General features: G+C 33.7%; 53 protein-coding genes and 1 tRNA gene (1 of these 54 cut by a window edge). 35 read left to right on the top strand and 19 right to left on the bottom strand.

What is annotated here, in order from left to right; translation table 11 throughout:
- The 3 genes from OA93_RS12935 (at nt 1) to OA93_RS12925 (ending at nt 2,192) form a co-directional block, all read left to right on the top strand.
- Complete coding sequence (locus OA93_RS12935) at nt 1-966, top strand: nitrilase family protein (RefSeq protein WP_039113729.1); 966 nt, start codon at nt 1-3, stop codon at nt 964-966.
- Between the two features lie 74 nt (nt 967-1,040).
- Nucleotides 1,041-1,547 (top strand): GNAT family N-acetyltransferase, encoded by a 507-nt coding sequence (locus tag OA93_RS12930; RefSeq protein ID WP_039113728.1) that lies wholly within the window; start codon nt 1,041-1,043, stop codon nt 1,545-1,547.
- A 24-nt stretch (nt 1,548-1,571) separates the two neighbouring features.
- Nucleotides 1,572-2,192: a hypothetical protein gene (locus tag OA93_RS12925; RefSeq protein ID WP_039113727.1), complete on the top strand. Its 621-nt coding sequence runs from the start codon at nt 1,572-1,574 to the stop codon at nt 2,190-2,192.
- 89 nt (nt 2,193-2,281) lie between these two features.
- On the opposite strand, the gene OA93_RS12920 is transcribed toward OA93_RS12925, so the two are convergent.
- Nucleotides 2,282-2,458: a MarR family transcriptional regulator gene (locus OA93_RS12920; protein WP_039113725.1), complete on the bottom strand. Its 177-nt coding sequence runs from the start codon at nt 2,456-2,458 to the stop codon at nt 2,282-2,284.
- A 206-nt stretch (nt 2,459-2,664) separates the two neighbouring features.
- On the opposite strand from OA93_RS12920, the gene OA93_RS12915 reads away from it, so the two are divergent.
- A complete protein-coding gene (locus OA93_RS12915) occupies nt 2,665-3,048 on the top strand; it encodes a helix-turn-helix transcriptional regulator (protein WP_039113724.1) in 384 nt (127 codons plus the stop codon).
- Between the two features lie 184 nt (nt 3,049-3,232).
- On the opposite strand, the gene OA93_RS12910 is transcribed toward OA93_RS12915, so the two are convergent.
- The 4 genes from OA93_RS12910 to OA93_RS12895 all read right to left on the bottom strand — a co-directional run bounded on the left by OA93_RS12910 (nt 3,233) and on the right by OA93_RS12895 (nt 6,034).
- Nucleotides 3,233-3,640: a hypothetical protein gene (locus tag OA93_RS12910; protein ID WP_039113723.1), complete on the bottom strand. Its 408-nt coding sequence runs from the start codon at nt 3,638-3,640 to the stop codon at nt 3,233-3,235.
- A gap of 217 nt (nt 3,641-3,857) precedes the next feature.
- Nucleotides 3,858-4,637 carry a GGDEF domain-containing protein gene (locus tag OA93_RS12905; protein WP_082001816.1) on the bottom strand — a complete coding sequence of 260 codons (780 nt, stop codon included), beginning with the start codon at nt 4,635-4,637 and terminating at the stop codon, nt 3,858-3,860.
- A 377-nt stretch (nt 4,638-5,014) separates the two neighbouring features.
- Nucleotides 5,015-5,101, bottom strand: a tRNA-Ser gene (locus OA93_RS12900).
- Nucleotides 5,102-5,161: 60 nt separating this feature from the next.
- On the bottom strand, nt 5,162-6,034 hold the full coding sequence (locus OA93_RS12895) for a LysR substrate-binding domain-containing protein (protein WP_039113720.1): 873 nt from the start codon (nt 6,032-6,034) through the stop codon (nt 5,162-5,164).
- A gap of 90 nt (nt 6,035-6,124) precedes the next feature.
- Between OA93_RS12895 and OA93_RS12890 the strand changes: the two genes are divergently transcribed.
- Nucleotides 6,125-7,357 carry an MFS transporter gene (locus OA93_RS12890; protein ID WP_039113719.1) on the top strand — a complete coding sequence of 411 codons (1,233 nt, stop codon included), beginning with the start codon at nt 6,125-6,127 and terminating at the stop codon, nt 7,355-7,357.
- Nucleotides 7,358-7,445: 88 nt separating this feature from the next.
- Here the strand turns inward: OA93_RS12890 and OA93_RS12885 are convergent, their stop codons facing one another.
- The 6 genes from OA93_RS12885 to OA93_RS12860 all read right to left on the bottom strand — a co-directional run bounded on the left by OA93_RS12885 (nt 7,446) and on the right by OA93_RS12860 (nt 14,389).
- Nucleotides 7,446-8,477 (bottom strand): asparaginase, encoded by a 1,032-nt coding sequence (locus OA93_RS12885; protein WP_039113717.1) that lies wholly within the window; start codon nt 8,475-8,477, stop codon nt 7,446-7,448.
- Nucleotides 8,467-9,603 carry a 1-acyl-sn-glycerol-3-phosphate acyltransferase gene (locus OA93_RS12880; protein WP_039113716.1) on the bottom strand — a complete coding sequence of 379 codons (1,137 nt, stop codon included), beginning with the start codon at nt 9,601-9,603 and terminating at the stop codon, nt 8,467-8,469. The genes OA93_RS12885 and OA93_RS12880 overlap by 11 nt, the downstream gene beginning before the upstream one ends.
- A 65-nt stretch (nt 9,604-9,668) precedes the next feature.
- Nucleotides 9,669-10,448 carry a TatD family hydrolase gene (locus OA93_RS12875; protein ID WP_039113715.1) on the bottom strand — a complete coding sequence of 260 codons (780 nt, stop codon included), beginning with the start codon at nt 10,446-10,448 and terminating at the stop codon, nt 9,669-9,671.
- Nucleotides 10,449-11,057: 609 nt separating this feature from the next.
- Nucleotides 11,058-12,701 carry a S41 family peptidase gene (locus OA93_RS12870; protein ID WP_039113713.1) on the bottom strand — a complete coding sequence of 548 codons (1,644 nt, stop codon included), beginning with the start codon at nt 12,699-12,701 and terminating at the stop codon, nt 11,058-11,060.
- 369 nt (nt 12,702-13,070) lie between these two features.
- The gene (locus tag OA93_RS12865; RefSeq protein WP_039113711.1) at nt 13,071-13,802 is read right to left on the bottom strand and encodes a tetratricopeptide repeat protein; all 732 of its coding nucleotides are present in this window, start codon (nt 13,800-13,802) and stop codon (nt 13,071-13,073) included.
- Nucleotides 13,803-13,804: 2 nt separating this feature from the next.
- Nucleotides 13,805-14,389, bottom strand: a complete 585-nt coding sequence (locus tag OA93_RS12860; protein ID WP_039113709.1) for a sigma-70 family RNA polymerase sigma factor — start codon at nt 14,387-14,389, stop codon at nt 13,805-13,807.
- A 130-nt stretch (nt 14,390-14,519) separates the two neighbouring features.
- Between OA93_RS12860 and OA93_RS12855 the strand changes: the two genes are divergently transcribed.
- The 6 genes from OA93_RS12855 to OA93_RS12830 all read left to right on the top strand — a co-directional run bounded on the left by OA93_RS12855 (nt 14,520) and on the right by OA93_RS12830 (nt 21,922).
- Nucleotides 14,520-14,819 carry a hypothetical protein gene (locus OA93_RS12855; RefSeq protein WP_039113707.1) on the top strand — a complete coding sequence of 100 codons (300 nt, stop codon included), beginning with the start codon at nt 14,520-14,522 and terminating at the stop codon, nt 14,817-14,819.
- Between the two features lie 72 nt (nt 14,820-14,891).
- Nucleotides 14,892-15,476, top strand: coding sequence for a hypothetical protein (locus OA93_RS12850; protein WP_039113706.1), 585 nt, complete (start codon nt 14,892-14,894; stop codon nt 15,474-15,476).
- A gap of 77 nt (nt 15,477-15,553) precedes the next feature.
- Nucleotides 15,554-16,546: a hypothetical protein gene (locus OA93_RS12845; RefSeq protein ID WP_039113705.1), complete on the top strand. Its 993-nt coding sequence runs from the start codon at nt 15,554-15,556 to the stop codon at nt 16,544-16,546.
- A gap of 182 nt (nt 16,547-16,728) precedes the next feature.
- Entirely contained in the window at nt 16,729-18,681 is a 1,953-nt protein-coding gene (locus OA93_RS12840) for a PKD domain-containing protein (RefSeq protein WP_039113703.1), read from the top strand.
- A 188-nt stretch (nt 18,682-18,869) separates the two neighbouring features.
- Nucleotides 18,870-21,533 (top strand): CHAT domain-containing protein, encoded by a 2,664-nt coding sequence (locus tag OA93_RS12835; protein ID WP_039113702.1) that lies wholly within the window; start codon nt 18,870-18,872, stop codon nt 21,531-21,533.
- Nucleotides 21,485-21,922 (top strand): retropepsin-like aspartic protease, encoded by a 438-nt coding sequence (locus OA93_RS12830; protein ID WP_039113700.1) that lies wholly within the window; start codon nt 21,485-21,487, stop codon nt 21,920-21,922. Before OA93_RS12835 ends, OA93_RS12830 begins: the two co-directional genes overlap by 49 nt.
- A gap of 138 nt (nt 21,923-22,060) precedes the next feature.
- Here OA93_RS12830 and OA93_RS12825 read toward each other — a convergent pair whose 3' ends face one another.
- The gene (locus tag OA93_RS12825) at nt 22,061-23,029 is read right to left on the bottom strand and encodes a C1 family peptidase (RefSeq protein ID WP_039113699.1); all 969 of its coding nucleotides are present in this window, start codon (nt 23,027-23,029) and stop codon (nt 22,061-22,063) included.
- Between the two features lie 198 nt (nt 23,030-23,227).
- Here OA93_RS12825 and OA93_RS12820 point away from each other — a divergent pair, with 198 nt between their 5' ends.
- Together OA93_RS12820 and OA93_RS12815 are read left to right on the top strand one after the other, a co-directional pair.
- A complete protein-coding gene (locus OA93_RS12820) occupies nt 23,228-24,064 on the top strand; it encodes a hypothetical protein (RefSeq protein WP_052259446.1) in 837 nt (278 codons plus the stop codon).
- A gap of 107 nt (nt 24,065-24,171) precedes the next feature.
- On the top strand, nt 24,172-25,689 hold the full coding sequence (locus OA93_RS12815) for a T9SS type A sorting domain-containing protein (protein ID WP_039113698.1): 1,518 nt from the start codon (nt 24,172-24,174) through the stop codon (nt 25,687-25,689).
- A gap of 74 nt (nt 25,690-25,763) precedes the next feature.
- Here OA93_RS12815 and odhB read toward each other — a convergent pair whose 3' ends face one another.
- From odhB to OA93_RS12800, 3 genes are read right to left on the bottom strand one after another with little or no spacing between them, the layout of a single operon-like run.
- Complete coding sequence (gene odhB, locus OA93_RS12810; RefSeq protein ID WP_039113697.1) at nt 25,764-26,990, bottom strand: 2-oxoglutarate dehydrogenase complex dihydrolipoyllysine-residue succinyltransferase; 1,227 nt, start codon at nt 26,988-26,990, stop codon at nt 25,764-25,766.
- Between the two features lie 23 nt (nt 26,991-27,013).
- Nucleotides 27,014-27,586: a hypothetical protein gene (locus OA93_RS12805; RefSeq protein ID WP_052259445.1), complete on the bottom strand. Its 573-nt coding sequence runs from the start codon at nt 27,584-27,586 to the stop codon at nt 27,014-27,016.
- 15 nt (nt 27,587-27,601) lie between these two features.
- Nucleotides 27,602-30,373, bottom strand: coding sequence for a 2-oxoglutarate dehydrogenase E1 component (locus OA93_RS12800; RefSeq protein ID WP_039113696.1), 2,772 nt, complete (start codon nt 30,371-30,373; stop codon nt 27,602-27,604).
- A 115-nt stretch (nt 30,374-30,488) separates the two neighbouring features.
- Between OA93_RS12800 and OA93_RS12795 the strand changes: the two genes are divergently transcribed.
- Nucleotides 30,489-31,040 carry a hypothetical protein gene (locus OA93_RS12795; protein WP_039113694.1) on the top strand — a complete coding sequence of 184 codons (552 nt, stop codon included), beginning with the start codon at nt 30,489-30,491 and terminating at the stop codon, nt 31,038-31,040.
- A 570-nt stretch (nt 31,041-31,610) separates the two neighbouring features.
- On the top strand, nt 31,611-32,411 hold the full coding sequence (locus tag OA93_RS12790) for a T9SS type A sorting domain-containing protein (protein WP_039113692.1): 801 nt from the start codon (nt 31,611-31,613) through the stop codon (nt 32,409-32,411).
- Between the two features lie 99 nt (nt 32,412-32,510).
- Here the strand turns inward: OA93_RS12790 and OA93_RS12785 are convergent, their stop codons facing one another.
- Both OA93_RS12785 and OA93_RS12780 read right to left on the bottom strand, forming a co-directional pair.
- Nucleotides 32,511-32,864, bottom strand: a complete 354-nt coding sequence (locus OA93_RS12785; protein WP_039113850.1) for a hypothetical protein — start codon at nt 32,862-32,864, stop codon at nt 32,511-32,513.
- 158 nt (nt 32,865-33,022) lie between these two features.
- Nucleotides 33,023-33,997, bottom strand: a complete 975-nt coding sequence (locus tag OA93_RS12780) for a polyprenyl synthetase family protein (RefSeq protein ID WP_039113691.1) — start codon at nt 33,995-33,997, stop codon at nt 33,023-33,025.
- Nucleotides 33,998-34,209: 212 nt separating this feature from the next.
- Between OA93_RS12780 and OA93_RS12775 the strand changes: the two genes are divergently transcribed.
- The 10 genes from OA93_RS12775 to OA93_RS12730 all read left to right on the top strand — a co-directional run bounded on the left by OA93_RS12775 (nt 34,210) and on the right by OA93_RS12730 (nt 47,513).
- Nucleotides 34,210-34,731 (top strand): YceI family protein, encoded by a 522-nt coding sequence (locus OA93_RS12775; protein ID WP_039113689.1) that lies wholly within the window; start codon nt 34,210-34,212, stop codon nt 34,729-34,731.
- Nucleotides 34,732-34,782: 51 nt separating this feature from the next.
- Nucleotides 34,783-35,382, top strand: a complete 600-nt coding sequence (locus OA93_RS12770; RefSeq protein ID WP_039113688.1) for a TetR/AcrR family transcriptional regulator — start codon at nt 34,783-34,785, stop codon at nt 35,380-35,382.
- A gap of 24 nt (nt 35,383-35,406) precedes the next feature.
- The gene (locus OA93_RS12765) at nt 35,407-36,777 is read left to right on the top strand and encodes a TolC family protein (protein WP_039113687.1); all 1,371 of its coding nucleotides are present in this window, start codon (nt 35,407-35,409) and stop codon (nt 36,775-36,777) included.
- Between the two features lie 6 nt (nt 36,778-36,783).
- Nucleotides 36,784-37,851, top strand: a complete 1,068-nt coding sequence (locus OA93_RS12760) for an efflux RND transporter periplasmic adaptor subunit (protein WP_039113686.1) — start codon at nt 36,784-36,786, stop codon at nt 37,849-37,851.
- Between the two features lie 93 nt (nt 37,852-37,944).
- The gene (locus OA93_RS12755) at nt 37,945-41,115 is read left to right on the top strand and encodes an efflux RND transporter permease subunit (RefSeq protein ID WP_039113684.1); all 3,171 of its coding nucleotides are present in this window, start codon (nt 37,945-37,947) and stop codon (nt 41,113-41,115) included.
- A gap of 215 nt (nt 41,116-41,330) precedes the next feature.
- Entirely contained in the window at nt 41,331-43,823 is a 2,493-nt protein-coding gene (locus OA93_RS12750; protein WP_039113683.1) for a TonB-dependent receptor, read from the top strand.
- 63 nt (nt 43,824-43,886) lie between these two features.
- Nucleotides 43,887-44,219, top strand: a complete 333-nt coding sequence (locus OA93_RS12745) for a hypothetical protein (RefSeq protein ID WP_039113681.1) — start codon at nt 43,887-43,889, stop codon at nt 44,217-44,219.
- A gap of 26 nt (nt 44,220-44,245) precedes the next feature.
- Nucleotides 44,246-44,548 carry a hypothetical protein gene (locus tag OA93_RS12740; RefSeq protein WP_039113680.1) on the top strand — a complete coding sequence of 101 codons (303 nt, stop codon included), beginning with the start codon at nt 44,246-44,248 and terminating at the stop codon, nt 44,546-44,548.
- A gap of 3 nt (nt 44,549-44,551) precedes the next feature.
- Nucleotides 44,552-46,099 (top strand): PepSY-associated TM helix domain-containing protein, encoded by a 1,548-nt coding sequence (locus OA93_RS12735; protein WP_039113678.1) that lies wholly within the window; start codon nt 44,552-44,554, stop codon nt 46,097-46,099.
- 301 nt (nt 46,100-46,400) lie between these two features.
- On the top strand, nt 46,401-47,513 hold the full coding sequence (locus OA93_RS12730) for a PepSY-associated TM helix domain-containing protein (RefSeq protein ID WP_039113676.1): 1,113 nt from the start codon (nt 46,401-46,403) through the stop codon (nt 47,511-47,513).
- A gap of 57 nt (nt 47,514-47,570) precedes the next feature.
- Here OA93_RS12730 and OA93_RS12725 read toward each other — a convergent pair whose 3' ends face one another.
- Nucleotides 47,571-47,918, bottom strand: a complete 348-nt coding sequence (locus OA93_RS12725) for a membrane-binding protein (protein WP_035618195.1) — start codon at nt 47,916-47,918, stop codon at nt 47,571-47,573.
- Between the two features lie 176 nt (nt 47,919-48,094).
- Nucleotides 48,095-49,087, bottom strand: coding sequence for a TlpA disulfide reductase family protein (locus tag OA93_RS12720; protein WP_039113673.1), 993 nt, complete (start codon nt 49,085-49,087; stop codon nt 48,095-48,097).
- Between the two features lie 140 nt (nt 49,088-49,227).
- On the opposite strand from OA93_RS12720, the gene aspS reads away from it, so the two are divergent.
- The 10 genes from aspS to nuoH all read left to right on the top strand — a co-directional run.
- Nucleotides 49,228-50,985, top strand: coding sequence for an aspartate--tRNA ligase (gene aspS, locus OA93_RS12715; RefSeq protein ID WP_039113671.1), 1,758 nt, complete (start codon nt 49,228-49,230; stop codon nt 50,983-50,985).
- 112 nt (nt 50,986-51,097) lie between these two features.
- Nucleotides 51,098-51,292, top strand: coding sequence for a cold shock domain-containing protein (locus tag OA93_RS12710; protein WP_007137066.1), 195 nt, complete (start codon nt 51,098-51,100; stop codon nt 51,290-51,292).
- A gap of 246 nt (nt 51,293-51,538) precedes the next feature.
- Nucleotides 51,539-51,904 (top strand): NADH-quinone oxidoreductase subunit A, encoded by a 366-nt coding sequence (locus OA93_RS12705; RefSeq protein WP_035618204.1) that lies wholly within the window; start codon nt 51,539-51,541, stop codon nt 51,902-51,904.
- Between the two features lie 177 nt (nt 51,905-52,081).
- Entirely contained in the window at nt 52,082-52,630 is a 549-nt protein-coding gene (locus tag OA93_RS12700; RefSeq protein ID WP_035618207.1) for an NADH-quinone oxidoreductase subunit B, read from the top strand.
- Between the two features lie 4 nt (nt 52,631-52,634).
- Nucleotides 52,635-53,156: an NADH-quinone oxidoreductase subunit C gene (locus tag OA93_RS12695; protein WP_039113669.1), complete on the top strand. Its 522-nt coding sequence runs from the start codon at nt 52,635-52,637 to the stop codon at nt 53,154-53,156.
- A gap of 32 nt (nt 53,157-53,188) precedes the next feature.
- On the top strand, nt 53,189-54,427 hold the full coding sequence (locus OA93_RS12690) for an NADH-quinone oxidoreductase subunit D (RefSeq protein WP_039113667.1): 1,239 nt from the start codon (nt 53,189-53,191) through the stop codon (nt 54,425-54,427).
- 102 nt (nt 54,428-54,529) lie between these two features.
- Entirely contained in the window at nt 54,530-55,060 is a 531-nt protein-coding gene (locus OA93_RS12685; RefSeq protein WP_039113666.1) for an NAD(P)H-dependent oxidoreductase subunit E, read from the top strand.
- A gap of 1 nt (nt 55,061) precedes the next feature.
- Complete coding sequence (nuoF, locus tag OA93_RS12680; RefSeq protein ID WP_039113665.1) at nt 55,062-56,429, top strand: NADH-quinone oxidoreductase subunit NuoF; 1,368 nt, start codon at nt 55,062-55,064, stop codon at nt 56,427-56,429.
- Between the two features lie 77 nt (nt 56,430-56,506).
- Complete coding sequence (locus tag OA93_RS12675; protein ID WP_039113663.1) at nt 56,507-57,538, top strand: 2Fe-2S iron-sulfur cluster-binding protein; 1,032 nt, start codon at nt 56,507-56,509, stop codon at nt 57,536-57,538.
- Nucleotides 57,539-57,540: 2 nt separating this feature from the next.
- Nucleotides 57,541-57,671: the start of an NADH-quinone oxidoreductase subunit NuoH gene (gene nuoH / locus OA93_RS12670; protein ID WP_039113661.1), read on the top strand. Its footprint extends 922 nt past the window's final position; the window shows 131 of its 1,053 coding nt (coding positions 1-131); its start codon is at nt 57,541-57,543; the stop codon falls past the right edge of the window.

Raw genomic sequence — 57,671 nt, 5'->3', positions numbered from 1 at the left:
ATGAAAAATCTAAAAATAGCCTCAGCTCAGTTTGAGAATAAAAGTGGCGATAAAAACTATAATTTATCTGTAATTGATAAGCTTTCGCAAAAAGCTTCCAGCGAGGGTTGTGATGTAATTGCTTTTCACGAATGCTCTATAACCGGATATACATTTGCAAGGCATTTATCGAAAGAACAAATGCTGAATCTGGCAGAAGTTATCCCAAACGGAGAAAGCGTCTTAAAACTTACAGAAATAGCCAAAAAGAATGATATTGTAATATTAGCTGGACTTTTTGAAAAAGACGAGAACGATAATTTATTCAAAGCTTATGTTTGTGTAGATAAAAATGGTTTGGTTGCCAAATACCGAAAACTACATCCGTTTATAAATCCTTACTTAACACCCGGAGATAGCTATTGCATCTTTGAAATCAAGGGTTGGAAATGCGGAATCTTAATTTGCTACGACAATAACATAATCGAAAACGTACGTGCAACAACACTTTTGGGTGCCGATATTATTTTTATGCCACACGTAACAATGTGTACTCCTTCTACCCGACCTGGCGCTGGTTTTGTAGCACCTCAACTTTGGGAGAACCGTGAAGCCGACCCAACTTCGCTACGATTGGAATTTGACGGAATGAAAGGACGCGATTGGTTAATGAAATGGTTACCGGCAAGAGCGTATGATAATGCCATCTATGCAGTTTTCTCAAACCCAATTGGTATGGACGATGACCAGTTAAAAAATGGTTGTTCCATGATTATTGACCCGTTTGGTGATGTAATCGCCGAATGCCGTTCTTTTGATGACTCTTTTGCAACAGCCATAATTACTCCCGAAAAATGCACTCAGGCTGGTGGAAATCGTTACATAAAAGCTAGAAGACCAGAATTATACCGAGATATTATTGGTCAAGAACATAAATCGGAACAGAATGTGGTTTGGTTAAACACCGACGAAAAAAGTAAAAACTAATAATTTTACAGGTTTAAAACTATTGAAAGATTTATCTTTGGGAAATTGATTAATCTACAGAATAAAACACTACAATGGAATTTTTTAAAACTACAAATGAAGATATCGATGCCGTTTTCGATATTTATAATGAAGCTACGTCTTATCAAAAAACAGTAAATAATAAAAGCTGGAGAGGTTTTGAAAAAGCATTAATAGAGAAAGAAATCGCCGAAGACCGCCATTTTATAATCAAAGATGAAGGGGAAGTTGCCTGTACATTTGTGCTTACTTTTAATGACTTGATTATCTGGAAAGAAGCTGCTCAAGATCCTGCTGTATATCTTCATCGTATTGCTACAAACCCAAAATTTAGAGGTCGTTCTTATGTTACAAAAATCATAGAATGGGTAAAAATATATGCCAAAGAAAATGGTAAAGAATACATAAGACTAGACACACATAGCGGAAACGAAAGAATAAACAAATACTACATGAGTTGTGGTTTTGATTTCAAAGGCGTTAGCGTTATCGAGTGGACTAGCGAATTACCTGAGCATTACAAAGAAGGTTCTTTTAGTTTGTTTGAGATTAAATTATAGTTTTAAATTATATCAATTCAGATTATGAATGCACATAAAGATTTTGAGGTTGGGCAATGGGTTAAATCCTATGCAAAAGGAATACACAGGATTGAGAAATTTGTTCCGATTGAGTTCGAAGAATATCATTCGTTTGTTGGTGTTATAACAAATGATAAAATTGGAACTCTGGATGAACCTTTGGTAATACTCAAACGTCTTTTTAATTCAAAATTTAAAAAGCAAGTAGGAACAGACTTTTGCTCAAGCACATTCTTGAAACCAATATCTGCCGAAGAAAAAACCACTATTGAAGAACAATTAAAGCTAAATCCAAAATTCATAACAGATTTGGACAAGTATAGCATTTCAAAATTTGAATCGAGATATGGATTAAACATTCATATTTCTGAAGAAACAAAATCTATTCTTCCAGAACTGGCTTCGTTTATAAGACAAGAAGGTAAAACGTTTACAGAAATTTTTGAATGGTTAGACAATAAAAACTGTAAAGACCTTTTGGACAACAGAAGTAGTTTAGGCAATAATGATCGTTCCCATTATTTACAATTCATAAACTGGAGTTACGAAACTAGAGATAACAAACTCTTGTTTACAGATTTACTAGCCTTTACGCCTAACTTTGAGAAAATTGAGTTAGGATAAACTTCTAAGTTATATATAAAAAACAAAAACCCTTGTGAATAAAACTTCACAAGGGTTTTTGGATTAAATCTAAAATTTATTTTTCAAACTTATTTTGCTTCCCAAAAACAACGTTTAGGAGAAACTATTAAGCCTTCGTCCTTCAATTTTTTCATTGCCTTATCTACTTCTTTACGTTCTAGTTTAGTTAACTCAACTACTTTTCCAGCATTTACAGGCTGTTCAGCTTTTTTTATCGCATCTAATACTTGATTTTTGATTTCCATAATTTCTATATTTTGGTAAAATGTGAAAATAATAAATATTTTCTTATAAAAATCAGATACTGCTTTTGAAAATTGATGGATTGTGTTTTAATTAATCATCTTAAAAACTGTATTTTTGCATACATAATGAAAACCGTATCTTACAAAAACAAGCCTGTTTTTTACTAAAATCTATTTTCTTTAAAAATTTTAAATATCTTTGATTTATGAGCGCAACAATAAAACCATATCATATAGGGCGTAAAATAAGCCGTATTCGTGAACTTAAAGACATGAAACAAGAAGCACTTGCACAGGCTATGGGAACAAATCAGCAAGCAATTTCTGCTATAGAAAACAGCGAAAACATAGACGAAGAGAAACTTAAAGAAGTAGCAAAAGCTCTTGGAGTAACAGTTGAAGCAATTAAAAACTTCTCAGAAGAAAATGTGATTAATTATTTTAATAACATTTATGATAACGGAGTTTTTAATACTGGTAATTATTGCAATTTTAATCCTTTAGACAAAGTTGTCGAACTTTACGAACGTTTAGTTCAGGCTGAAAAGGATAAAAATGAATATTTGGAAAAACTAATAAAAGGGAAGTAAAGCCTTTATATAAAACAAAAAAGAGATTTCAAATTTGAAATCTCTTTTTTGTTTTATAATTAGTGTTGAGAAATGATTTCATTCTTTTGTTGAACTTCAACTTTGCATAAAAGTTCAACCAAAGAACAGAACTTGAAACTTGCACTAAACCCGCCATTTTGAAAACCCCTTGTTACCTAATGTTTTATTTTATCCAATACAAATAGATGTAAAAAAATAGTCCAACAAAACCAATACTTAAATATCCAATGGCTTTGATTCTGTTATTTTTTTCACGGTCTGGAGTTATTTCTACTTTTACTGGAGTTTTTACATCTTTATTACCTAAAAACTTTTTTCCAGTTGTAAATCTCCTATCCTTTTTATAAACTGCTTGCGTTCCTGCTTGATACATAATTTTATGTTTTTTATTTAAATTAATAACCCCCCTAATTATGACTATACAAGCACCGATTACTGGAACTAACCCTGATAATAAAAACGCCCAAAACCATTTAACTCCAATATATTCTGTTTTATTGATTAATTCTGCACCGTCTCTTCCAACTTGGTTTACAGTAGATTTAACAAATCCTTTTGCGAGGTTTTCCATGAATACTATTTTATATATGCTTAATATTAGTTTCGTTTTCAAAAATTTCAGGTAACGTTCTGGTACTAAAGTGAGTTTTGGACTAAATTAAGCCCTATTTTTCGGATTTGCTAAATCTTCCAAATACAAGACCATTTTTAAATTCAGCCTAATGCCCAAATCTCGTGTAACGGCTGTTAGCTGCTGCCCTTTTTTGTTTTAAATTATTCATTAAATCTTATATCAAAGATGCGGTTGCATTTTTATTAGGCTCATTTTTTGCATTTTTCATAGCATCAAATGCTCTTTCTAAAATTATTGCTTCCGTGTCTAATTCGGAGTTAAATTCCACAACGCCACAACAAACGGTTATATTAAATGCTTGCGATATATTTTGAATTTTAATTCCTGTTTTTGCAATATTTTCTCTCTTTCTGTTTGCAGCTTTTACTGCATTTTCTAAAATTGTTTCTTTTGTTATAAAAATGAATTCATCACCTTTTAAATGTTGTCTGTATATCGTGTCAGTAAGTCTATTGTCTGCTTTTAATAATGTTCCAAATTTGACAAGGATATTGTCAGCAACTAATTGTCCAAATTCAGTGTTTAAATTTTTGAAATTGTCTATGTCCATAAGTATAATAGAAAAAGGCATTTTTTTAGCTTTTGCCCATTCTATTGTATTTTTTAAATCTTGACCTAAAGCTCTATGGTTTGGGATTCCTGTTAATTCATCAGTATGTAAGTCTTTCTTGATTGTTGAAAATCTCTTTCTATTTAATAGAAACTGAATAAAAATTGTTGAAATAATAATAAAAGTTATTGTTATTAAAATTTGTAGAATATTAAATGTTAGTTCTTTGTTTAAAAAACCTCCGAAAGTTGTTCCTTTTGGGATTTCGTCTAAAATAAAATAAGTTATTAAAGCAATTAATATTGATTTTAAAATATCGTAAATCGCTTTTGCTAATACATCTTCTTTTAGTTTTTTATATGTTTTTTTTAAATATTCCTTCATTTTAAATATCTTATTTTTCTCTGTTTTTTTTAGGATTGCAGCTAACTTGTATATATACGAAACAAACCTTCGCATATACACCCAAATTAGGTACGATAGATGAAGGTTTGTTTCGTTTTACACACTTTCAAATGTACTAAGTTTTTCTTACAAACTTGTAATGGTAAGCATTTTTAGAACCTATCTAAATCGTTCACTTATCAATCTACCATTCTGAAAAACGTAGAAAATTTAAGTTTTAGGAAAAGTATGAAAGGTACAATCGCACTAATTAGGAAATTAACTCCCACATTTACCCATAAAAAAACCCAATTCTACATTTCTGGGTGTAAAATTGGGCGCAAATACCTCAAAGCACTGATTATCAGCGTTTATCGCAGAGAGGATGGGATTCGAACCCACGATACAGTTACCCATATACTAGCTTTCCAGGCTAGCTCCTTCAACCACTCGGACACCTCTCTAAATTAGGTTTGCAAATAACACGAAAAAAAACGAGTTAATAAAATAAAATCGAGTAATCCTTACATACTTTTTTTAAATTCTTCTATAAATAATTTTACTGCCTTTTTTTGGTACGCCCCTTCTATCGTTAACATAAACGAATCTCGTTTAGTCACGACTCCCGTAATCTTAATTGCTTTTATATTGTCCCAGCCTTTTAGGGCTTTCTCGGTTACAATTGTTGCCCAATAGCCATCGCCCACCAATCGTAATAATGCCTGAACTGCATTTAACTCAATAGAAACTTTAGGTTTCATATTATTTTTTAAAAACAATTCATCAAGAAATTCTCTAGAATTAAATCCTTTTACGGGTAAAATAAGCGGAAGATCTTCTATATCCTTAAAGGGAATTTTGTCTAAAACGGCTAATGAATGCGTTTTTGAAACTGCCAACACTAACTTTGATGTAAACAATGGGAATTTTTGAAAAGGAAGTTTTATTTCGTTAGAAGAAATAACCAAAACCAAATCTAATTCATTATTCAAAAGTTTTTGTTCCAAAGGCTCTGTTGTACCGTATTCGACAACAATTTTTAAATGCGGATATGTTTTAGCAAACAAATCGACAATTGGTAAAACCAAAAGCCCAAAAATATACGTAACCCCAATTCGGAGTTCTCCGCCAATCATTTGGTTCAAATCATCAATCGCCTGCTTTCCGCTCTCAACGTTTTCTATAACTTGTTTAGCATGAATCAGAAATACGGAACCTGCTTCTGTAAGCTGTACTTTTTTTCCAATCCTAACAAACAAAGGCATTCCGAGTTCTTCTTCTAGTTTTTTTATTTGTTGCGATAATCCAGATTGCGTTACAAAACACAATTCGGCAGCTTTTGTAAAGTGAAGTGTTTTGGCGGTTTTAATAAAATATTCAAGTTGAAAAATTTCCATATCGATTAGAAAAAGTAATTATTATCAGTAAAATTATTAATTTTTCTAATGAAAACATAATTCCGAACTTTGTAAAAAAGTTTCACAATCATGTTTAAAGCGTTAAAATCAAAGAACTTCAAATTATTCTTTTACGGACAATCGGTCTCCGTAATTGGTACATGGCTACAAAAAACTGCCGTAAGCTGGATGGTTTATAGTGTTACAGGTTCCGTTTTCCTTTTAGGATTAACGACGTTTTTAAGCATGATTCCGTCTTTATTCCTTGCTCCTCTCGCCGGAAGTATTATTGGACGTTACGACAGACATCGTAGTATGATTGTATTACAATCTTTGGCAATGCTACAGGCCGGAGCATTGGCTTTACTTATTTATTTAAAAATATACAACATCAACTATATCTTAGGGCTGAGTTTATTACAAGGAATCATAAATGCGTTCGACATGACTTGCAGACAAACTATGATGGTTGAGATTGTCGACAATAAAGAAGATTTACCAAATGCAGTAGCTTTAAACTCCACCCTAAACAATTTTGCCCGAATTGCTGGTCCTGCTTTGGCTGGAATTATTTTGCACAATTATGGCGAAGACATCTGTTTTATTGGAAACTTCCTGAGTTATATTCCAGTATTAATTTCTTTATTAATGATGAAAATCACACCTCACATTAAAGCCACCGACAAACTTAAAATGCTGGAAGACTTTATAGAAGGTTGGGATTACGTTAAAAAAGAAAGCGAAATGGCAAAAATGCTCTTAATGTTAATGTGCAGTAGTTTATTTGTAATTTCTTTCAATACGCTTATGCCTGTTTTTGCCAAGGATATTTTTAGCGGAAACGCGCAAACCTTTAGTTGGTTTGAAAGTGCTGCCGGAATTGGTTCTATCTTATCAGCTATTTATCTGGCTAATTTAAAAACATCCCAAAACATGAATAAAATAATGATTGCAGCCAGTTTATTATTAGGCTTTAGCATTATTATTTTAGCTTATTCAAGTAACTTAACTGTAGCGCTTATTTGCATGGCTTTAAGCGGTGTGGGAATGATGGCACAAACCTCATCGATAAACATATACATCCAAACTCAAAGTACTACGCATATGCGATCAAGAAGTATTAGTTATTATCTTATGGCATACCAAGGAATGATTCCTGTGGGAAGTTTGATAATTGGGTATCTATCACATTTTATAGGAACTAGAAATACAGTCGCCATTCAAGGTGTAATATGCATTCTTTCGGTAATAGTGTACGTGTATTATAAAAACCGTAGTAGCGAAGAAGATTTAGAAACTTGCTCTGTTCGTTATAAAAATTAAAAAAAAACCAATATAAAAAATTCCAAATTCCAATTGTCTATCCATGATCTTGTTCATTTACAGAAATGACAAAAAACTGGGTAAAATTTTACAACGAAATCTCTCCGCGTAAAGCAGTTTCAAAAACAGTTTTGAAATTTTCGGCTTCGATTCCGTGACCCAATAAATACATCAGTTTTGTAATTGCAGCTTCGGTTGTGATGTCTTTTCCGGAGATTACGCCAAGTTCTTTAAGAACAGTACTTGTCTCATATTGTCCCATATTCACACTTCCGCCTGAACATTGTGTTACGTTTATGATGTGTAAACCTGACTGAATAGCTTTTTTAATAGCATTAAGAAACCAATCTTCAGTTGGCGCATTTCCAGAACCGTACGTTTCCAGAACAATTCCTTTTAGGTCTGGAATTGCCAATATTGCCGCCAAAACTGGTTCGCTCATTCCCGGAAACATTTTTATTATAGCAACGTGATTGTCTAATTTTTTGTGAACGATTAATCTCGAAGACGTTTTTATAGGCAAAAACAAATGTGAATTTAATTTTAAATGTACTCCAGATTCTACCAATTCAGGATAATTTGGAGCTGTAAAAGCCTTGAAATGTTCTGCATTTACTTTAGAAGTTCTGTTACCACGGTATAATTTGTATTCAAAATACAAACAAACTTCATTGATAACAGGTTTTCCGTCTTGCTGAAGTGAAGCTATCTGAATCGCTGTTATAAGATTTTCTTTGGCATCAGTTCGCAAATCCCCAATTGGCAATTGCGACCCGGTAAAAATCACAGGCTTAGATAAATTCTCCAGCATAAAACTCAATGCCGATGCCGAATATGACATGGTATCTGATCCATGAAGAACTACAAAACCATCAAAAGAATTGTAATTATCTTCGACAATCACAGCGATTTTTGTCCATTCTTCAGGATTCATATTCGATGAATCAATTGGAGTATCAAATGAAACCGTTTCGATTTCGCAATCCAATTGTTTCAACTCAGGAATTTTTTGTAATAATTTACTAAAGTTGAAGGCTTTGAGCGCTCCAGTCTCAAAATCTTTACTCATACCGATAGTTCCTCCGGTATAGATTAAAAGTATTTTGGCTTTAGATGACATCTTGGTATTTTAATTTATTAACTACAGGATTAGCATACATAGATAAAAATCCTTGTCTTGTAACTGGATTATCACTACCAATACGCATTTCTAAACGACGCTCAAAAAGTAATTTCTCATTTTCTTTATACAAATGAGCAAACTTATCGGTTTTGTTTAAAATGTCGTAGGCAATAAAATTGGTTGGCCATAATTTATAATTCTTCAATACAGAATCGTCTATAGCTTGTGCCAATGCTTGGATTTGTTTATTCGAATTGTCATTTTCAGCAGCAATCTGGTCAATTTCTTTATCCAGAACATCTCCTACTGAAATGTGTATTCTTTTTTTAGTTCCCATGATACCACTTAAAATGGTCATGAAATCTTCATTTTTTTCTTTAATATAAATCTCGTTATTCGCTTCTGCCATTAATTGTGGCATTTTTAAAGCATCGGTTGGATCATATTCGTATGAAATCGAAACTGGAACTATTTTCATTTTCTTGAAATAATCCATTAGGTTCGCTTCATCCGATCCCATTCCTAACATTTTTAAAACACCAGGATTTGTAGCGTCATTTCCGTCTTTGGTTCTTCCTTCACGTTGTGCAATCCAAACCGAACGATTCTCACGAAACAATAAATGTCCGATATACTCTGCTAACAATTTAGAACTTTGTAACATCTCACGAGGCGAAAGTCCACGTAGAACCAAGAAATTACGATTTAATTTAGCCAAAATATTCAAGAAGGCTTTTTTAACCAAATTATCACCAATTGCCGAAGCGGTCATTACCAAACCATGCTCAAACAAGCAAACATTTAATAATGTGGTATCTAAAAGAATGTCTCTATGATTAGAAACAAATAAATAAGAAGTGTTTTTTTCTAGTTTCTCGAATCCTGAAGTTGTTAATCCTTCTGAACTTCTTTCGAGAACTTTTTGAATTGTCTGATAAATAAAATTGCATTGAAAATCACGAATAGAGTGAGTTCTCTTCAATTGTTCCTTCCAAACTTCGTCGTCTAACTCTGGAAATGAAAAGTTCATCATGGCTTTCATCATAGGATGATTTGCTACACCATGAAGGGCTTCATTTACTTCTGAATCATAAAACGGTCGAATTGCATCAAATTTCTGCATTATAAATATCTATTTTTAAGTGGACAAATGAACAAAAAAAAAATTAAAGTATCATACGTTCTAAGTTAAATCCCAAAAACGTCTTTTGAATTCTGAGTAGTTATTGCTGCCATTTCTTCTTCAGAAACGTCATATATATCGGCTAATTTTGATACAACGTTCAGTAAATAACTACTTTCGTTTCGCTTTCCGCGAAAAGGAATTGGTGCTAAATATGGCGAATCGGTTTCGAGAACAATATGTTTTAAGCCGATTTGATTTAAGAATTGATCAATTTTTCCGTTCTTAAAAGTCACCACTCCGCCGATTCCAAGTTTCATATTATAAGAAATCGCCTGTAATGCTTGCTCATGAGTCCCCGTAAAGCAATGAAAAATACCAAATAAATCATCTGATTTTTCTTCTTCCAGGATTTCAAAAATTTCATCAAAAGCGTCACGACAATGAATTACGATTGGCAATTTATATTGTTTTGCCCATTGAATCTGAGTTCTAAAAGCAATTTGCTGTTCTTTTAAATGGGTTTTATCCCAGTATAAATCAATTCCGATTTCTCCAACTGCGTAGAATTTTCGTTTTGCTAATTCCGTTTCTACATGTTTTAGCTCATCGAGATAATTATCTTTCACGTAAGTGGGATGCAAACCCATCATTAAGAATACATTATCTGGGTATTTTTGCTCTAAATCATACATTGATTGTGTGCAGGCTGCATCGATAGCAGGAATAAAAAAACGAGAGACACCTGCATCAATTGCTCTCTGAATCATCTCACCTCTATCTTGGTCAAATTCTTCTGAATATAAATGTGTATGTGTATCGGTAATAATTGTTGTTGGGTTCAATTCTATAATTTTAAAAGCCCAAAATTACGACAATATTAAAAACTTTCCCAATTTGATTACAATAAGCGAATTTTGCGATGAATGGAACGCGGATAAAACGGATTCGCTAAAGCGAAGACACGAACAAAAACGGATTTTTCTATTAGCAATCTTGTCAGACTGAGCGGAGTCGAAGTCTCGCAACACGAATAATCACTGCAATTATAATCCTCAAGTATTGTGGTAAATGGAACACGGATGAAACGGATTCGCAAAAGCGAAAACACGGACAAAAACGGATTTTTCTATTAGCAATCTTGTCAGACTGAGCGGAGTCGAAGTCTCGCAACACGAATAATCACTGCAATTACAATCCTCAAGTATTGTGGTAAATGGAACACGGATGAAACGGATTCGCAAAAGCGAAAACGCGGACAAAAACGGATTTTTCTATTCGCAATATTGTCAGACTGAGCGTCCCGATCCCGAAGCGTCGGGACGGGAGAAGTCTTGCAACACGAATAATCACTGCAATTACAATCCTCAAGTATTGTGGTAAATGGAACGCAGATGAAACAGATTCGCTAAAGCGAAGACACAGACAAAAACGGATTTTTTATTCTCTAAATACTATTTCCCTGTTTCTATAAATACTAAAGCTCTATCTAAAACCTCGTCTTTCCCCTTCTGAATCCCTTCAATCGTAGGTTTAACTTCGATATCGGGAACGATTCCGATTCTTTGTGTTTCGCGTTTATCAGGATAATAAACTCCAACTCCTGAATATCTTGTATGAAATTCTTTAAAATCAAGTTCTGTTACATTTCCATCAGCACCAGCAGTTTGACTTCCTATAGTTGTTGTGTTTCCTGCAGTTTGAAAACACATCGCTGTCCATTCAGCCTGACTCATAGAATCTTCATTAAGCAATACAATAATTTTCCCCTTATAATTATCTTTGTTTTCAGTCCCACAATTTGTTCCTTCTGTCCATTTAAATCTTCCCGGATAACTAAAATCAGGATAGGTATAAATTGCAAAATTTTCTTCGTGAGCATTTAAAAAATTAGCGATTTCTTCATAGGTTCCGTTTGGATAATTTCTCATATCAAAAACAATTGCTTTGGTAGATTTTAATGCTTCTATCATATCCGGAACATGTTTAACTTTTATAACTCCCATATTCACATAACCAATATTATTATCCAAGAGCTTAAACTTATCCTTCTTTTTCGTTGCTCCCTTCATAAACTCATTTCTATGAGAATCATGATAATTAAACCATGTCATTGATTTAGTTATGTATTTTCCTTCTTCAAAAAATTCAACATTCACATTATCTGAATAGCCTGATAAAATTTTTCTAACTACCTTATCCAAAAGTACTGGTTCATTTGAAGCTGAATATAAATCTCTATATTCTGTGATAAGTTCCTTAATTGTTTTATCATTTACTTTCGTAATTACACTTCCTATTTTTATGCCATCTGCCTGAGCCAGACTATCACCTAAAATTTCCATAACAACCATTTTGTTACCAATTATTTTGCAGCTAGCAGGAAAATATCTTTTGTCATCTTCAAACCTACCCTGTTTATAAATCGCAAATTCAACATGGCTATCATCAAGCTTAACTGCCATTTTTCTTATTACTGTATAAAAATCATCTTCATTTTTAGATTCAAGAACAAGCGGAATTGTTTTTTCTAAAGTCACATCCCATTTCTGATCCATTAAATACTTGTAAGGAAAAAAATACTCTACTAAATTCCAATACATACACATCCATAAAATTTTTGAATTTTTATTATCGTACTTAAGATCAAAATAATTTCCGTTTTTAAAAGGATTATATCCTGGTCCTATTTCCTCATTGGTCTGAAATCTATTATCCTCAATAAATTTCAATTTCTTCGAAAGCTTTTTAGAAAACAGCTTGTTATTAAACCAGCTCAAATCAAAATTCTTATCAAAATATTCAACCTCTTTTGGAGGTGTAATCGGTGCAATTTCTTTTATGGCGCCAAGATTATCAATCCAGTTTTCCAAAACCAATGAAAATTCTTTTTTAGTTTCTGCCTGTTCAATTTTTGGTAAGACTTCCAAAAGTTGATTATCCCAATTAAAATCTCCATTGGCTACTTTTGGGTGGTAATACTTTAAAAAGCCCCATACTTTACAAGTTCCGACTAGTTTTTCGGTTTCGGTAAGTTTAGTCTGTGCATATATGATTTGTGAAATTACTAGAAGAATTAATAGGGTAATTTTTTGCATTCAGTAAATAAATTTAAAATTATAAATAGGTTGAGGTTAGGGTATTTGTAAAATCGAATTTAGAACTTAAAATTTAAATTTGATTACAATCACAAAAAAAAGCGACAAAAAATGTCGCTTTAAATTTGTTTATCATTGCTTTACAGGCAAAATCGAAGTCTCAGAAGTATTACGGTGAATAGAACGCGGATGAAACGGATTCGCAAAAGCGAAAACGCAGACAAAAACAGATTTTTCTATTCGCAATCTTATCAGAATGAGCGTAGTAGAAGTCCCACACACAAGTAACTCTACAAAAAAATTCGCAAAGCATTTTAACTCTTTGCGAATCTTTGTGTAACCTCATTGTGTCTTTAGCGAAATATCGCTCTAATCCAATTCGTTCAAGAGATCTTGTACATCATCATAACCTTCATAATCTTGAGAAATCGTTTCTAGAATATCTTTACACGATTTATAATCTTTCTGTTTTAATTTGCTCAAAGCAAGATTCCATAATACTTTGTCTTTATACACAGATGTTCCGGTTTTTAATTCATTAAAAACAGCTTCGGCTTTCTCAAACTCATTTTCTTGTAATAATGCAACACCATAAAAATATTGAATCTCGGGCGTTTTGTTTTCTTTTAGAATTTCCTCAAAAAGCGGAATCGCATCTTTATATTTTCTGGCATTAAATGCTACTTCGGCTTGTTTCAGAGCAATATTTGTATCTCCTCTTTCGGTAAAAGTAGCTTGATCGGGATGATTAAAATCCTCAAAAACGGGATTCGAATCATAATTAAAAAAGAACAAACCAATTAAAACCGCTACAGAAGCTGCAACTGCATAATACCAAGGTTTTAAAGATACTGCTTTGTTTTTCTTCTTCTTTTTATCAAAATGGGTATTAGAAATACGAGTTAGATTTTCTTTGAACTCTTCTCTTTCTTCTTCATATCCAAATTTAGTCTCCAATTGAAGATTTACTGTTTTAAAAGTTTCAAAAGCCGAAGCAAATTCTGGATTTTCGGCTAATTGTTTTTCAAAACTATTTTTTTCTTCAACAGTCATTTCTCCCTGAAGATATTGATCGAATAATATATAGCGTTCTTCGTTCATGACTACTTATTTTTTAGAGATTTAAAGTTTTTACTTTCCTGAATCCATACTGTTAACTGACCAATACAAAGCGATTTCTTTTTGCGAACATAGCCATAAGTCACATTTAGTTTCTCGGCCACTTCCTCCATCGATTTTATTGTAAAACTCAGTTTTAGTAATTCTTGACATTTGTCTCCTAATTTCTGGAACATAGCGTCAAACAATTGCTGTTTCTCTTCAAATTCTTCGGTTTGATCAACCAATTCGTGTGCAGATTCATTTATAGATGCTGCGTCTTCGTTAATTGTTACCCCTTTATTTGATGTTTTTTTTAATTCATTAAGCCACTTCCTTTTGCACAACAAGAAAAAATAAGCATCAAAAGGGCAAGTCAATTGTAAGACATTGGCTTTAGCCTGATTAAAAAGCAAAATCATTATTTCCTGAACCACATCTTGCGCTTGATCCTTATCGCCAGAATTGTTCATTATGTATGAAACCACTTTAGGAACAAACTTTTTATAGATAGACTGAATAACCGCCGAATCATTTGCAGCAAGCCCTTCAATATACATTTGATCAGGATGAATGTTAGTTTGGCTCATAAAATGACTTTTTAATTAGCTAATGTAAAAAAAATCTGAAAATAAATATCAAATAAAGGGGTAACAATTATATAATCAAGTTGATATACCAAAACAAGAGTCTTTTAAAACAATTAAAAAATTAAGAGAAATGGAAAGTTATCAATTTATAAACGAGAAAAATTTAGACCAATTTCATAAGATGCTTTCTACCAAAATCCGAAATGGTTTTGTAATTGTTGAGCATAATGAAAAATTGCCTTATGTAGTTTTATCCAAACAAAAAAAGGAAATAAACCATTCCCTACATCTATTCTTTACCTGTACCACTCTGGGCTTATGGTCGATTGTTTGGTTTTATCTAATCATCACCCTTTCTAAGAAAAAAAATATTCTTGTTGCCTTAGACGAAGATGGAAATCTATTTGAAGAAAAATGTCTTGATAAATAAATCAGAAACCAGGGTAACAATTATTCCACTACAAACATCTATTACTATAAAAACCTTTAAAAATTAGAAATCATGAAAACACTACCAACATTAATATTATGTATCGCTGCTTTTACAATCTTGAGTTGCGATAATGACAATGACCCAACAAATAATGTTTGCGACTCAACCTATGTCTCTACGCTTATCACAACAGCTTTTACAACCGCAAACGGATATGACGACATTACATCAATGGATTTAGAAACACACGAATATACAATCCAGATTAATGCCAATGGAGAAATTTGCACCGTAGGATATCAAAATCCAACCACTTACACAGGTGGTTATACTATGGAAGTTACAAACACAACCACTAGTGTTACCTATACAGGCATTCATACTTTTTCTCAAACCACATTAGATTATCAATCAATAACTCCAGTACCAGTGAGTTCAGGTGATATTATTACCGTAAAAAGAACAATCCTGCCTGGTTACACAGTACTTAATCAAACAGTAGGACGTATTTTAAGAAAAAACCCTTTTACAACAGTGCCCTATCCTATAACTCAAGGTAATGTCGTTTTCTTAAGTTCCAATTTTCATGGTGCCGGAGGTCCAGTTCCTAATTACGCACAACCATATATTGCCCTTGGTTTTAAAGTAATTTAAAAATAAACCAAAAACAGGGGTAACAAATTTTTAACCCAAAACATCTATAACTATAACAACCATTAAAACTAGAAATCATGAACACAAATTTTAAAACAATCGGACTTTTATTCTTAGCAATAATCACTTTCGTAAGTTGCGACAATAGCGATGACAACAGCGACAGCGGTAATCTTGTTTTTCCCCCATCTGCCGCAGCATTTAAAAGCATCAGCACAAAAGGAGTTAAAAAAAATACACAAAATTTTACCCTCACAGCCGGAACAGGTGTTGTAACCCTAACATCTGCCAAAGGAGTTAAACTGTCCATTAATGGAGATTGCCTTACCAAAAACGGAAATCCTGTAACTGGAGTAGTCGATATCGAATACGTTGAGCTTTTTGACAAAGGCAACATGCTTATCTCAAACAAACCTACAATGGGAATTATGCCCGACGGAAAGAAAAACTTATTGATCTCAGGCGGAGAATTCTTTATTAAAGCCACACAAGGCGGAGTCGAACTTAAAACAACTTGTAGCATGAACATGATTGTTCCTGCAAGCTTAACCAATGGTGTAGATAATGCTATGACTTTGTGGAAAGGAGTAATCGATGATAACGGAGAATTAGCATGGGAACAGCCTAAACCAGATGCAGGAGGAAATGGAGGCAAAGATGGAGTTCAAGCCGAAGGAGGTAATTATTATGTTCATTTCGGAAGCTTTGGCTGGACAAACGTAGACCGTTTTTATTACGACCCAAGACCTAAAACAACTCTTCTTGTCGATGCTCCCCAAGGATACGATAACAACAATAGCGCTGTTTACTTATCATACGATGGCGAAGGAACAAATGCACTCGCAAAACTAGACACTTATACACCAGCAGGATTATTCAGCGAACACTACGGACAAATCCCAATTGGACTTGCTTGCCACGTAATATTTGTTACCGAGGATAATGGCCAATGGCGTTACGCTATCAAAGCAGTTACAGTTGCTGCCAATGATGTTTACACTTTTACACTAGCCGAAACAACAGTCGGCACCGAAGCTCAACTGATAGCGGCAATCAATGCTATTCAGTAACTTACAAAATTCTTTTTAAGAAAAAGTGATGATTTGCTCATCACTTTTTTTTACATTTAATCCAGTTTAAAACGTATTCTGATAATTTCAAGAAGCTAATCCTGCTGTCCGACTCTATCTTTTTCTTGTTAAAGAAACAAGAAAAAGGATGCCGCTCCCATCAGGGCTAAAAAACTCTAGTTATGAAACCACTATCATCTATCTTCTTTCTTCTTTTATCTATATACTCTTTCTCACAAACCAAAGTAAAAGATACTATAACCCGAAGAGCCAATATTGGTTATAGTGTAAGCGGAAATCTGGTAAGTTTCAAACCCGAAACCCCACCATTAATTCCTATTGCTGGAGCACCAAAGCCTAGCTATTCTTATTTATGGGAACTTGGTGATGGACATTACTCTAAAGCTGCCGAACCCAAACACGTTTACAAAAACAAAGGAACATATACCACAAAACTTGCGGTAACCAACAATTACGATAACGGAAAACCACCCGCAACACGACCTAAAAAAGTTGCCATAAATGATATTACCGATACTAACTACAAAGACATTGCCTCGATAGCAGACCAAAACGGATTTGCAATCCTAAAAAATTGTGACCCAATACCCGATCAGGAAATGGTAGTTGTAGTAAGTTATCAAAATCTGGAAAACTATGTTTCCAGCGGAAAACTCTATCTTTTTTACAACGAGAAACAATTTAAAGACAACAATTTCCAACTGGTCGATTTTAGAACTTATGCAAACGAACGCGAAGTAAAAGAAAACACAGTCGCTTCTGTCAATGATCTTGATGATACCAAAACCTATTTGGCTTCGACCGAAAACAGCATTAGAACTAAAAAATACCGAAATACAACCACCGAAGAAAATCTCGATGCATCATTATTAGAAGCAAATAAAACCTATCATAATGTTTCGGTTCTGGAATTTGACGATGCCAATCCGAGCGAAACCCGAAATGTATTTTACACTTTCAAAACTACTCCCGAAATGATTAAAGATACCAGCGCAACCGTAACCATGCGCGGAATTTTTGTTCCTAACCGAAGCTATAAAAATCATAAAATAAAAAATCTGGAAATGGAAATAGTGACTTCTCACGATCCAAACAAAATGGGTTCTAACGGAAGTTTTATGAATTACAGATTAGTGCGTTTTAAGAGAGTCAATTTTAAAACCCGTTTCCAGAACAACGGCGAAGGTCCAGCCAGAATGATCCGACTCGAAACTGATATTCCGGATATGTTCGACAAAAAAACATTTCAGATAGAAGATATGTACCCAAAATGCCCGATTTGTCCCAAAGACGAAATCCCCACAACTAGCTGTTTAGATACAATTATCAAAAAAAATCAAATCTTCTTTACTTTCAAGAATATTTATTTACCCGGAAGTGAACAAAAAAATGTAAAAGAAAAAGATAGCACCAAAGGTTTTGTAAAATATTCTATGAAGTTTGGCGATGACTTTCATAAAGTAAAAACCCGAAGTCGAACTGCCATAATATTCGATAAAAACGAACCCATTATTACTAATTACGCCACTACCCGATTCTTACCCGGAATATCTATTGGCGCAAAAGCAGGTTATAATCTATATCCCGATTTAGATAAATCGACAAGTTACTTTGTAGGTGCAACCATTTCGCCTTTTAAATCCTATCGCTTTTACTGGCAAGCCGAGTGGCTCAATGCGATAAATAAATACGAAAGCGGTGTCACAACAAGAGAAGGAATTGGTATAAACCCAAATGGAGTAAAACAATTTCAGCGTATGACAACAAGTACCGAAAATAAAAACGTCAACTGGGAAATTCCCGTTCTTATTCGCTACAACATTAATAATTACATTGGAATTGGTGCGGGTTTACAAGCCAATATTAATGTTTCACAAGAGCAAACTCAAACAATAAAAATAGAAACTTTTGAGGGTGGAACTGATCAATACTTATTGGACACCAAAACGGAATCAAACACAGTTAAAAACTCATTCGCCGATTTTAAAACTGGTCTTTTATTCGACTTAACGGCTGGTTTTGCCCGAATTGGTCCGAGTTTAGGTATGCGTTATGTGATAAACTTTGAACAGAATTTTAATTATTTCCAGTTTTATGGAATTTGGAGGTTTTAAGAGTTATTCCGCGAAGTTGCACGAAGGTTTTCGCAGAGATACACAAAGAAAAAGGTTTACCACGAATGGCACGGTTATTCTACCATATAAGTGATATAAGTACATTTAAGTTAAATCAATATATGCACAAAATTATATGACCTTAAATAACTTACATGGTTAATTTTAGCCTACAATACTTAACTAATATGAAATTAACTCGCTTATATATTTTAATTTTCTTCTTTACAGGTCTGAATGTTTTCGGGCAACGTCAGGAAGACAAAATATATCTTGCAATTGATTCTTTTATAGCGCATCCTTCTGCGAAAGCATTACAAAATCTAACAAATACAGAAACCTCTTTTTGGAAAAACCAAAACCCAAAAACCAAAGACGAGTTACTCGCCATCGTAGTTTTAAACTGCAACAAAGCCTATTATGAAAATCAGTTCGGACAATCAGAAAAAGCAATTACTAGTTACGAAAAAGCCTGGCAGATTTACGAGAAAAACAAACTGAAAGATTATGACATTATCGAATATTGCCTGAAACCTTTAGGCAATTTATATACCATTTTGGGCGATTATGATAATGCCGAAAATACCATAAAACAATATTTCTTTATCGTTAATACATCCAGAAATTATCCCGAAGCACAGAAACAAAAATTTGCAGCAATTCTTAATTTATCCAATGTTTACCTCAGTTCTGGCAAAAGTGCATCGGCAATAGATTTACTCGAAAGTACCTTAAAGACCGAGAAATTATCTAATACTCAAAAAGGAATTTTATACAATAATCTAGGGAATAGTTATTTATTGAGTTCAGTAGGGAATTTGATGCGACCTGAAATTTATGATAAGGCCGAAAATGCTTTTAAATTGGTTGAAAATTATCTCAAAAATGAGAAAGGTCAATCAGAAACTTTATCCAATTCTTATCGAAATCTGGCAACGCTCAATCGTCAAAGACACCAATTTGGAGTTGCGGATTCCTATTTAGAAAAGGCTGAAAAGCTGTTTTTTAAAACTCCAAATCAACAGCCACGAAAAGTAGCAAAACTTTATTATGAAAAAGCTTTATTGCTTTTTGACGAAGGAAGATATGATGAAAATTCAAAACAGATTTTGGCAATTTTTAAAATCTTAATTCCGAATTACAATTCAAAAAATACTCTTCCAAAACAAAATCAATTGTATGCCGAAACAGTTTTAATTGATGTTTTAGATTTGCAGGCGGAACTATTTCTTAAACAAAACCATCCTAAAGAAGCACTTGAAGCATTCCGGCTTTCTTCTCATATCGAAGATTTAGTAATGAATGGCTTGATTTATGAAAACTCGAAGATCATTACCCAAATCAGAGCCCGAAATCGTACCGAAAAATGTCTTTTGATTTATGATCGATTGTATAAAGAAGAAAGCAAAATACAGTATTTAAACGAAGCTTTTCAATTGGCCGAAAAAACCAAGTCTGGAATTTTAAAAAATTATCGTTCGAATATTGAAAGCGCTTCTGCGAAAGAAAAACAAATCATACAACAATTTCAAAATGCAAATAACACTATTATAAAAGAACAGCAAAAAGGAGATTTAGCTAATATTTCAAAAATAAATCAGCTTATAAAAGAACAAAATGAACTGATGCTTTCGCTAAAAAAAATACAATCTGAAAACCCACATTATATTCCTGAAAATTGTGATTTAAAAGAGTTGCTTTCAAAATTAGAGAAAGACAAAACTGTAATGGTTTATTATTTTACAGGAAATGAAAATTTGTTTTATTTCACTTTACAAAACAAGAGAATCAGTTTTAGTCATATTTATACCGCACATAAAGCTATGCTTGAAATTGTTAAATTTGTTGATTATTTCAGCACTGCTGAAGCCATTACAAATGACATTTCGGGATATAATTATTATGGAAAAAAAGTTTATAATTTATTGAAATTACCTTCAAATGTAATCTATAAAAATCTCATTATTGTTCCCGACGGAATCCTTAATTTTCTGCCTTTTGAAGCCTTGATTACTCAAGAATCGAATACAACCAATTTTGCCAAAATGCACTATTTGCTAAATGATTTTAAGATTGCCTATACTACTTCGGCTAATTTTTATATCAACGCAAAGCCTATTTCAAATTCTACAAAAACAGTTTTGGGTATTTTTCCCGTTTTCGAGAAAACAGCGTATGAATTAAGTTATTCCAAGAAAGAGTTACAATCAATACAAAGTAATTTTCAAGGCAAGTTTCTTGAGAACTCTGATGCTACTTTTACCAACTTTAAGAACAATGCTTCCCAATATTCCATTTTGCATTTAAGTACACATGCTTCTTCGGGTGATGTCGAAACTCCGGCAAGTATCAAATTCTACAACCAGGAAATCCTGTATTCCGAATTGTATAATCTTACCCTAAATCCTGATTTAGTCGTTTTAAGTGCCTGCGAAACAGGAATCGGAAAATTATATAAAGGCGAAGGTGCCATGAGCGTCGCAAGAGGTTTTCAGTTTGCGGGAGCTCAGAACTTATTGTTTTCGTTATGGAAAGTAAATGATTATACCACATCGGTTTTCATGGCTGACTTTTATAAAAACATCAAAAACGATATTCCTTATTTTGAAGCCAATACCAATGCCAAACTTGATTTTTTAAATAACAAATCAATTCCTAATGCCAAGAAATCTCCTTATTACTGGAGTTCTTTTGTATATTATGGTTCAATTTCTACTGAAGAGAAATCAACAAATTATATGCTATACATCATTAGTTTATTGGCTGTAATTGGTTTATTTTTGATATTCAATCAGTACCAAAAATGGAAAACCTTCACGAAGTTCTCAAAAAAGAGAAATACAAAAAAATAAAATTCAAAGTTACCAAAACACAACACCTCTTAATAAAAGCCAAAATCAATGGTATTTCTGGGAATTTTATATTAGATACTGGAGCTTCTAATACTTGTGTAGGTTTTGAGAGCATAGAACGTTTTGCATTGGGTGCCGAAGCTTCAAAAACTAAAGCTGCCGGAGCTGGAGCTACAGGAATGCTTACCCAAACTGCGTCTAACAATATATTACAAATTGGTTCTTGGAAAGATTCGGATTTTGCTTTAGTAATTTTTGACCTTTCGCACGTAAACGAAGCTTTACGACAATACAAAGCAAGACCTGTTCATGGCATTATTGGAGCTGATGTTTTGCTTCAGGGCAAAGCGATTATCGACTATTACAATCATTATGTATATCTGCAATAAAAAAACGAACACGAATTTCACTAATTGTCACTAATTTGTTCGTGAAATTAATTTCGCAAACTAAGTTAACCATTTAAGATTTGTGCAAATTCGTGAAATTCGTGTTCAAGATTATTTATAAAACAGCAGTATTAAAGTTTAAGAATTTGCTGATGGATTAGGAATAATACATCCTGCCCAATTAAAGGCTCCATTGGCAATATTATTATAAGTTACATAAAAGAAACCGCTACGTCCCCAACCTGCACCCCAGGAATTCTGTACTTTAAAAAGTTGAGTAGCATCATCATATCCTACAATACATACGCAGTGTCCACCTTGTCTGCTTCCATAAAGATTAGACCAAACGTGGTTGTTATTACGGATATCATAAAAACTCTGATTTACATCAAAACAAACTGCAACTGCATAATTCTGATTAAGATAATATTTAATGTCTGCAGCACTTCTCGGATTTACATTAAACCATCCGCCTGATTTTCTCGCCGATGCCCAATTTCTTTGTTGGGTTGATGGCACTGTATAACAACCTCCCGCAACATAAGGCATCTGAAACTCGGCACATTCTCCTTGGTTTTTTATTAAATTCATTGCATCATTAGGATAAGAACCAGCTCCACAATTACCCAATTTTATTTGGTTGTAAACATACGCTGCACTTCTAGATGCGTTATACCAATTACTCTGATGCACGGTGTTATTAAGATATCTTGCAATACTGTGTGCAGCATAACCCACTCCCCAACCTACGCAAGATCCTTCACTCCCCTGATCTCCAACTGGTGGAGTTGGCAAATTTTTGCTAGCAGCAATTTTAGCCGTTAAAGTCGATTTTTGAGTTTCTGAAACTAAATCTGGTCGTAGTTGAGCAATTTTTAAACGATAATCGTTTGGTGTTAAAAACTGAATATTCTTTAAATATTCATCAGGCATTGGAGCAAGTCCGTATCTTCCTTTATCAAGAAGATTAACATCTCCGTCCATTAATTTTTCCTGAACGTCACTCTCTGCTTGATCATTACCTTTTTCGCAAGAATAAAAAGCTAGCAAGGCAAAAGACAAAAGAGCCATTTTTTTAATCGAAAATTTAATAAGTGGTTTTTTCATGGTTTTGTTGTTTTAGTTATTAATTATTTCGTACAGCAATTATTTACGAATTTATCAGTATTTTTAGCACAACATTAACATTAACAGACTCATAACTCCAACTTATCTTACGCATAACTATACCTTGAGTATTCCTACTAACATGAATTGAATTTAATTATCGAAGAAAAAATGTCAATTATTAAACAACATTCGCATATGGAAATCATAATAGACAAATTAGTAGAAGGCATAAAATCCCATCCTATTATACAAAACAGTACTTTATCTGGCGTTAAAGAATGGAAAAGGGCTCATTATATTATTCTATCGGAAATAATATCTGATTGCTTAGAAAAATCTGAATTCATGCAAGGCTCTAAGAGAAATGAACTTGGATGCTCTATCTCGAGTGCCACATTGCAAAGAATTTTCACAAACGACTCATCACAAACTAAAAAATCTGATTTGCGTTTCTTAAAAAGTTTAGATAAACTGGCTATTTTTATTGGCCATCCTTCTTTAAATAGTTTCCTGAATTGTGAAGCAACTGATTATAATAAACCATCAGAACCTGAAAACAAAAACGAACCTATCTCTTTTTTTGAATCATTGATTACTAATTATTGTCAGGAAGAATTTAATTGTTTGAAAGAATTACCCGAAATTAATATTACGAACTTATCAAATTACGTCTTTGCAGAAAGTCCTTTTGCAAAAAGAATTAAGGATCTTTTCGAAAATTATTCGAGATTAAATTATCATTTAAACTGTATAGATAATCGATCTAATTTTGAAATTTTCGATTTTAAAGTCTCTAGTATTACTGAAGATATTGCCATTCTAACCGTAAAAGAGTTTTGGAATTTAGAGTGGAAAGACGAAAACGATGCCATATCGATTGTTCTTAATAAGGTAAACAGGCAGACTTATTTTATAAAAAAAAGGGAGGACGTTTGGAAAATATGGGATAACTACAATCCCGATTATAATGAACTATCTACAAGGATACACTCGGCTATAGAAAATCAACATATAAAAAAAGCTATCCTTTAACAAAGTAAGCTCATTGCTTTTCACAAATCACATCATTATAAATACATATTTTATTAAATTTCAGTTTTTTAAGTATATTTGTTGGTAATTTTAACAAACCGATACGTATGAAAAAAACTTTACTCTATCTATTCTTTTTACTTACATCGTTTAATTTCTATGCCCAAAGTGTAGTTAGTCCTATTGTGCGCTGTAATGGAGATTCATTCTTTGATTTAACTATTAAAAAAGATGAATTACTTGGAGACTTCAATTCTGCCGAAACTACAATAAGCTACCATCTTAGTAAAGACGATGCTACAAACGACATTAATGCAATTCCAAATCCGACTTCGTTTGTGAGTACAGTACAATCTTATAGTATTTATGCCCGAATTAATAATAAAGGAAATATTACTTTAAAATTTTTCCGTTTAAATGTTAGCCCCCCTCTAGCCGTAGATGCTACGATTAGGTATTCGGGATGTTACACGCCAATAGTCCTTATAAATGCTACAGGAGGTGTACCTCCATTTCAATATTCAATGGACGGAACTAATTACCAAAAAGAGAACTTTTTTTACAATAAAAAACCAGGAACTCATACAATATATACCAAAGACTCTTATAACTGCACCGCTTCATCGACTGTAACTGTACAAGATATAACTATTCCCCCTTTGGAGGCGATGACAGTAAGTACCATGATTAGATGTAATGGTGATAGCAACGCAGAAATAATATCAATTGTATCTGGAGGAACTCCTCCATATAAATGTTTTGTTGAAGAGAAATCAGATACTTTTGTGACAGTAAATGAAAACCGGTACACTATTCATAATATGCCTGCAGGCATGTACAGGGTAGTTATTGAAGATGCTATGAGATGTGCTGTAATAAAGCATATAGAAATTCAGGAACCTAAAGCACTTAGGGCTACTGCTGTAATTACTGACCAAACAATAACGGTTAATGCAACTGGCGGAGTTAATCAATACACGTATGCCATCTCACCTACTTTATATAAATTCACAGAAAATAATACCTTTACAAACCTGGAGCCTGGCACTTACGAAATACTTGTAAGAGATTCTTATAATTGTACTTTTAGCTTTGTCTCTACAATTAACCCACCTGCACCTCTATTTGAGGGCAAAAAAGTAATTACCTTAAATCTTACTGCTGGACAAACTCTTGCTGATATTAATGTTTCTGGTAGCGGTATTAAATGGTATAGTAATGCAACTTCGCCATCAGGAAAGACTAAAAAGTTAAACGAAGCTTTTTTACCGTTATCAACTGTATTAGTAGATAACACTACTTATTATGCTTCTCAAACTATTAATGGTATTGAAAGTAAAGAAAGACTAGCGGTAACTGTAAAACTAAATACGTTATCAAATCCTGACTTTGTACTTGGCAATTTTAAGTATCATCCTAATCCTGTAAAGAACGTATTAAGCATCGAAAACTCTTCGGTAATTGATGAAGTAACTCTTTTTTCTGTTGCTGGAAAGGTCATTTTGGATAAAAAGATAAATAGTTTGCATTCTGATCTTGATTTATCACACGTAGCAACAGGAATTTATTTCCTTAAAGTGAAGTCTGAAGGTCGTGAAAAAACAATAAAGATTGTAAAAGAATAAAAGATATCAATCAGCATAAAAAAAGCCGTCATTTAATAAAAAATGACGGCTTTTCAATTGAAAATTATTATAAACTATAACTCTAATGCTTTCTTAGGATTGTTATCCATCAATAATTCAAGTGGGTTCTCTAATGCTTCTTTAATAGCAACTAAGAATCCTACTGACTCACGACCATCGATGATTCTGTGGTCATAAGAAAGTGCCACGTACATCATTGGGTGAATTTCTACTTTACCATTTACAGCAATCGGACGCTCAATAATGTTGTGCATTCCTAAGATTCCTGATTGTGGTGGATTGATGATTGGTGTACTTAACATACTTCCGAAAACTCCTCCGTTTGTAATTGTAAATGTACCACCTGTCATATCATCAACTGTAATCTGCCCGTCACGCGCTTTAATAGCCAATCTTTTGATTTCTGCTTCTACACCACGGAAAGTCAAATTCTCTGCGTTACGAACCACAGGAACCATTAATCCTTTTGGTCCAGATACTGCGATTGAGATATCACAGAAATCATAAGCTACTTTATAGTCACCATCCATCATAGAGTTTACGTCTGGATATAATGCTAAAGCTCTTGTTACTGCTTTTGTAAAGAATGACATATATCCTAAACCTACACCTGCATGTTTAGCTTTAAAAGCATCTTTGTATTCATTACGTAAGTTGTTTATTGGTGTCATATTAACTTCATTGAATGTAGTTAACATGGCTGTTTCGTTTTTAGCTGCTACTAATCTTTCTGCTACTTTACGACGTAACATTGAAAGTTTTGTACGCTCTGAACCACGGTTTCCTCCTGTTGGAGTTCCCATAGAAGGTACTGCATTTAAAGCATCTTCTTTAGTGATTCTTCCATCTTTACCTGTTCCTGAAACTGTAGATGGTGTTATGTTTTTTTCGTCTAATATTTTTCTTGCTGCTGGAGATGGTGTTCCAGAGGCATAAGTTGCAGTTGGTGCCGGAGCTGCTTTTGGCGCTTCAGCTTTAACTTCAGCTTTCGGTGCTTCTGCCTTTGGAGCTTCAGCTGCTGGAGCTGCTCCAGATGGTTTTGCTGCGCTAGTATCAATTAAGCAAACTACTGCTCCTACTGCTACTGCGTCTCCTTCTTCTGCTTTTAGTGTGATTGTTCCACTAGCTTCTGCCGGTAATTCAAGAGTTGCTTTATCAGAATCAACTTCAGCAATAGCTTGATCTTTTTCTACATAATCTCCGTCTTTTACTAACCAAGTTGCAATTTCAACTTCTTTTATTGATTCCCCTGGTGATGGGACTTTCATTTCTAAAATCATCTTTTTATAATTTTATATATTAACTAATTATTGTAGTACATTTCTGGAAGCACTTGAACAAACTCTTCCCCTTTTCCTTTTAACTTATTGTATTTTTCTGTCGATTTCTTAATTATACTTTCATACTCTTTTTTGGCCTCTTCCAAATCTTCATTACTGATAGTATATTCTTTATTTTTCAGTATCGATTCAAGTATATTTTTTTTCTTTCTTTCAAATTTCTTAGGAGTTTTATAATGCTCCGGATTTGTATCAAAAGGAACCAGTCTGACAGCTGCTTTAATTGCCCCCATTTTCGGTTCTGAATCAACTATATATACTTTACCTGATTCAAGTTCTGCTTCAATAAAACTTGTATTTTCTGACCTTGCCCAAAATACATGCTTTCCTGGATCACACTCATATATTAAATAACTTCCATGATTAAACTTACCCAAAAACTTATCTCCGTCAAAATATTTAAAATTAATTAAAAACCCAACAGAAGATGATCTTACGAAATAAACCAAAGCTTTTCCTTCATTTGGTTTTTTAAGCTCTTGTGAATAATTAACTACCGAAAATAAAAGAACTACAAACAGAAATATTTTTTTCATAAAGTTTACTCCTTATTATCTGAATAGATTTTTATCGAAAACCATTCTGATTGCATCTGCGTGACGACGTTTTGCACGTGTGTAACTTCCTGATGCTGGTGCAGCGTATGCTTTTAATGATGCTAATCTCCATTTTACAAGATCAAAGTTCATTAACATAAAGCTATAAGCTCCCATGTTTTTAGGCTCTTCTTGTGCCCAAACATAATCATCGGCGTTAGGATATTGTGCAATAATCGCTTTTATTTGCTCTACCGGGAACGGGAACAATTGCTCGATTCTTACTACTGCAACATCATTGCGTCCGTTGTTTTCTCTTTCGGCAACTATATCATAGTAGAATTTACCTGTAACAAAAACTAATGTTTTTACTTCTTTTTTGTTTACTGTAGTATCATCTATTGTTTCTTGGAAACTTCCGCTTGCTAGATCTTCAACAGTCGATACACATCTTGGGTCACGCAATAAACTTTTTGGAGAGAAAACTACCAAAGGTTTACGGAATGTTGTTTTCATTTGTCTTCTCAATAAGTGGAAGAAGTTGGCTGGTGTTGTACAATCGGCAACATACATATTTTGTCTTGCACAAAGTTGTAGGTAACGCTCCATTCTTGCTGAAGAGTGCTCTGCTCCTTGTCCTTCGTATCCGTGTGGTAATAATAAAACGATACCATTTTGGTTGTTCCATTTATCTTCTCCACAAGAGATATACTGGTCAATCATGATTTGTGCTCCATTTGAGAAATCTCCAAATTGTGCTTCCCAAATAGTCAATGCATTAGGATTAGCCAAAGCATATCCGTAATCAAATCCTAAAACTCCGTATTCTGATAATAGGGAATTGAAAACTCCGAATTTTCCTTTTTTGTTTTCGATAGCATTCAATAGAATTACTTCTTCTTCTGAATCTTCTACTTTTACCACTGCGTGACGGTGTGAGAATGTACCACGCTCTACGTCTTGCCCAGAAATACGAACATCAAATCCTTCTGTTAAAAGTGAACCATAAGCTAATGCTTCTGCTGTTCCCCAATCGATAGTGTTGTTGTCGTAACCTGTTTTTCTATCAGTAACAATTTTAGTTATCTTGTTGATGAACTTCTTGTCTGATGGTAAAGTTGAAATTGTTTTTATGATAGAATCTAATCCTGCTTTAGCAAAAGAAGTATCAAATTTATTCAACATCACAACATCTGTAACTTGCTCGAATCCTTTCCATTCATTTTGCATAAATGGTGTAATGATTGTCAAATCTTTTTTACGAGATGCTTCAAGGTTTACCTCCATTGTCGATTTGTATTCTTTCTCTAACCCATTTACATAAGTAGCATCGATAATACCTTCTGACAATAATTTTTGCGCATAAATATCTCTTGGATTTTCATGCTTAGCAATGATTTTATATAAAACTGGTTGTGTAAAACGAGGTTCGTCACCTTCGTTATGACCGTATTTTCTGTATCCTAATAAATCGATAAATACATCACGACCAAATTCCATTCTGTAATCTAATGCAAATGAAACGGCATGAACTACAGCTTCTGCATCGTCTGCATTTACATGTAATACTGGCGAAAGTGTAACTTTGGCAACATCTGTACAATAAGTAGATGAACGTGCATCAAGGTAATTTGTTGTAAAACCAACTTGGTTGTTAATTACGATGTGTATTGTTCCTCCGGTTTTGTAACCGTCTAATTGTGCCATTTGTATAATCTCGTACAAGATACCTTGTCCTGCAATTGCAGCATCACCGTGAACGGCGATAGGTAATACTTTTGAGAAATCGTCAGCGTAATATTTATCTTGTTTTGCTCTGGTAATCCCTTCAATAACTGCTCCAACAGTCTCTAAGTGAGATGGATTTGGAGCTAGGTTGATATTGATGTTCTTTCCAGTTCTTGTTTTTTTATCGGCAGTAAGTCCTAAGTGGTATTTTACGTCACCATCAAAGTATTCTTGATCGTAATCTTTACCATCAAATTCTCCGAAGATGTCTTGTGTTGATTTGCCAAAGATATTTGCCAAAACGTTAAGACGTCCACGGTGAGCCATACCCATTACAAATTGCTCTACACCTTTTTCGGCTGCTTTTTCGATCAAAGCATCTAGAGCCGGGATGATTGATTCTCCTCCTTCTAGCGAGAATCTTTTTTGCCCAACATATTTGGTATGCAAGAAGTTCTCGAAAGAAACTGCTTGGTTTAATTTATTTAAGATTACCTTTTTCTCATCTGTAGAGAAATTAGGCTGGTTGTCATTTACTCCAAGTTTGTCCTGAATCCATTTTACAACATTTGGGTTACGAATATACATATACTCTACCCCAATATGCTGACAATAAATTGCCTGAAGACGTTTCACAATATCTTGCAATGAGCAAGGTGGAACACCAATTACTTTGGCAGCATCAAAAACAGTCGAAAGATCTGCTGATGTAAGTCCAAAATTTTCGATGTCTAAAGTTGGCGATGATGTTCTACGATCTCTTACTGGGTTTGTTTTAGTAAACAAATGACCACGAGAACGGTATCCGTCAATCAATTTTAATACGTTGAATTCTTTTTGTAATTTTTCAGATACCAAACTACAATCGGTGTTGTTAGCTGCGAATTCAACAATTTGCTGAACTGGTGCCTCGTCGTTGTAAGTTGTCATTCCAAAATCGAAACCTTGGAAAAAACTTCTCCAGCTTGGCTCTACGCTATCTGGGTTTTGTGTATATTGGTCGTACAATTGTGCGAAAAACTCTGTATGCGCAGCATTTAAAAATGAAAACCTATCCATAATATTTGTGAATATACTTTTTGTTAAATAGAATGGCAAAAGTACAATAATCGAATTTATTTAAATCTTTTTTTTACGTACTTTTACGTAAAAATTTGTTAAAATCCGCTTAACTATGAAGAAAAATCATTTTTCAATCGTTTTCAAATCATTTTTTATGATTTTGGCCCTAATATTTTCAAGTGGCATGATGGCGCAACAAAAATATTATATTCCTCAAAAGCAAAATGATTTTTGGAGCAATGTACAATTTGGAGGTGGAGTCGGATTAAGTTTTGGATCTGGATATACCGACATTTCGTTATTACCGAGTATGATTTACAATGTTAACCCGATTGTATCAGTTGGTGTAGGTTTACAATTTGGCTATGTAGCTTCTAAAAATGAATATTCTTCTTTTCTTTATGGAGGAAGCCTTATCGGATTAATAAATCCAATTCCCGAAATACAACTTTCGGCAGAACTAGAACAAATTAATGTAAATACTGATTATAAATATATTGGCGGGCCAAGTTTTAGTGATAACTTCTGGAACACTGCCCTTTTTCTTGGTGCTGGTTACCGAACCGGAAACGTAACCATAGGAATACGTTATGATGTATTGCATGACGACAACAAGAGCATTTACGGAGAAGCTTTTATGCCATTTGTGAGAGTTTACTTTTAGAAGAAGGTGCAAAGGTTTTGAGTTGCAAAGGTTTTATCCTAGACTGCAAGGAACTTTCTTTCGAAATTTCACAAAGTCCCACACGGTTAAAACCGTGGGCTATGATTTAAATATGATAGAATTTAAGAACTCGACACAGATTACAAACATAAACAACATGTTATAAGCATTACCAATGGTTTCAACCAATGGAGCGCAATTCATTATCACGATACGTACACGGTTAAAATAGGATAGAATAAAAAAACGAAAGGAATAACAAACTTTGTTTCTTCGTTACTTTTCCCCTTTGAACCTTTGTCGCTTTGAACCTCTGTTCCTTTGAACCTTCTCGTTACCCCTTTTTAAACCTTAATAAATATTACTGCATTGTTTACACAATGGCAGCAAATTCACTTTTTTCATACGTTGCAAAATACCTTTTATTCTTTTTTACTAAATACTCAAAATCGAAAGTAAAAAATGTAAATCTGAAAGTACAAATTAGGATTAAAATTTATGTTTGTGCATAATGATTGTATAAAAAACGATTATTTACACAAAAATATTTTTAACGCAACATTTCTTATTATGAAAAAAAAATTACTCTTTTTAATGGTTACTACATTATACTCAGTAACTTATGTTAATGCCCAAAAAGTTTGGGATTTTGCTAATGTCACGCCAATTTGGCCAACTAGCACAGCAGGCTATACGACAAACACGATCAAGGATAATTTAGGAATATATCCAGGAGTCACTATTACAGCTACACCAATAGGCGGAATTATTCCTTCGAATTTGACTTTTACAGATGGATTTAGCGGATTACGTTACTTTAGAATGGGTCAGGCATCGGTTTTTTCTAATAATCGACCAACAGAACGTTATTTATATTTTGCTACTACTGGTGCAGGAACTATAAAAATATGGTTTGCGAGCGGTGGTGGTGGTAACCGTACTATTAAGGTTACTGATGGTACTACTGAAATAGGCAGCGCAAGTTCAGCCAACTCAACAACTCCTTCAATACTCGAAGCTCAATACACTCAGACAAGTGGAAATATTTATATTTATACTGGTACAGGCACGGGGGTCAATATCTACAAAATTGAAATTACTGGTACAACTGGTACGACACAATTAATGAGCTCTCTTGCAATAAATGATTTTGAAGCAAACTCATCTACAAATATTTATTCTGACGGAAAAGAAGTTTTTATATCTAATGTAACATCAAGTACAAAAGTTGACATTTATAGTATAACGGGCGCTTTGATTAAATCATTAAAAACAGAAACTAATACTTCTTTTGGGTTAGATTCAGGGATCTATATTGCAAAAGTAAAAACGTCTGAAGGTGAAAAATCAGTTAAAATAGCGGTAAAATAAATTCATCTCAATATAAAAAAAAGAGCGTAATCATAATTTGATTACGCTCTTTTTTTATCTTTTACTATACAAGAAATCAAACTTGTTATAGTTAGAAATCTATTTATAAAAATTTCTAAACCAGACTTTCTGCCATTCTCTTTTTAAGATTAGAAAAGAAACTTGTTCGGCAAGAATTACTAAATCTGATCCATCTAGTTTTTTTATTTCAGCTTCAGAAACATCAATTATATAAAGTAGGTTCAAATACTCGGCAAACTTATACTGAATCATTCGGTATATTTTTTCGTGCAATTGAATTTTAAGCTCATCGGGAGAAATACTCAGAGGAAAATCAATTCCTTCATTTGCTAAATTGAAATCTTTATTAATTTGTTCGATTAAATTAAGATACAAAGCTTCTTTCTCCGCTTCCTGAAGTAGTAAATCTGCATTTTGTGGGGCTACAAACATTTGATTTAGGATTGTTGATTTATGATTAGTGGTTTCAGAATTGAAAGATTTAATGATTGAAAAATTCAAAAATCTAAACCAGAATCTGAATTAAAATAAAAAACCTGATTACTAAAAACTAAAACTGATTACTAAAAACTGAAACTGGAAACTGAATACTAAACTTTTCTTCCCATTAAGTTTTCTCCAAAAGTGCGTAATGACAATTTTTTTTCGTCGCTAATATCCATTTTATCTAATGTTTTAAAAGCTTCAAGTGTATACATTTCAATCGCATCTTGCGTTTCTTTTGAAGCACCAGAATTGTTAAATATACTCTTTACTATTTCGATTTTATCTGTACTATCTTCTGGTTGTGTAGTAAATAATTCTTTTAGCTGCTTTGCTTTTTCTTCATCAGAATGTGCTAACGCTTTAAGATACAAATAGGTTTTTTTGTTTTCGATAATATCTCCTCCTACTTGTTTTCCGAAAGTTTCCGGATCTCCAAATGCATCTAAATAATCATCTTGTAACTGGAAAGCTAAACCTAATTGTAATCCGAAATCATATATTAAATCAGCATTTTCTTCAGATGTTTTTGCTACGATTGCACCCATTTTCATGGCTGCCGCAACTAAAACTGCTGTTTTATACTCAATCATTTTTAGATATTCAGGAATTGTAACGTCATTTCTTTGTTCGAAATCAACATCCCATTGTTGCCCTTCGCAAACTTCTAAAGCAGTTTTACTAAAAAGCTTCGCTAGTTCTCTAAAAGTATTTGGTTCGTATTGTTCAAAGTATTGGTATGCCAAAATAAGCATAGCATCACCAGAAAGGATTCCGGTATTAAGATCCCATTTTTCATGAACTGTTTTTTGCCCTCTTCGCAAAGGAGCATCATCCATTATATCATCATGTACTAATGAAAAATTGTGAAAAATCTCTACCGCCATAGCAGCCGGAAGTGCTTCATTGTAAGAAACATCAAAAACTTCGGCAGTCATTAAAGTCAATACTGGACGCATTCTTTTTCCTCCAAGACTTACAATATATTCAATTGGCTCGTATAGGTTTTTAGGCTCTTTGCTTATGGTTTGTTTCTCCAGATAATCGACAAAGAATTCCTGGTATTGATATATGGCATGCATAAAAGTAATTTTCGGCTAATTTACGGCATTAAGCCTGCAATGCAAACTCCATTTCTTAATGAAATGTTAAATAATCAAAAATACTTTGGAAACTATTTTGGTGTTTAGAGTTTCCAATATACATTTGCATCGAAATTTAACAATAATTACAATGATCAATTTCCGCGTAATCCTGTTAAATACTAATTATTAATAAAACAATATTTAACATTATGAGAACACACTGGACAATTGATTCTAGCCAATCTGATGTTTTAATCAAAATGAGACATTCAATACTTGCTTATTTAGGTGGCTCTATTAATCAGTTTCAAGGTCACGTAGACTTGCAAAACAATGAGATAGAAGATGCTACTATAGAATTTTCTTTGGATGTAAACAATAGAGAAGCTAAACTAGAACAGATAAATACGTACTTAAAACTGAATGACTTTTTTGATGTGAATAAGTACCCTACGATAAGTTTTAAATCGACTTCATTCCAGAAAGTAAACAAAAACATCAATTTTCTTAAAGGTGATTTAACAATAAAAGATGTTACAAAAACAGTAGAGCTTGATGTAGAACTAGTGGAAACTGACTATTATGATGGCAACAAAAAAGTTTCTTTTGAACTTACTGGCGATATAAACCGTAAAGATTTTGGATTAGCTTATAATTCATTCAATCAGAGTAGCGGCTTAGCAACTGGACAGGACATTAAACTTGTAGCCAATTTAGAATTTACCATCTAAGACTTACATCAAAATAGAAGTTTTTAAAAATTACAGATTAGAAGAAACAAAATGAGAGATAAAATTATATCAAAAGCGAGTGACTTATTCTTAAAATTAGGTTTTAAAAGTGTCACTATGGATGATATCGCAGGCGAAATGTGTATTTCTAAAAAAACAATTTATAAATATTTTTGCAATAAGGAGGTATTGATTAAAGAAAGTACTTCGTCTGTTCACCAGAAAGTTCATGAAATCATAGATTCTATTGTTGTTAAAAATCATAATGCCATTCAGGAGAATTTTGAAATAAGAGAAATGTTTAAAAACATGTTTCAGTCTTCTATTGATACTTCTCCTATATATCAACTAAAGAAACACTATCCCGAAATCTACACCAACTTGATGAGACATGAGATAGACCAGTGCAGTCAATATTTTAGAGATAATATCACTAAGGGAATAGAACAAAAATTATATCGAGAGGATATTAACGTAGACATTTATGTGAAGTTTTATTACACTTTAATTTTTCATATAAACGAAACTACTAGTTCTGAGAAAGAAGCCCAGCTTGCAGAATTACAAGCTTTAGAATACCACACGAGAGCCATGGCTACTCTCGCAGGAATTATAGAGTTAGAAAAACAATTACAAAGAGTAACCCACTAATCATCAATCCATAATCTATAATCCATGAAAAGAATAATGATTCTCTTCGTCTTGGCTTTTGCAATAACCGCAAATGCGCAAGACAAAAACAATAGCAATCTGGCTAAGCAAGGCGGACAGACCTTGACCTTAAAAGATGCTATTTCTTATGCGCTACAAAATAAAGCCGATGCAAAAAAAGCTAAATTACAGGTAGAAAATAGTGAATACAAAATACAAGAAGTAAGATCTAGAGCATTGCCGCAAATTTCGGCAAACGGAAATTTAACTTACAATCCTGTAATACAAACTACAGTTATTGATGGTGCCGGTTTTGGGCAGCCAGGGACTTCTATTCAAGCAGCTTTTGGTCAAAAATGGACATCGACTGCCGGAATTTCTTTAACTCAAAACATATTTGATCAAGCTGTATTTACAGGTTTAAGAGCTGCAAAAAGCACTCGCGAATTTTATCAAATCAATGAGCAACTAACGGAAGAGGATGTAATCGAAAAGGTTGCAAATAATTACTACGAAGTATATGTACAACGTTTAAACTTAACCGTTTTAGATAGTAATTATGTAAATACAGAGAAGGTAAAAAACATTATTCAAGGACAATTTGACAATGGTTTAGCCAAAAAAATTGACCTTAATAGAGTTCTTGTTAAGCTATCAAACATTAGTACGCAACGCCAACAAGTTATTAATAGAGTAGCATTACAGGAAAATGCATTAAAATTTTACATGGGAATGCCTGTAGAAACTCAAATTGTAATTCCTAATACTGAATTTGAAATCACTCTTCAACCATTATCTGAAGCTCCAAATGTTGAGAATTTAAGTCAATATTTACTTTTGAAAAAACAAGAACAATTATTGGTTTTCCAAAAGAAAGCGGTTCAAGCTGAGTTTTACCCAACTCTTTCTTTAAGTGCTGGATACAATTATATCGGTCAGGGTCCAGAAGTGCCTTGGTTCAATAAACCATCTTCTGGTGTTTACTGGTCAGATTTCTCGGCTATTGGTTTAAACTTAAGAGTACCAATCTTTACTGGTTTTGGTACACGTGCCAAAGTTCGTCAGGCTGATGTTGCTATTCGTTCTTTACAGGAAGATATTAAAGACACAAAACTTTCGCTTGATATTGCTTACAGCAATGCAACGATCCAAATGGAAAACAGTCTTGTAACGATTAAAAACCAAAAGGAAAACAGAGAGCTTGCTCAACAAGTATTGCAAAATACAAAAAACAATTATCTACAAGGTTTGGCTTCACTAAACGATTTATTAGATGTTGAAAATGCGTATATCGAAGCAGAAAACAATTACTCTTCGGCAATACTAGGATATAAAATAGCAGAAATTCAGGTAATCAAATCAAAAGGCCAACTAAAATCACTTATAAATAACTAAAAACAAATGAAAAAAATAATAATAACAATAGTAGTCATAATTGGTGCATTAGCATTAATTGGTTTCATATTAACGAAGAACGAGACTGAGAATAAAGCCAAAACAGATATTGTTGCAGAAAAAAATGCTGCGGTTTCAGTTAAAGTTTCTTCTGTAAAAACACAAGAGGTTTCATTAGATTTCGTTGCAAACGGAAACTTTCAACCGATTCAGGAATTGACTTTCTCTGCAGAAAAATCAGGAAAAGTAATTAGTGTTTTAGCTAAAGAAGGTGATTATGTAAAAGTTGGTCAAACACTATTAACAGTAAGAGGTGACGTTATTAATGTAAATGCTCAGGCTGCACAGGCTGCATACCAAAATGCAAAATCTGATTACATTAGATACGAAAATGCTTTTAAAACTGATGGTGTTACTAAACAACAATTAGATCAGGCAAGATTAGCATTGACTAACGCTGAAGCTAACCTAAAACAAGCAAACATTAATGTTGGAGATACTAAAGTAAAAGCGCCAATAAGCGGATTTATTAATAAAAAGTATATCGAGCCAGGATCAATCTTAGCTGGAATGCCTGCAACTGCCTTGTTTGATATTGTAAATGTTTCTAAACTAAAACTAGTTGTAACTGTAAATGAAAACCAAGTTGCAAGCTTAAAACTAGGAAACACAATTAACGTAACTGCTAGTGTTTATCCTGATAAAACTTTCACTGGAAAAATCACTTTTATTGCTGCAAAAGCTGACGAATCTTTAAACTTCCCTGTGGAGATTGAAATCACAAATAACCCAAACAACGACCTAAAAGCGGGTATGTACGGAACTGCACATTTTGCATCAAGCCAACAAAAACAAAACCTGATGGTTGTACCTAGAAATGCTTTCGTAGGAAGTGTAAGTAGTAATGAAATATTTGTGGTTCAAAACGGAATTGCAAAACTAAAAAAAGTAACTGCTGGAAGAATTTTAGGAGATCAAGTAGAAATCATTAATGGATTGTCTGATGGGGAAACTGTAATTACTACAGGTCAAATTAACTTACAAGACGGTAATACTGTAGAAATTATTAAATAATTGTAGGCTATAAGCCGTAAGCAATAGGCTTTAAGCGCAATTTTTAAAAGCGTAAAGCCTACAGCTTACAGCCTAAGGCATAAAAAAAAATATATGAAATTAGCCGAAATATCCATAAAACGTCCGTCGTTAGTAATTGTATTGTTTACAATTCTAACTCTTGGTGGATTGTTCAGCTACAGCCAGTTAGGTTATGAGCTGATCCCTAAATTTGAACAAAACGTTATTACTATATCTACCGTTTATCCTGGAGCTTCTCCTAGTGAGGTAGAAAATACGGTGACAAAGAAAATTGAAGATGCGATTGCATCCTTAGAGAATGTTAAGAAAATTGACTCTAAGTCGTATGAAAGTTTATCTATCGTTTCGATTACATTAACATCAAACGCAAAAGTCGATTTCTCTTTAAATGATGCACAGCGTAAAATTAACGCTATCATTAGTGATTTGCCTGATGATGTTAAAACACCAGCCTTAACCAAATTCTCGCTGAGTGATTTACCTATTATGACGCTTGGTGCCAACGGAAAAATGGACGAAGCAGCATTTTATGACTTAATTGATAAAAAAGTTGCTCCTATATTATCTCGTGTACAAGGTGTGGCTCAGGTAAATATTATTGGTGGTTCTGAACGTGAAATCCAGGTAAATCTTGATGCATTAAAAATGCAGGGTTACGGACTTTCTATTCCTCAGGTACAACAAAACATCCTGACTTCAAACCTAGATTTCCCTACAGGAAACATTCAAACTCGTGATCAAAAAATATTAATTCGTTTAGCGGGTAAATATAAAAGTGTTGATGAGTTAAGAAACTTAGTAGTATCTTCTCAAAACGGGATTCAAGTACGATTAAGTGATATTGCCGATGTTCAGGATACTCAAAAAATAGCTGAGAAAATATCACGTGTAGACCAAAAAAGTGCGATTATTTTACAAATCGTAAAACAATCAGATGCAAATGCGGTAGCAGTAAGTGAGCAATTATTAAAAACAATTACTGTTCTTGAAAACGACTATAAAGCAAATCAGTTAAAACTGGAAGTAGCAAAAGACAGTACTGTCTTTACATTAGAAGCAGCAGATTCTGTAGTTCACGATTTATTGATTGCAGTAGTTCTTGTTGCATTTGTAATGTTATTCTTCCTGCATAGTATTAGAAACTCATTGATTGTAATGGTTTCGATTCCTGCATCGTTAATTGCTACGTTTATTGGTATTTACTTTATGGGATACACATTAAACTTAATGAGTTTATTAGGATTATCTCTTGTTGTAGGTATTCTTGTGGATGATGCCATTGTGGTATTAGAAAATATTTACCGACACATGGAAATGGGTAAAAGCCGAATCCGTGCTTCGTATGATGGAACTGCAGAAATTGGTGGAACTGTAACATCAATCACATTAGTAATCGTGGTGGTGTTCTTGCCTATCGCCATGAGTTCTGGATTGGTATCTAATATTATTACACAATTTTGTGTAACTGTAATTATTTCGACATTATTCTCACTTTTAGCATCTTTCACGATTATTCCATGGTTATCATCCCGTTATGGAAAATTAGAACACATAGAAGGAAAGAACCTATTTGGTAGAATCATTCTTGGTTTCGAAAGTTACCTAACACGTTTTACGGATTGGGTTTCTCATTTGTTAACTTGGTGTTTGGATAACTATGGTAAGACTGTTATTCTTGTATTGATATTGTTCTTTGGGTCAATATTTGGTTTAAAACCTTTTATTGGTGGTGAATTTTTCGCAGCATCAGATAGTGGTGAGTTCTTAGTTCAAATCGAAATGCCAAAAGACGCTTCGCTAGAACAAACTAACTTTATGACTCAAAGAGCTGAAGCTTTCTTAAAAAATGAAGAATATGTTCATAGCCAGATTACAACTGTAGGACAAACCAGTGAAGGTTTTGGAGCATCACAAGCTACTGCTTATAAAGCGGAGATTGATGTAAAAATGATCGAACAAAAAGACCGTAAAGATGATGCATCTGTTTATGCTGCAAAAATCAAACGTAAATTAGAGAAAGTATTAGTTGGAGCAAAAGTTAAAACTGTTCCGGTTGGTATTTTGGGAACTGCTGAAGATGCTACATTAGGATTAATCGTAACTGGACCATCTACAGAAAGTGCTATGGCATTTGCTAAATTAGCTGAAGCAGAATTACGTACTATTCCTGGAACAACTGAGATTAAATTAACAGTTGAAGACGGAAACCCTGAAGTTAATGTTAAGGTAGATCGTGATAAAATGGCTGCATTAGGATTGACACTTCAAACTGTTGGTTTAACCATGCAAACTGCTTTTAGCGGAAACACAGATGGTAAATACAGAGCTGGAGAATATGAGTACGATATCAATATTAGATACAACGCATTCGACAGAAAAAGTATTACTGACGTAAGTAACCTGATTTTCATTAACTCAGCTGGACAACAAATAAAATTGTCTCAATTTGCAGATATTACAGAAGGTTCCGGACCTAGCCAGTTAGAGCGTAGAGACAAATCGGCTTCGGTAACAGTAAAAGGACAAAACGTTGGGGTTCCTTCAGGAACAATTGTTGGAATATGGCAGGAAAAATTAGATAAGCTTAAAAAACCAACTGGAGTAAATTATATTTGGGGTGGGGACATGGAGAATCAATCTGAAGGATTTGGTACTTTAGGAATTGCTTTATTAGCCGCTATTATCTTAGTTTACCTTGTAATGGTGAGTTTGTATGACAGTTTCGTTCACCCATTTGTAGTATTATTTGCTATTCCACTTTCGTTTATTGGAGCTTTATTAGCATTAGCATTAACAAATAACTCCTTAAACATCTTTACGATTCTGGGTATTATCATGTTAATTGGTCTGGTGTGTAAGAACGCGATCATGCTTGTCGATTATACCAACCAGCGAAGAGCTGCCGGAGAATCTATCAGAGCGGCATTAATTCAGGCAAATCACGCACGTTTACGTCCAATCTTAATGACAACAATTGCGATGGTATTTGGTATGTTCCCAATTGCATTGGCATCTGGAGCTGGAGCAGAATGGAAAAACGGTTTGGCTTGGGTAATTATCGGAGGATTAATTTCGTCTTTATTCCTTACCTTGATTGTGGTTCCTGTAATCTACCAAATAATGGAAGGTATCGTTAGAAGATTATCTAAAGGAGAAAAAATCGATTACGAAACTGAAATGTTTGCAGATTATACGCCAACAGAAGTTAGTGAAGACGGTTTTAACCCAAAACACACACATTAAGACATATAACAATATTATATTTTAAAAAACCTGTTCATTCATTTGAACAGGTTTTTTTATATCTTTTTAACAAATACAATCGTTTTTTGTTAAAAAACTGCAGAAGAAATAAATTGAAAGTACGTTTTTTGCTTTATTTAGAATAGATAAAAATAATTTGGTTTGTTTGCATTCAACAACTAAATTTGCCCTATCAAAAACAATTCTAAATAATTATGAAATCCAAACTTACAATATCTTTTTTAAGTTTCTGTTTTGCGATGCTACTGAGTACCACGACTTGGGCACAACAAAAAGCTACTATTAAAGGTCAGGTTATTTTAACAAATAACGATACAGCCGACAATGTTTCGGTAGTTTTAAAAGGAACCAGAGTAGGAACAGTAACAGATGCTGAAGGGAAATATATCCTAAAGAACATTAAACCTGGAACCTATATTATAAAAGTATCAGTAATAGGTCAAACTACAAAAGAAAAGAAAATAATCGTTAATAGTGGTGACGAATTAATGGAAAACTTTACCATTAGTTCAAGTTCCGAAGAGCTAAGCGAAGTACTTATCAATACTAGGAAAAAAAATCATTACGCTCGCAAAGAAAACCAACAAGTATCAAGATTGCCACTGAAAAATCTTGAAAATCCGCAAGTATACACAACTATTACCGGTGAAGTTCTAAAAGAACAAGTCATAACTACTTTTGATGACGCCTTAAAAAATGCTTCTGGAATCACACAATTGTGGGCTTCAACAGGTCGTGCCGGAGACGGAGCTGGTTATTATTCTTTGAGAGGATTTGCTGTTCAGCCAACAATGGTTAACGGATTACCTGGTTTAACAAACGGAAGCTTGGATCCAGCAAATATTGATAGAATCGAGATAATCAAAGGACCTTCAGGAACATTATTCGGAAGCAGTTTAATTTCATACGGTGGATTAATCAACACAACTACAAAGAAACCTTACAGAACTTTTGGTGGTGAAGTAAATTATACCGTTGGCAGTTATGGTCTAAATCGTGCAACAGTAGATCTTAACACGCCATTAAATGACAAAAAAACACTAAACTTTAGAATCAATTCAGCCTATAACAAACAAAATAGTTTTCAAGATGCTGGATTTAGAGAATCGTTTTTTATTGCGCCTTCATTATCATATGAGGTAAATGATAGATTGTCGTTTTTAGTAAACACTGAGTTTATGACTAATGAAAGTACTAATCCTACTATGCTATTTTTAGATAGAACAAGTCCATTAAGAGTTCATAACATTGCTGAATTAAAATATGACAACAACCGTTCCTATACAAGTAATGAACTTACAATGAAAACGCCTTCGTATAACTTACAAGGTCAAATGAATTATAAAATTTCTAATCAATGGACATCTCAGACTGTTTTTTCAACGAGTTCAGCGAAATCAATAGGAAACTATACTTATTTATATGAATCAACGAGCAGAAAAGCTTTTGAATCAATCAAAGAAGGAATTGTTCTTGCCAGATCATTTACTGATCAAGATGCCAGAGATGTCTCTACTGATATTCAACAAAACTTTATTGGTGACTTTAAAATTGGGAAATTAAGAAACAGACTTGTAGTAGGTTTTGATTATTTCAACAGAACAGCCACAGATCATAACTCAGGTTGGTTCGGCAATGGTTTAGTATATATTGGAGATGACTTACAATCTTTCAATAACGTTATTGGTCGCCCTACAAATGGAGATACTGGTGACTTAACAAAAGCCGGATCTGATGCAATTATAGCAAATACTCCAAGAAATGATAACAAAACAAGACAAGAAGTTTATAGTGCTTATTTCTCTGATGTAATTAATTTCACACCTGCTTTATCAGCAATGATTAGTTTACGAGCAGACCGTTTTATAAATGGTGGTGATGTTACTACTAAAGATGACAACTACAATCAAACTGCTTTTTCTCCTAAATTTGGTATCGTTTACCAACCAATTATAGACAAAGTTTCTGTTTTTGCTAATTATATGGATGGATTTTCTAATGTAGCACCAGGACAAAATCGTAATGCTGGTGTTGTTACTCCTTTAACATTCAATCCAGAACATGCTAATCAATTTGAAGTAGGAACTAAATTAAATCTTTTTAGAGATAAACTATACGCTACTTTTAGCTACTATGACATAAAAGTTACAGATAAAGCTTATGTAATAGAAACTCCATATGTTGACCCAACCGACCCAACTGCTGTAATACCTAATAATCAAGTTTCACATCAAGACGGCGGACAACGTAATAAAGGTTTTGAAGCCGAACTTATTGCTAACCCAATTACAGGTTTAAACATTCTTTTAGGCTATAGCTACAATGATGCTGTTTTAACCGCAGGTGATCCTGATTTTGTAGGGTTTAGACCAGAAAGTGCAGGACCACAAAACTTAGCAAACCTTTGGGCTACTTATAAATTTTCTCAGGGATTCTTAAGAGGTCTCGGAGTAGGTTTTGGAGGGAATTACGTTGGAGATAACAAAATCATGAACAGAGCTACTGCAGGAACATTTACAATTCCTGAATACACAGTAATCAACTCATCTATATTTTATACTACGGAGAAATTCAGCGTAACATTAAAATTAAATAACATCACAAACGAAGAAATTTACGATGGTTGGTCTACAATTCATCCAAAAGACCCAAGGACTTTTGCTGCAAGTTTCACTTATAAATTCTAAAAACTCACCAAAAGCATCTTCCTGAAATTTACTTAGGAAGATGCTTTTTTTAAATATAAAATCATGATAACAATAGCCAGTTTTTTCGTTTTTATCTCTTTTTATACTTTATACTACACATCCAAAAGAGCCGTACTATCTTATAATTTTGGTTATCAAAAATGGATGCAGAGAAATCCAAAACAAACCAAAATTACGGGATTATGTTTGCTTCTCGTAGCCTATTCATTATGGTTATTAACCGCTGCATTGGGTTCGGCAACATTATTCTTTTTTATACAATTAATGACTATTGGTAGTTTGGTAATCATATTAACTCCCTTAAAAGTTATTAATAACATCGGAATCATAATTCTATTTGCTGCCACTGGATTATTAGAATTTTACTATTACTAAATCAACCATTTGCTTATCTTAAAAATATGCCTGCAAACCCTAAATATTTAACCCAATCCGGATGGCAACGTTTTGCCAAAATAACAGCAGCAATACTTGGTGGTTATTTCGTTTCGGTAAGTTTTCATCTTGCACTAGCTTCATGGGTTAGTCATGTTAATGTTATCATGACAATGGCTTTTAGCGGATTCATACTTTGGGTTGTTTTAATGGTTGTTGCTTTTTTAGCAAAAAACGGCTGGAAAATCTGGGGTATTTATCTTTTACTAACCTTAATTTTTTGCGGTATTATATACCTCGGACAAACCTATAACCCTATCATTGGATAATTTATGAATAACAGGAACTATAATATCTATTTCCATACACATACAGTAAGTGGCATCGTAATAAGTGTCGTGTTATTTGTTATTTTCTTTGCTGGATCTTTTTCGTTTTTTAGAGATGAAATCATCAATTGGGAACGAAGTGAATCTGTAGCAATTACAAAGGAAATTCAATTAGACTACGATAAAGCGTTAAAGAACTTAGATAAAGAATATACCCTACACGGAAGAAATATTTCTATATCAAAAAATAGTGCCGAAAGAAGAGTTAACATTTACCTTGAAGGCACTAAAGATTCTTTGGCTGCAGTCAAATTAAAAGAAGGCTCATTTTTTTATTTAGATACCAAAAACTTCAAAACACATACTTATGAAGACTCCTATTCATTAGGTGAGTTTTTATACCGACTTCATTTTCTTGCGCAAGTTCGTTACCCAATAGGATATTATCTATCGGGATTTGTAGCATTATTTTTTCTATTTGCAATTATAACTGGTGTTTTATTACATTGGAATAAAATCGTTTCTAACTTCTATATATTTAGACCAAAGGAAAAACTAAAAACATTATGGACTGATGCGCATACGTCATTAGGAATGCTAGGTTTGCCATTTCAGTTTGTATATGCCGTTACAGGAGCATTCTTCATGATTAAATTATTAATCGTTGCCCCAAGTGTAATGGCACTTTATAAAGGTGATCAGGATAAACTATATAAAGATTTAGAATACACAGATCCAGAATATAAATTTGACAATAAAAAATTGGCAACCCCATTTAGCATCGATGAATTGGTGACTAAAACCAAAAACAATTGGAACGATTTTGAAATCACTCGTGTTTATATCCAAAATTATGGCGATGCCAATATGCATGTTTTGGTAGAAGGCGAGATGAAATATGACAAAAAATTCACCGGAATCGGGAAAGTAGTCTATAAGGTTGCCGATGGTAAAGTCGTTGCCAAAAAAGATCCAATTACACAAACAAGCTATCTCGATGTTGTGAAGAATGTTTTATACAGAATTCACTTTGGTGATTATGGAGGATATGCACTCAAAATAATAAGTTTTGTTCTTGGTATTATTACTTGCTTTGTAATTATATCTGGTGTTATGATTTGGCTTGTTGCAAGAGATAAGAAAAACATGCCCGAGAAGAAACGTCGTTTTAACGAAGGTGTTGTACGAATCTATTTAGCAATATGCCTGAGCATGTATCCTATTACAGCTTTAGCTTTTATAGCAACCAAAGTTTTTTACCCTTTGGGTCAATCAAACATTTACAGTATCTATTTTATAGGCTGGTTGTTATTAGCCATCTTTTTTATTCTAAAAAAGAACAATGCATTTACAAATAAGTTCTCCTTATTATCCGGAAGCATTTTAGGATTCCTTATTCCTGTTGCAAACGGAATTTGTACTGGAAATTGGTTCTGGAAAACATTTGCTCAAAATGAAATTCAGATATTCTTTATCGATGTGTTCTGGATAGTTCTTGCTTCGATTACACTTTACATTTCATTTCGTTTAAACAAAAAAGAAAACAATTAGGCAGATTGCTTACAAAGTACACGGATAATACCGATTTACTAAAGTAAAGACGCGATCCCGAAGCGTCGGGACAGATTTTAAAGCAATACAAAAAATCCGTTTTTATCTGCTTTTTTTGCGTAAGCGAATCCGTTTAATCCGCGTTCCATTTTTTTAGACAATGCATATTTCAGGACAAAACAAGGACAGGCATCCAAAATAAATCGATATAATTTGTGGGTTATACATTTAGAATCTACTTTTGCCTATTGCTAACAATTCTAAATAAAAGATACGATGCTGTCTTTTCGCAAATTGAAATATGGGTTTTAAAAAAAAAATACGCTTTATACACAAATGGCTCGGATTAACATCTGGACTTATTGTTTTTATTGTAAGCATTACAGGTTGTATCTTTTGTTTTCACGATGAGATAAAAGATATTACTCGTAAAGAATGGCGTTTGGTTGAGCCACAAAACAACCCCTTTATGTTACCTTCGGTTTTACAGGAAAAAGCCAAAGAAATACTTCCAAACTATAAATCGAGCATGGTTTCCTTTTACGGAAAAGACCGCTCAGCAATTGTTTATACCTATTCCGACACCGAGAACTTATACCTTTATTTTAATCCATATACAGGAGAATACCTAAAAACTGAAAATCCCGAAACTGACTTTTTTATAATCGTCGAATACATTCATTTGTACTTACTCCTACCCGATTATATAGGGAAACATATCATTGGCGGTGCGACTATTATTTTTATACTATTATTAATTACAGGAATAATTCAATGGTGGCCTAAACGCAAAAGCGACATCAAACGTAGCTTAAGTGTAAAATGGTCTGCCAAATGGCGCCGTGTTAATTATGACTGGCATAATACGTCTGGTTTTTACATTTCTATAATCATTGCAATAATTGCGCTAACAGGTTTAACCTTTACTTACGAATGGGTTGGCGACGGAATTTACAAAACCTTCAACTTTGGTGGCGATAAAGCTTTAGAAACTAAAGCTCCAGTTGTCGACACCACAAAGTTTGATTATAATACATCTGCAGCCATAGATCGTGCTTTAGTACAAACTATGATAAAAAACCCAGAAGCCGAAATGTTCTATGTAATGATTCCACAACAAAAAGGAGATGTTATAAATACTGGTGCCTATCCTCATTCTTTACGATATGACCATCAAAGCAATTATTACTTCCATCCTTATGATGGCGAATTGATACAGAGCGACCCTTTTGAGAAAAAGAGTTTAGGTTTGCAAGTGGTCGAAATGAATTATGGTATCCATACAGGACAGATTCTGGATTTACCAGGAAAAATAATCGCTTTTATCGCTAGTTTAATAGCAGCATCATTACCCGTAACAGGATTTATCATCTGGTACGGAAGGAATAAGAAAAGTAAATCATCAAAAAAATAAGCACAAAAAAAAGGTTGTTCAAAATTTGAACAACCTTTCTTGGTTTTATAATTAGTCTTAGTTTCTGTTTGCAAGTGCGTCTTGTTTCCAGTTTTTAACTGATGCTACACGACTATCAGAATAATCTACTTCACTAAGATTAGATCCATTCCAGAAAAACCATTTACCTGTTTTTTCACCGTTCGCGTACAATCCTGTAGATTTTTTATTTCCATTTTCATCAAATGCAACCCAGACACCATCTAATTTACCGTCTTTAAAAAAACCTTCTTGTTGAACTTTACCATTCTCATAGTAATAAGTAGCTTTTACTTTTTGTCCAACAGCTTCTAATACTGGCTTAGTTTCTTGTGCAACTAAAATTCCAGAGAACAATATTGCAACTAAAATCACACACTTTTTCATATCTTTAGTTATTAATGTTTTAAAATCTATAAACAAATATAACTAATACTTTACATTAAAAAAACTTTTACTTAACAATTTGGTAACATTGAGTAAAAACTTAACATTGGAAATTAAAAGTGTGTCTAAAAGCAATACTTATCAATGTATCAGCACATTACAAATTAATAAGATTTTTAATTCAATAATTTATCTAGCTCAACATAAAGATCAGGCGAAGAAGGCCTTTGCGCATCAGCATTTATAACATTTCCTTTTGGATCAAGCAAGATAAATCTAGGAATTCCATTTACACCATAATTTACCACAAATTCAGATTCCCAATCTTTATCTGCAAATAATTGTGTCCCTCCTAATTTTTTATCATTTACAAACTTTTTCCATTTTTCGTGATCTTTAACCTTATCAATAGAAATACTTACGAATTCAATATTCTTACCATGATATTTTTCTTCTGCTTTTTGCAAGAAAGGAATTTCTGCTCTACAAGGTCCGCACCAAGTTGCCCAAAGATCGATATAAACATATTTTCCTTTTAAATCAGAAAGCTTTGTTTTACCACCTTTATAATTTTCATAATCAAAAAGAGGAGAAGGTTTTCCATTCAGTTTTTTAGTCTTAGCAGCATTTTCATAAGCTTCCTGTGCATAAGCATGTGATTTTTCTAATGATTTTTTTACCGCTTCTTTAAATTCAGGATCAAAATCGCCTTTCTCAATATTTGCTAAATCAGCTTTCTTCTTTGCTTCCAAAAGATTTGCAAACTCTAAAGCTTCTTTTGCGAAAGCTTCTTCCTGAAATTTCTCATCTGCCAATGCCGATTGAGCCAAAAAGTTACTCTCGTTAGTTCCTTTACCTTTATAAACAATCGTTTCGTCAAATAATTTAGCATCCATTACCAAGTTAATATCCGAACCCGGTTTTAAATAAAGACTTGATGCCTCAGTTCCATCGCTAAATTGATAAAATCCTTTAGGAGCATCAAATGTTGCTGCAAAAACTTCTTTCTTATCTATCGGTATAACTTGCTTAAAGTTATTTTTCCCTCTAATAACAAGCGTATCGCTGTTTCTGTTAGAGATTTTTGCTGTAAATTTTATCTTGCTTTCACTGTTCTGTGCAAAGGTTACCCCAACAGAAAACAGCAACAAAAAGGTCATTTTTTTCATAATATAATTAATAAGTTCAAGTAAAAATAATCATTTATATAAACCGAAATAAAAAAATAATCAAGAAGAATAGCATTAAACATTAGAAAACTGGACTTATTTAATTTTTGTGTTTACTTTTGCAATCTAAAATTTGGATCATGTATAGAAGTCATAATTGTGGCGAATTAAACGCCTCACACATTAATACAGAAGTTACACTAGCGGGCTGGGTTCAGAAATCGCGTGATAAGGGATTTATGAATTGGGTCGATTTACGTGACCGTTATGGAATCACACAACTTATTTTCGACGAAAGTCGTAGCGACAAAGCCGTTTTTGAAGCAGCAAAAACGCTAGGAAGAGAATTTGTTATCCAAGTTAAAGGAACTGTGATTGAACGTGAGGACAAGAACAAAAACAAAAACATGGTTACTGGTGACATAGAAATTTTAGTCACTGAACTAACTGTTCTTAATGCTGCATTAACGCCTCCTTTCACAATAGAAGATGAAACTGATGGTGGAGAAGATATCCGAATGAAATATCGTTACCTTGATATTCGTCGTAATCCAGTAAAAAATAGTTTACTATTCCGTCATAAAGTGGCAATGGAAGTTCGTAAATATTTATCTGATTTGGATTTCTGCGAAGTAGAGACTCCTTACTTAATAAAATCGACTCCAGAAGGAGCAAGAGATTTCGTTGTACCAAGTCGTATGAACGAAGGACAATTTTATGCATTACCACAATCTCCACAAACTTTCAAACAATTATTGATGGTTGGTGGTATGGATAAATACTTCCAGATTGTAAAATGTTTCCGTGACGAAGATTTACGTGCTGACCGTCAGCCTGAGTTTACACAAATCGATTGCGAAATGGCATTTGTAGAACAAGAAGACATTTTAAATGTTTTTGAAGGACTGACAAGACACTTACTAAAAGAAATAAAAGGTGTAGAAGTAGATAAATTCCCAAGAATTACTTACGACTATGCTATGAAAACATATGGAAATGACAAACCGGACATTCGTTTCGGAATGGAGTTTGGAGAATTAAACGAATTTGCACAACATAAAGAGTTCCCAGTATTTAATGCTGCCGAATTAGTAGTTGGAATTGCAGTTCCTGGCGCAGGAAATTATACTCGTAAAGAAATCGACGGATTAATTGACTGGGTTAAACGTCCACAAGTTGGTGCATCAGGAATGGTTTATGCTAAATGTAATGACGATGGAACTTACAAATCATCTGTAGATAAATTTTACGATCAAGACGATTTAACTAATTGGGCAAAAGCTACAGGAGCAAAACCTGGAGATATGATTTTTGTACTTTCTGGTCCAGCCAATAAAACACGTGCGCAATTAAGTGCTTTACGTATGGAATTAGCAACTCGTTTAGGTTTACGTAAACCAGAAGAATTTGCTCCATTATGGGTAGTAGATTTCCCGTTGTTGGAATTAGACGAAGAAACTGGTCGTTACCATGCTATGCACCACCCGTTTACATCTCCTAAACCAGAAGATATGCAATTATTGGAAACTGAACCTGGAAAAGTTCGTGCCAATGCATATGACATGGTTCTTAACGGGAATGAAATTGGAGGAGGTTCTATCCGTATTCACGATAAGGCAACGCAACAATTAATGTTTAAATACCTAGGTTTTACCGAAGAAGAAGCTAAAGCACAATTCGGGTTCTTAATGGATGCATTCCAATTTGGAGCTCCACCACACGGAGGATTAGCTTTTGGACTAGACAGATTAGTAGCTATATTAGGTGGACAAGAGACAATTAGAGATTTTATTGCGTTCCCAAAAAATAATTCGGGTCGTGATGTAATGATTGATGCTCCTGCAGCAATAGATGCTTTACAATTAAAAGAATTACACATCCAAATTGAAGCAAAATAATAAGTGAATACACTGTAAATCAATATTTTTTCTAAAAAATTAACAGTTTGTTGTCTTTTGTATTATTTTATATCTTACATTTGCCTCATTATAAATTATTATTACTATTACAATGCGTACAGGTACAGTTAAATTTTTCAATGAGTCTAAAGGTTACGGGTTCATTACAGACGAAGAAACAGGAAAAGACATTTTCGTTCATGCATCAGGAATCAACGCGGAAGAATTACGCGAAGGTGACAGAGTAAGCTACGAAGAAGAAGAAGGAAGAAAAGGTAAAGTTGCTGCTAAAGTTGCAGTAATCTAAGCATAAAAATATAGCAATTTATTTTTTTTGCCACCGAATGCTTAAAAGCGTTTCGATTAATTTCGAAACGCTTTTTTTTTACGCCTAATTCTTAAAAAAATCATAAAATTCGAAATCTTATTTATAATCAATAAAAATTACACTATTACTACATTTCAAAACCTACTTAAATCATTTTTTAGCTTGTGATTTACATACTTGAGGGCTATCTTTGTGACTTATTTTTAAGCAAAAAATCCTTAAATTATGCATTCAGATCAAGTAAATTATATTCCAATTTTAATGCAGCTTATTTTAGCTGTTGGTTTTGTAGTAGGAACCATTATCATTTCTGGAAAATTAGGCCCAAAAAGAGCTTCCGCAAGCAAAGACAAAAACTTTGAGTGTGGTGTAGAATCTATTGGTAATGCTCGTGTACCATTCTCAGTAAAATATTTCTTAGTTGCTATATTATTTGTATTGTTCGACGTAGAGGTAATTTTCCTTTACCCATGGGCTGCAAACTTTAAAGAACTAGGTATGGAAGGAATGCTAAAAATGTTAGTATTCATGTCACTTCTTTTAGTAGGCTTCTTCTACATTATCAAAAAGAAAGCCTTAGAGTGGGAATAAAAAAGAGATTTTAGATTTTAGATTGGTGATTTTAGATTTAAGAATAGATTCTTGACTAAGTTATTTACAATTTAAGATTTGAACTCCTCAAAATAATACAATTGATTTAAAAAAATTGATTTCAGTTTTTACGATTTCTCGAAATCTAAAATCAGAAATCAGAAATCTAAAATAATAATGAGCGATTCAAATATAAATATGGTTGCCCCGCCAGAAGGAGTTACAGGAGAGGGTTTCTTCGCTACAAAACTTAACGATGTTGTAGGTTTAGCAAGAGCCAATTCGTTATGGCCTTTACCATTTGCAACTTCTTGTTGCGGTATCGAATTCATGGCTACAATGGCTTCGCATTACGATATAGCACGATTTGGTTCTGAGCGTGTGAGTTTTTCTCCTCGTCAGGCTGATATGTTAATGGTAATGGGAACTATTTCTAAAAAAATGGGACCAGTTTTACGTCAGGTTTATGAGCAAATGGCCGAACCTCGTTGGGTTATTGCCGTAGGTGCTTGTGCATCATCCGGAGGTATTTTTGATACTTATTCAGTTCTTCAGGGAATTGACAAAATAATACCTGTAGATGTTTATGTTCCGGGTTGTCCGCCAAGACCAGAACAAATTCTTGATGGTGTAATGAAATTACAAGAATTAGTAAAAAGCGAGTCTGTAAGAAGACGCAGCTCACCTGAGTACCAAGAATTATTGGCTTCATATAACATTCAATAACAAAATGGCATTAGAGACAATAGAAATTCAAGATAAATTAATTGAAACATTTGGAGAAAGTGTTTTCAATTTCAATCAAGAAAGAGACATTTTTTCATTAGAAGTTGATTCTGATAAAATTACAGCTGTAATTCTTTTTTTGAAAAATGACCCGATATTACGTTTTCATTTCCTAACCGATTTATGTGGTATTCACTACCCTGATAATGAAGTTGACCGCCAATTTGCAATAGTATATCATTTGCATAACTGGTATGAAAACAAAAGAATTAAAATAAAAGCCTTTATCAATGGTGAAAAACCAGAAATAAAAACCATATCAAACATTTTCTTGTGTTCAAACTGGATGGAAAGAGAAACATATGATTTTTATGGAGTAAATTTCATCGGTCATCCACAATTGAAACGTATTTTGAATATGGATGAAATGATTTCATTTCCGATGCGTAAAGAGTTCCCATTGGAAGACAGTGGAAGAACTGATAAAGACGACAGGTTCTTTGGAAGAACAACAACAAATTGCTAAGACAAAATCATATAATTTTTCACATTAAATAAATGTCAGAACTATTATTACCACCAGAGCATCGCTATGCTAAAATAATCGAACAGAAACTAAACGACGAAGGAAGCGAACTTTCTGTTCTGAACTTAGGACCAACACACCCAGCTACACACGGTATTTTTCAAAACGTACTGTTAATGGACGGTGAGAGAATTCTTGAGGCTGAAACAACTATTGGTTACATCCACAGAGCATTCGAAAAAATTGCCGAAAATCGTCCTTTTTATCAAATCACTCCTCTTACAGACCGAATGAACTATTGCTCCTCTCCTATCAATAATATGGGATGGTGGATGACTCTAGAAAAACTTTTAGAAATTGAAATACCTAAACGTGTTCAATACTTAAGAGTTATCATAATGGAACTGTCTAGAATTACCGATCATATTATCTGTAATTCAATTCTTGGGGTAGATACAGGTGCTTATACAGGTTTCCTTTACGTTTTTCAATTTAGAGAAAAAATATACGAAATCTACGAAGAAATTTGTGGAGCTCGTTTAACTACAAATATGGGAAGAATCGGTGGATTTGAAAGAGATTGGTCTGAGGCCGCTTTCAAAAAAATTGAAATTTTCTTAGAAGAATTTCCAGTTGCCTGGAAAGAATTCGAAAGCCTATTCGAAAGAAACAGAATTTTCATTGACAGAACGGTTAATGTTGGACCAATAAGTGCCGAAAGAGCTATGGCTTACGGTTTCACAGGACCAAACTTACGTGCTAGTGGTGTTGATTATGACATACGTGTTGCTCAACCGTATTCATCTTACGAAGATTTTGACTTTATCGTTCCAGTTGGGAAATCGGGAGATACTTACGACCGTTTCTGTGTTCGTAATGCCGAAGTTTGGGAAAGTTTAAGCATTATTCGTCAAGCATTAGATAAAATGCCAGAAGGAAATGTTTTCCATGCTGAAGTTCCAGATTACTATCTTCCTCCAAAAGAAGATGTATACACTAACATGGAATCGTTAATATATCACTTTAAGATTGTTATGGGAGAAGTTCCTGTTCCAGTTGCCGAAATATACCACGCGGTTGAAGGCGGAAATGGTGAATTAGGATTTTACCTGGTAACCGACGGAAGCAGAACTCCATACAGATTACATTTTAGAAGACCATGCTTTATATATTATCAAGCTTATCCTGAAATGATTAAAGGAGCTATGTTATCGGATGCCATTGTAATATTATCAAGTTTAAATGTTATCGCTGGAGAGTTAGACGCATAAAGAATTCAGATTGAAGAATCTAAAACTTAAACAATGATTGCAGAATATAGATTATAGACAACAGAAAAAACTGAAATCTAAAATCTAAAATCTAAAATAAAAATGGAACGTAAACATTACAAACAAGAAATAAATATGACTGAGGCATTGATGAACCGCATCAATGAGTTAATCAGTCATTATCCTGAAGACAAAAGAAAATCGGCTTTATTGCCTGTTTTACACGAAGTACAAGATGCCCATGAAAACTGGCTAAGTATTGAGCTACAGGACAAGGTTGCCGAAATCTTACATATAAAACCAATTGAGGTTTACGAAGTGGTAACTTTTTATACCATGTACAACCAAAAACCAATGGGTAAATACATGTTTGAATTTTGTCAGACTTCTTGTTGTTGTTTAAATGGTGCCGAAAATTTAATGGATTATACATCTGAGAAATTAGGCATTAAAATGGGTGAAACAACTCCTGACGGAATGTTCAGCATTGCTGGCGTTGAGTGTTTAGGTGCTTGTGGATACGCTCCAATGATGCAGTTAGGCGATTTCTACAAAGAAAAACTTACAGAAGAAAAAATTGATCAGTTAATCACTGATTGTAAGGATAATAAAATAATATTACACGATAAATAATATGTCACAGAAAATATTATTAGATAAAATCAATATTCCTGGTATTAAAACCTACGAAGTATACCGCAAAAATGGTGGTTATGCATCTGTAGAAAAAGCTTTAAAAACGCTTACACCAGACGAAGTTGTTGAAGAAGTAAAAAAATCAGGTCTTCGTGGTCGCGGTGGTGCAGGTTTCCCTGCAGGTATGAAATGGAGTTTTATTGATAAAAAATCAGGAAAACCAAGACATTTAGTATGCAACGCCGACGAATCTGAGCCAGGTACTTTTAAAGATCGTTATTTGATGGAATACATTCCTCACTTATTGATTGAAGGTATGATTACTTCAAGTTTTGCCTTAGGTGCTAACTTATCATATATCTACATTCGTGGAGAATATATGTGGGTTTTCAAAATATTAGAAAGAGCCATTGCCGAAGCGAAAGCTGCTGGATTTTTGGGAAAAAACATATTAGGATCAGGATATGATCTGGAACTATACGTTCACTGTGGGGCTGGTGCTTATATTTGTGGTGAAGAAACTGCACTTATTGAGTCATTGGAAGGAAAAAGAGGAAATCCGCGTATTAAACCACCGTTCCCTGCTGTTTCTGGACTTTGGGCTAACCCTACCGTGGTAAACAATGTTGAAACTATTGCCACTGTGCCATGGATTATCAATAACTCTGGTGATGATTATGCCAAAATTGGTGTAGGTCGTTCTACTGGAACTAAATTAATCTCTGCTTCTGGACACGTTAAAAATCCTGGAGTTTATGAAATTGAATTAGGTTTAAGTGTTGATGAATTCATGAATTCTGATGAATACTTAGGCGGAATGTCTTCAAGCAGACCTTTAAAAGCGTTTGTTCCCGGAGGTTCTTCTGTGCCAATTTTGCCAGCTGAATTGATTTTTAAAACTGCAAATGGTGAAGATCGTTTAATGACTTACGAATCTTTAAGTGATGGTGGTTTTGCTACTGGATCTATGTTAGGTTCCGGAGGATTTATCGTGTACAACGACACTGCCTGTATCGTAAGAAATACATGGAATTTTGCACGTTTTTACCACCACGAATCTTGTGGACAATGTACTCCTTGTCGTGAAGGTACAGGATGGTTAGAAAAAATATTATGGAGAATCGAAAACGGTCAAGGTCGTGAAGAGGATATCGAATTATTATGGAGCATTCAAAGTAAAATCGAAGGAAATACGATTTGCCCACTTGGAGATGCAGCATCTTGGCCAGTAGCAGCAGCTATTCGTCATTTTAGAGATGAATTTGAATATCACGTTCGTTTCCCAGAAAAAATAAAAAACAGAGAACATTTTGTTGCTGAGCCTTTTTCGCAAGTAAAACATTTAGTAACAAAACAAACAGTTTAAATTAGTTTGAAGCTTTTTAGCTTTAAGTTCAACAACTTGAAACTTTAAACCTTAAACTAAAATAACAAAATATAGAGATGAAAGTAACCATAGACGGTCAAAGTATAGACGTAGAGCCAGGAACAACAATCCTACAGGCTGCACGTATGATTGGTGGAGATTTAGTTCCGCCAGCCATGTGCTATTACTCAAAATTAAAAGGTAGCGGAGGAAAATGCCGTTGTTGTTTAGTTGAAGTATCGAAAGGAAGTGAAGCTGATCCAAGACCAATGCCAAAATTGATGGCATCTTGTGTAACAGGATGTATGGATGGTATGGAAGTAAACAGCAAATCTTCTGACAGAGTAACGGAAGCACGTAAATCTGTAACAGAATTTTTATTGATTAATCACCCTTTGGATTGCCCTGTTTGTGATCAGGCTGGTGAATGTGATCTTCAAAATTTAAGTTTTGAGCACGGAAATCCGAAATCACGTTTCATTGAAGAAAAAAGAACTTTTGAACCAGAAGATATAGGTCCGCATATTCAATTGCACATGAACCGTTGTATCTTATGTCAGAGATGTGTACAAGTAGCAGATCAATTGACAGACAATAGAGTTCACGGGGTATTAGATCGTGGTGATCACGCTAATATTTCAACTGGTATCTCTAAAGCAATCGATAATGAGTTCTCTGGAAATATGATTGATGTATGTCCTGTTGGAGCTTTGACTGATAAAACTTTCCGTTTTAAATCAAGAGTTTGGTTTAATAAGCCTTATAATGCACACAGAGAGTGTACTACTCCTGGATGTTGTGGTAAAACAACTGTTTGGATGTTTGGTGGTGAAATACAACGTGTAACTGGTCGTAAAGACATTTACCATGAAGTAGAAGAGTTTATTTGTAACAGTTGTCGTTTTGACCACAAAAATGTTGCTGACTGGACTATTGAAGGACCAAGAGAATTTGAAAAAGATTCGGTTATCAACCAAAATAACTATACTCGTAAGTTAGAAAAAGTAGAAATCGATACTGAAAAGAATATCCTTTTAGGTAGAGATGAAGACCGTAAAAAAATTAGTATGGCACAAATTCCATTAACCAATAACGACAAAATCTCTTAGTAATGGATAGTACATTTATTATAGAAAAAAGTGTTGTAATCTTAGTGGTTTTTGCCGTGACTATGATTATGGCGATGTATTCTACTTGGGCTGAACGTAAAGTTGCAGCTTTCTTACAAGACCGTGTTGGACC

Source organism: Flavobacterium sp. KMS (genome assembly GCF_000813005.1).
GTDB lineage: Bacteria > Bacteroidota > Bacteroidia > Flavobacteriales > Flavobacteriaceae > Flavobacterium.
The sequence above is the reverse complement of the archived record's forward strand: the minus strand, read 5'-3'. Positions and strand labels throughout refer to the sequence as shown.

Bases quoted from the DNA above. Each gene is read 5' to 3' on its own strand.
- OA93_RS12935 (WP_039113729.1), top strand. From the start codon at position 1: ATGAAAAATCTAAAAATAGCCTCAGCTCAGTTTGAGAATAAAAGTGGC.
- OA93_RS12930 (WP_039113728.1), top strand. From the start codon at position 1,041: ATGGAATTTTTTAAAACTACAAATGAAGATATCGATGCCGTTTTCGAT.
- OA93_RS12925 (WP_039113727.1), top strand. From the start codon at position 1,572: ATGAATGCACATAAAGATTTTGAGGTTGGGCAATGGGTTAAATCCTAT.
- OA93_RS12920 (WP_039113725.1), bottom strand. From the start codon at position 2,458: ATGGAAATCAAAAATCAAGTATTAGATGCGATAAAAAAAGCTGAACAG.
- OA93_RS12915 (WP_039113724.1), top strand. From the start codon at position 2,665: ATGAGCGCAACAATAAAACCATATCATATAGGGCGTAAAATAAGCCGT.
- OA93_RS12910 (WP_039113723.1), bottom strand. From the start codon at position 3,640: ATGGAAAACCTCGCAAAAGGATTTGTTAAATCTACTGTAAACCAAGTT.
- OA93_RS12905 (WP_082001816.1), bottom strand. From the start codon at position 4,637: ATGAAGGAATATTTAAAAAAAACATATAAAAAACTAAAAGAAGATGTA.
- OA93_RS12895 (WP_039113720.1), bottom strand. From the start codon at position 6,034: ATGGAAATTTTTCAACTTGAATATTTTATTAAAACCGCCAAAACACTT.
- OA93_RS12890 (WP_039113719.1), top strand. From the start codon at position 6,125: ATGTTTAAAGCGTTAAAATCAAAGAACTTCAAATTATTCTTTTACGGA.
- OA93_RS12885 (WP_039113717.1), bottom strand. From the start codon at position 8,477: ATGTCATCTAAAGCCAAAATACTTTTAATCTATACCGGAGGAACTATC.
- OA93_RS12880 (WP_039113716.1), bottom strand. From the start codon at position 9,603: ATGCAGAAATTTGATGCAATTCGACCGTTTTATGATTCAGAAGTAAAT.
- OA93_RS12870 (WP_039113713.1), bottom strand. From the start codon at position 12,701: ATGCAAAAAATTACCCTATTAATTCTTCTAGTAATTTCACAAATCATA.
- OA93_RS12865 (WP_039113711.1), bottom strand. From the start codon at position 13,802: ATGAACGAAGAACGCTATATATTATTCGATCAATATCTTCAGGGAGAA.
- OA93_RS12860 (WP_039113709.1), bottom strand. From the start codon at position 14,389: ATGAGCCAAACTAACATTCATCCTGATCAAATGTATATTGAAGGGCTT.
- OA93_RS12855 (WP_039113707.1), top strand. From the start codon at position 14,520: ATGGAAAGTTATCAATTTATAAACGAGAAAAATTTAGACCAATTTCAT.
- OA93_RS12850 (WP_039113706.1), top strand. From the start codon at position 14,892: ATGAAAACACTACCAACATTAATATTATGTATCGCTGCTTTTACAATC.
- OA93_RS12845 (WP_039113705.1), top strand. From the start codon at position 15,554: ATGAACACAAATTTTAAAACAATCGGACTTTTATTCTTAGCAATAATC.
- OA93_RS12840 (WP_039113703.1), top strand. From the start codon at position 16,729: ATGAAACCACTATCATCTATCTTCTTTCTTCTTTTATCTATATACTCT.
- OA93_RS12835 (WP_039113702.1), top strand. From the start codon at position 18,870: ATGAAATTAACTCGCTTATATATTTTAATTTTCTTCTTTACAGGTCTG.
- OA93_RS12830 (WP_039113700.1), top strand. From the start codon at position 21,485: ATGGAAAACCTTCACGAAGTTCTCAAAAAAGAGAAATACAAAAAAATA.
- OA93_RS12825 (WP_039113699.1), bottom strand. From the start codon at position 23,029: ATGAAAAAACCACTTATTAAATTTTCGATTAAAAAAATGGCTCTTTTG.
- OA93_RS12820 (WP_052259446.1), top strand. From the start codon at position 23,228: ATGGAAATCATAATAGACAAATTAGTAGAAGGCATAAAATCCCATCCT.
- OA93_RS12815 (WP_039113698.1), top strand. From the start codon at position 24,172: ATGAAAAAAACTTTACTCTATCTATTCTTTTTACTTACATCGTTTAAT.
- odhB (WP_039113697.1), bottom strand. From the start codon at position 26,990: ATGATTTTAGAAATGAAAGTCCCATCACCAGGGGAATCAATAAAAGAA.
- OA93_RS12805 (WP_052259445.1), bottom strand. From the start codon at position 27,586: ATGAAAAAAATATTTCTGTTTGTAGTTCTTTTATTTTCGGTAGTTAAT.
- OA93_RS12800 (WP_039113696.1), bottom strand. From the start codon at position 30,373: ATGGATAGGTTTTCATTTTTAAATGCTGCGCATACAGAGTTTTTCGCA.
- OA93_RS12795 (WP_039113694.1), top strand. From the start codon at position 30,489: ATGAAGAAAAATCATTTTTCAATCGTTTTCAAATCATTTTTTATGATT.
- OA93_RS12790 (WP_039113692.1), top strand. From the start codon at position 31,611: ATGAAAAAAAAATTACTCTTTTTAATGGTTACTACATTATACTCAGTA.
- OA93_RS12785 (WP_039113850.1), bottom strand. From the start codon at position 32,864: ATGTTTGTAGCCCCACAAAATGCAGATTTACTACTTCAGGAAGCGGAG.
- OA93_RS12780 (WP_039113691.1), bottom strand. From the start codon at position 33,997: ATGCATGCCATATATCAATACCAGGAATTCTTTGTCGATTATCTGGAG.
- OA93_RS12775 (WP_039113689.1), top strand. From the start codon at position 34,210: ATGAGAACACACTGGACAATTGATTCTAGCCAATCTGATGTTTTAATC.
- OA93_RS12770 (WP_039113688.1), top strand. From the start codon at position 34,783: ATGAGAGATAAAATTATATCAAAAGCGAGTGACTTATTCTTAAAATTA.
- OA93_RS12765 (WP_039113687.1), top strand. From the start codon at position 35,407: ATGAAAAGAATAATGATTCTCTTCGTCTTGGCTTTTGCAATAACCGCA.
- OA93_RS12760 (WP_039113686.1), top strand. From the start codon at position 36,784: ATGAAAAAAATAATAATAACAATAGTAGTCATAATTGGTGCATTAGCA.
- OA93_RS12755 (WP_039113684.1), top strand. From the start codon at position 37,945: ATGAAATTAGCCGAAATATCCATAAAACGTCCGTCGTTAGTAATTGTA.
- OA93_RS12750 (WP_039113683.1), top strand. From the start codon at position 41,331: ATGAAATCCAAACTTACAATATCTTTTTTAAGTTTCTGTTTTGCGATG.
- OA93_RS12745 (WP_039113681.1), top strand. From the start codon at position 43,887: ATGATAACAATAGCCAGTTTTTTCGTTTTTATCTCTTTTTATACTTTA.
- OA93_RS12740 (WP_039113680.1), top strand. From the start codon at position 44,246: ATGCCTGCAAACCCTAAATATTTAACCCAATCCGGATGGCAACGTTTT.
- OA93_RS12735 (WP_039113678.1), top strand. From the start codon at position 44,552: ATGAATAACAGGAACTATAATATCTATTTCCATACACATACAGTAAGT.
- OA93_RS12730 (WP_039113676.1), top strand. From the start codon at position 46,401: ATGGGTTTTAAAAAAAAAATACGCTTTATACACAAATGGCTCGGATTA.
- OA93_RS12725 (WP_035618195.1), bottom strand. From the start codon at position 47,918: ATGAAAAAGTGTGTGATTTTAGTTGCAATATTGTTCTCTGGAATTTTA.
- OA93_RS12720 (WP_039113673.1), bottom strand. From the start codon at position 49,087: ATGAAAAAAATGACCTTTTTGTTGCTGTTTTCTGTTGGGGTAACCTTT.
- aspS (WP_039113671.1), top strand. From the start codon at position 49,228: ATGTATAGAAGTCATAATTGTGGCGAATTAAACGCCTCACACATTAAT.
- OA93_RS12710 (WP_007137066.1), top strand. From the start codon at position 51,098: ATGCGTACAGGTACAGTTAAATTTTTCAATGAGTCTAAAGGTTACGGG.
- OA93_RS12705 (WP_035618204.1), top strand. From the start codon at position 51,539: ATGCATTCAGATCAAGTAAATTATATTCCAATTTTAATGCAGCTTATT.
- OA93_RS12700 (WP_035618207.1), top strand. From the start codon at position 52,082: ATGAGCGATTCAAATATAAATATGGTTGCCCCGCCAGAAGGAGTTACA.
- OA93_RS12695 (WP_039113669.1), top strand. From the start codon at position 52,635: ATGGCATTAGAGACAATAGAAATTCAAGATAAATTAATTGAAACATTT.
- OA93_RS12690 (WP_039113667.1), top strand. From the start codon at position 53,189: ATGTCAGAACTATTATTACCACCAGAGCATCGCTATGCTAAAATAATC.
- OA93_RS12685 (WP_039113666.1), top strand. From the start codon at position 54,530: ATGGAACGTAAACATTACAAACAAGAAATAAATATGACTGAGGCATTG.
- nuoF (WP_039113665.1), top strand. From the start codon at position 55,062: ATGTCACAGAAAATATTATTAGATAAAATCAATATTCCTGGTATTAAA.
- OA93_RS12675 (WP_039113663.1), top strand. From the start codon at position 56,507: ATGAAAGTAACCATAGACGGTCAAAGTATAGACGTAGAGCCAGGAACA.